The 55,154-nt window shown below is 68.3% G+C and carries 55 protein-coding genes and 1 tRNA gene (1 of these 56 running past the window's edge); 32 read left to right on the plus strand and 24 right to left on the minus strand.

The window, feature by feature from the left end; genetic code table 11:
* Positions 1-301, plus strand: the end of a protein-coding gene (locus BM172_RS07305; RefSeq protein ID WP_081805241.1) for a winged helix-turn-helix domain-containing protein. It extends 1,013 nt beyond the left edge of the window; the window shows 301 of its 1,314 coding nt (coding positions 1,014-1,314); its start codon lies off the left edge, out of view; it ends in the stop codon at positions 299-301.
* 10 nt (positions 302-311) lie between these two features.
* Here the strand turns inward: BM172_RS07305 and BM172_RS07310 are convergent, their stop codons facing one another.
* Positions 312-773: a hypothetical protein gene (locus BM172_RS07310; protein WP_026636215.1), complete on the minus strand. Its 462-nt coding sequence runs from the start codon at positions 771-773 to the stop codon at positions 312-314.
* A 389-nt stretch (positions 774-1,162) separates the two neighbouring features.
* Between BM172_RS07310 and BM172_RS07315 the strand changes: the two genes are divergently transcribed.
* From BM172_RS07315 to BM172_RS07345, 7 genes are all read left to right on the plus strand, one after another.
* Complete coding sequence (locus BM172_RS07315) at positions 1,163-1,372, plus strand: cold-shock protein (RefSeq protein ID WP_026636216.1); 210 nt, start codon at positions 1,163-1,165, stop codon at positions 1,370-1,372.
* A gap of 253 nt (positions 1,373-1,625) precedes the next feature.
* The gene (locus BM172_RS07320; protein WP_026636217.1) at positions 1,626-1,841 is read left to right on the plus strand and encodes a cold-shock protein; all 216 of its coding nucleotides are present in this window, start codon (positions 1,626-1,628) and stop codon (positions 1,839-1,841) included.
* A 253-nt stretch (positions 1,842-2,094) separates the two neighbouring features.
* Positions 2,095-2,316 carry a cold-shock protein gene (locus tag BM172_RS07325; protein ID WP_026636218.1) on the plus strand — a complete coding sequence of 74 codons (222 nt, stop codon included), beginning with the start codon at positions 2,095-2,097 and terminating at the stop codon, positions 2,314-2,316.
* A 113-nt stretch (positions 2,317-2,429) separates the two neighbouring features.
* Positions 2,430-3,311: an alpha/beta hydrolase family protein gene (locus tag BM172_RS07330; protein ID WP_026636219.1), complete on the plus strand. Its 882-nt coding sequence runs from the start codon at positions 2,430-2,432 to the stop codon at positions 3,309-3,311.
* Between the two features lie 55 nt (positions 3,312-3,366).
* Entirely contained in the window at positions 3,367-4,419 is a 1,053-nt protein-coding gene (locus BM172_RS07335) for an NADH:flavin oxidoreductase/NADH oxidase (RefSeq protein WP_026636220.1), read from the plus strand.
* 13 nt (positions 4,420-4,432) lie between these two features.
* Positions 4,433-5,308: a pirin family protein gene (locus tag BM172_RS07340; RefSeq protein WP_026636221.1), complete on the plus strand. Its 876-nt coding sequence runs from the start codon at positions 4,433-4,435 to the stop codon at positions 5,306-5,308.
* A gap of 81 nt (positions 5,309-5,389) precedes the next feature.
* The gene (locus BM172_RS07345) at positions 5,390-5,692 is read left to right on the plus strand and encodes an Mpo1-like protein (RefSeq protein ID WP_026636222.1); all 303 of its coding nucleotides are present in this window, start codon (positions 5,390-5,392) and stop codon (positions 5,690-5,692) included.
* Positions 5,693-5,786: 94 nt separating this feature from the next.
* On the opposite strand, the gene BM172_RS07350 is transcribed toward BM172_RS07345, so the two are convergent.
* Positions 5,787-6,176: a cytochrome c gene (locus BM172_RS07350; protein WP_026636223.1), complete on the minus strand. Its 390-nt coding sequence runs from the start codon at positions 6,174-6,176 to the stop codon at positions 5,787-5,789.
* Positions 6,177-6,330: 154 nt separating this feature from the next.
* Between BM172_RS07350 and BM172_RS07355 the strand changes: the two genes are divergently transcribed.
* Positions 6,331-7,128, plus strand: a complete 798-nt coding sequence (locus BM172_RS07355; RefSeq protein ID WP_026636224.1) for a tRNA threonylcarbamoyladenosine dehydratase — start codon at positions 6,331-6,333, stop codon at positions 7,126-7,128.
* 213 nt (positions 7,129-7,341) lie between these two features.
* On the opposite strand, the gene phbB is transcribed toward BM172_RS07355, so the two are convergent.
* Positions 7,342-8,082 carry an acetoacetyl-CoA reductase gene (gene phbB / locus BM172_RS07360; protein ID WP_026636225.1) on the minus strand — a complete coding sequence of 247 codons (741 nt, stop codon included), beginning with the start codon at positions 8,080-8,082 and terminating at the stop codon, positions 7,342-7,344.
* A gap of 175 nt (positions 8,083-8,257) precedes the next feature.
* Positions 8,258-9,124, minus strand: coding sequence for a tRNA glutamyl-Q(34) synthetase GluQRS (gene gluQRS / locus BM172_RS07365; RefSeq protein ID WP_026636226.1), 867 nt, complete (start codon positions 9,122-9,124; stop codon positions 8,258-8,260).
* 116 nt (positions 9,125-9,240) lie between these two features.
* Here gluQRS and htpX point away from each other — a divergent pair, with 116 nt between their 5' ends.
* Together htpX and htpG are read left to right on the plus strand one after the other, a co-directional pair.
* Positions 9,241-10,131 (plus strand): protease HtpX, encoded by an 891-nt coding sequence (gene htpX, locus BM172_RS07370; protein ID WP_026636227.1) that lies wholly within the window; start codon positions 9,241-9,243, stop codon positions 10,129-10,131.
* Between the two features lie 97 nt (positions 10,132-10,228).
* Positions 10,229-12,091: a molecular chaperone HtpG gene (gene htpG, locus BM172_RS07375; protein ID WP_035323767.1), complete on the plus strand. Its 1,863-nt coding sequence runs from the start codon at positions 10,229-10,231 to the stop codon at positions 12,089-12,091.
* A gap of 130 nt (positions 12,092-12,221) precedes the next feature.
* Here htpG and BM172_RS07380 read toward each other — a convergent pair whose 3' ends face one another.
* Both BM172_RS07380 and BM172_RS07385 read right to left on the minus strand, forming a co-directional pair.
* On the minus strand, positions 12,222-12,779 hold the full coding sequence (locus BM172_RS07380; protein ID WP_051548927.1) for a hypothetical protein: 558 nt from the start codon (positions 12,777-12,779) through the stop codon (positions 12,222-12,224).
* A gap of 91 nt (positions 12,780-12,870) precedes the next feature.
* Positions 12,871-14,013, minus strand: coding sequence for a flavin-containing monooxygenase (locus BM172_RS07385; RefSeq protein WP_026636229.1), 1,143 nt, complete (start codon positions 14,011-14,013; stop codon positions 12,871-12,873).
* A gap of 141 nt (positions 14,014-14,154) precedes the next feature.
* On the opposite strand from BM172_RS07385, the gene BM172_RS07390 reads away from it, so the two are divergent.
* From BM172_RS07390 to BM172_RS07400, 3 genes are all read left to right on the plus strand, one after another.
* Positions 14,155-15,057, plus strand: a complete 903-nt coding sequence (locus BM172_RS07390; protein WP_026636230.1) for an AEC family transporter — start codon at positions 14,155-14,157, stop codon at positions 15,055-15,057.
* A gap of 7 nt (positions 15,058-15,064) precedes the next feature.
* Positions 15,065-15,454 (plus strand): RNA-binding S4 domain-containing protein, encoded by a 390-nt coding sequence (locus tag BM172_RS07395; RefSeq protein WP_026636231.1) that lies wholly within the window; start codon positions 15,065-15,067, stop codon positions 15,452-15,454.
* 110 nt (positions 15,455-15,564) lie between these two features.
* Positions 15,565-16,116: a response regulator gene (locus BM172_RS07400; protein ID WP_035323769.1), complete on the plus strand. Its 552-nt coding sequence runs from the start codon at positions 15,565-15,567 to the stop codon at positions 16,114-16,116.
* A gap of 185 nt (positions 16,117-16,301) precedes the next feature.
* Here the strand turns inward: BM172_RS07400 and katG are convergent, their stop codons facing one another.
* Both katG and BM172_RS07410 read right to left on the minus strand, forming a co-directional pair.
* Positions 16,302-18,479: a catalase/peroxidase HPI gene (gene katG / locus BM172_RS07405; RefSeq protein ID WP_026636232.1), complete on the minus strand. Its 2,178-nt coding sequence runs from the start codon at positions 18,477-18,479 to the stop codon at positions 16,302-16,304.
* 163 nt (positions 18,480-18,642) lie between these two features.
* Positions 18,643-19,254, minus strand: coding sequence for a TetR/AcrR family transcriptional regulator (locus tag BM172_RS07410; RefSeq protein WP_026636233.1), 612 nt, complete (start codon positions 19,252-19,254; stop codon positions 18,643-18,645).
* 138 nt (positions 19,255-19,392) lie between these two features.
* On the opposite strand from BM172_RS07410, the gene BM172_RS07415 reads away from it, so the two are divergent.
* Complete coding sequence (locus tag BM172_RS07415) at positions 19,393-20,022, plus strand: glutathione S-transferase family protein (protein WP_026636234.1); 630 nt, start codon at positions 19,393-19,395, stop codon at positions 20,020-20,022.
* Between the two features lie 563 nt (positions 20,023-20,585).
* Here the strand turns inward: BM172_RS07415 and mutS are convergent.
* Positions 20,586-23,159: a DNA mismatch repair protein MutS gene (mutS, locus tag BM172_RS07420; protein ID WP_026636235.1), complete on the minus strand. Its 2,574-nt coding sequence runs from the start codon at positions 23,157-23,159 to the stop codon at positions 20,586-20,588.
* A gap of 265 nt (positions 23,160-23,424) precedes the next feature.
* Here mutS and BM172_RS07425 point away from each other — a divergent pair, with 265 nt between their 5' ends.
* The 12 genes from BM172_RS07425 (at position 23,425) to BM172_RS07475 (ending at position 34,993) form a co-directional block, all read left to right on the plus strand.
* Positions 23,425-24,462: a VirK/YbjX family protein gene (locus BM172_RS07425; protein WP_051548929.1), complete on the plus strand. Its 1,038-nt coding sequence runs from the start codon at positions 23,425-23,427 to the stop codon at positions 24,460-24,462.
* The gene (locus BM172_RS07430; protein ID WP_051548930.1) at positions 24,450-25,001 is read left to right on the plus strand and encodes an RNA polymerase sigma factor; all 552 of its coding nucleotides are present in this window, start codon (positions 24,450-24,452) and stop codon (positions 24,999-25,001) included. Before BM172_RS07425 ends, BM172_RS07430 begins: the two co-directional genes overlap by 13 nt.
* Positions 25,001-25,972: a FecR family protein gene (locus BM172_RS07435; protein ID WP_231504233.1), complete on the plus strand. Its 972-nt coding sequence runs from the start codon at positions 25,001-25,003 to the stop codon at positions 25,970-25,972. Before BM172_RS07430 ends, BM172_RS07435 begins: the two co-directional genes overlap by 1 nt.
* Before the next feature lie 119 nt (positions 25,973-26,091).
* A complete protein-coding gene (locus tag BM172_RS07440) occupies positions 26,092-28,503 on the plus strand; it encodes a TonB-dependent siderophore receptor (protein ID WP_026636237.1) in 2,412 nt (803 codons plus the stop codon).
* A 124-nt stretch (positions 28,504-28,627) separates the two neighbouring features.
* The gene (locus BM172_RS07445; RefSeq protein WP_026636238.1) at positions 28,628-29,137 is read left to right on the plus strand and encodes a CinA family protein; all 510 of its coding nucleotides are present in this window, start codon (positions 28,628-28,630) and stop codon (positions 29,135-29,137) included.
* A gap of 136 nt (positions 29,138-29,273) precedes the next feature.
* Positions 29,274-30,308: a recombinase RecA gene (gene recA / locus BM172_RS07450; RefSeq protein WP_026636239.1), complete on the plus strand. Its 1,035-nt coding sequence runs from the start codon at positions 29,274-29,276 to the stop codon at positions 30,306-30,308.
* An 83-nt stretch (positions 30,309-30,391) separates the two neighbouring features.
* On the plus strand, positions 30,392-30,943 hold the full coding sequence (locus BM172_RS07455) for a protein tyrosine phosphatase family protein (RefSeq protein WP_051548932.1): 552 nt from the start codon (positions 30,392-30,394) through the stop codon (positions 30,941-30,943).
* A gap of 20 nt (positions 30,944-30,963) precedes the next feature.
* A complete protein-coding gene (locus BM172_RS22470) occupies positions 30,964-31,119 on the plus strand; it encodes a hypothetical protein (protein ID WP_155964725.1) in 156 nt (51 codons plus the stop codon).
* Positions 31,120-31,134: 15 nt separating this feature from the next.
* A complete protein-coding gene (locus tag BM172_RS07460) occupies positions 31,135-31,656 on the plus strand; it encodes a regulatory protein RecX (protein ID WP_026636240.1) in 522 nt (173 codons plus the stop codon).
* A 64-nt stretch (positions 31,657-31,720) separates the two neighbouring features.
* Positions 31,721-34,357: an alanine--tRNA ligase gene (gene alaS, locus BM172_RS07465; protein WP_026636241.1), complete on the plus strand. Its 2,637-nt coding sequence runs from the start codon at positions 31,721-31,723 to the stop codon at positions 34,355-34,357.
* Between the two features lie 274 nt (positions 34,358-34,631).
* Entirely contained in the window at positions 34,632-34,829 is a 198-nt protein-coding gene (gene csrA / locus BM172_RS07470; protein WP_026636242.1) for a carbon storage regulator CsrA, read from the plus strand.
* A 71-nt stretch (positions 34,830-34,900) separates the two neighbouring features.
* Positions 34,901-34,993, plus strand: a tRNA-Ser gene (locus tag BM172_RS07475).
* Between the two features lie 473 nt (positions 34,994-35,466).
* On the opposite strand, the gene BM172_RS07480 is transcribed toward BM172_RS07475, so the two are convergent.
* From BM172_RS07480 to BM172_RS07510, 7 genes are all read right to left on the minus strand, one after another.
* On the minus strand, positions 35,467-36,195 hold the full coding sequence (locus BM172_RS07480) for a UDP-2,3-diacylglucosamine diphosphatase (protein ID WP_026636243.1): 729 nt from the start codon (positions 36,193-36,195) through the stop codon (positions 35,467-35,469).
* Complete coding sequence (locus BM172_RS07485) at positions 36,195-36,899, minus strand: peptidylprolyl isomerase (RefSeq protein ID WP_026636244.1); 705 nt, start codon at positions 36,897-36,899, stop codon at positions 36,195-36,197. Before BM172_RS07485 ends, BM172_RS07480 begins: the two co-directional genes overlap by 1 nt.
* A 95-nt stretch (positions 36,900-36,994) precedes the next feature.
* A complete protein-coding gene (locus BM172_RS07490; protein ID WP_026636245.1) occupies positions 36,995-38,512 on the minus strand; it encodes a Ppx/GppA phosphatase family protein in 1,518 nt (505 codons plus the stop codon).
* A 74-nt stretch (positions 38,513-38,586) separates the two neighbouring features.
* Complete coding sequence (ppk1, locus tag BM172_RS07495) at positions 38,587-40,719, minus strand: polyphosphate kinase 1 (protein WP_026636246.1); 2,133 nt, start codon at positions 40,717-40,719, stop codon at positions 38,587-38,589.
* Positions 40,720-40,918: 199 nt separating this feature from the next.
* Positions 40,919-42,187, minus strand: a complete 1,269-nt coding sequence (gene phoR / locus BM172_RS07500; protein WP_026636247.1) for a phosphate regulon sensor histidine kinase PhoR — start codon at positions 42,185-42,187, stop codon at positions 40,919-40,921.
* Between the two features lie 78 nt (positions 42,188-42,265).
* Entirely contained in the window at positions 42,266-42,955 is a 690-nt protein-coding gene (phoB, locus tag BM172_RS07505; protein ID WP_026636248.1) for a phosphate regulon transcriptional regulator PhoB, read from the minus strand.
* 139 nt (positions 42,956-43,094) lie between these two features.
* Complete coding sequence (locus BM172_RS07510; RefSeq protein ID WP_051548933.1) at positions 43,095-44,792, minus strand: M48 family metalloprotease; 1,698 nt, start codon at positions 44,790-44,792, stop codon at positions 43,095-43,097.
* Between the two features lie 126 nt (positions 44,793-44,918).
* Between BM172_RS07510 and grxC the strand changes: the two genes are divergently transcribed.
* The 3 genes from grxC (at position 44,919) to BM172_RS07525 (ending at position 46,792) form a co-directional block, all read left to right on the plus strand.
* Entirely contained in the window at positions 44,919-45,182 is a 264-nt protein-coding gene (gene grxC, locus BM172_RS07515) for a glutaredoxin 3 (RefSeq protein ID WP_026636250.1), read from the plus strand.
* Positions 45,179-45,583: a carboxymuconolactone decarboxylase family protein gene (locus tag BM172_RS07520; protein WP_026636251.1), complete on the plus strand. Its 405-nt coding sequence runs from the start codon at positions 45,179-45,181 to the stop codon at positions 45,581-45,583. Before grxC ends, BM172_RS07520 begins: the two co-directional genes overlap by 4 nt.
* Before the next feature lie 192 nt (positions 45,584-45,775).
* Positions 45,776-46,792 carry an isocitrate dehydrogenase gene (locus BM172_RS07525; RefSeq protein WP_026636252.1) on the plus strand — a complete coding sequence of 339 codons (1,017 nt, stop codon included), beginning with the start codon at positions 45,776-45,778 and terminating at the stop codon, positions 46,790-46,792.
* A 112-nt stretch (positions 46,793-46,904) separates the two neighbouring features.
* On the opposite strand, the gene BM172_RS07530 is transcribed toward BM172_RS07525, so the two are convergent.
* The 8 genes from BM172_RS07530 to BM172_RS07565 all read right to left on the minus strand — a co-directional run bounded on the left by BM172_RS07530 (position 46,905) and on the right by BM172_RS07565 (position 53,468).
* On the minus strand, positions 46,905-47,363 hold the full coding sequence (locus tag BM172_RS07530; RefSeq protein WP_026636253.1) for a carboxymuconolactone decarboxylase family protein: 459 nt from the start codon (positions 47,361-47,363) through the stop codon (positions 46,905-46,907).
* 40 nt (positions 47,364-47,403) lie between these two features.
* Positions 47,404-48,303, minus strand: coding sequence for an RNA polymerase sigma factor SigJ (gene sigJ, locus BM172_RS07535; protein WP_026636254.1), 900 nt, complete (start codon positions 48,301-48,303; stop codon positions 47,404-47,406).
* A 61-nt stretch (positions 48,304-48,364) separates the two neighbouring features.
* On the minus strand, positions 48,365-49,291 hold the full coding sequence (locus BM172_RS07540; protein ID WP_428844759.1) for an aspartyl/asparaginyl beta-hydroxylase domain-containing protein: 927 nt from the start codon (positions 49,289-49,291) through the stop codon (positions 48,365-48,367).
* 87 nt (positions 49,292-49,378) lie between these two features.
* Entirely contained in the window at positions 49,379-50,164 is a 786-nt protein-coding gene (gene thiD, locus BM172_RS07545) for a bifunctional hydroxymethylpyrimidine kinase/phosphomethylpyrimidine kinase (protein WP_026636256.1), read from the minus strand.
* Between the two features lie 44 nt (positions 50,165-50,208).
* Positions 50,209-50,502, minus strand: a complete 294-nt coding sequence (locus BM172_RS07550; RefSeq protein WP_026636257.1) for a GIY-YIG nuclease family protein — start codon at positions 50,500-50,502, stop codon at positions 50,209-50,211.
* 118 nt (positions 50,503-50,620) lie between these two features.
* The gene (locus tag BM172_RS07555; RefSeq protein ID WP_026636258.1) at positions 50,621-52,000 is read right to left on the minus strand and encodes a PhoH family protein; all 1,380 of its coding nucleotides are present in this window, start codon (positions 51,998-52,000) and stop codon (positions 50,621-50,623) included.
* A gap of 157 nt (positions 52,001-52,157) precedes the next feature.
* Positions 52,158-52,619: a peroxiredoxin gene (locus BM172_RS07560; RefSeq protein ID WP_026636259.1), complete on the minus strand. Its 462-nt coding sequence runs from the start codon at positions 52,617-52,619 to the stop codon at positions 52,158-52,160.
* Between the two features lie 294 nt (positions 52,620-52,913).
* Positions 52,914-53,468 carry a glycine cleavage system transcriptional repressor gene (locus BM172_RS07565; protein ID WP_026636260.1) on the minus strand — a complete coding sequence of 185 codons (555 nt, stop codon included), beginning with the start codon at positions 53,466-53,468 and terminating at the stop codon, positions 52,914-52,916.
* A gap of 125 nt (positions 53,469-53,593) precedes the next feature.
* Between BM172_RS07565 and dapA the strand changes: the two genes are divergently transcribed.
* Together dapA and BM172_RS07575 are read left to right on the plus strand one after the other, a co-directional pair.
* Complete coding sequence (gene dapA / locus BM172_RS07570; RefSeq protein WP_026636261.1) at positions 53,594-54,487, plus strand: 4-hydroxy-tetrahydrodipicolinate synthase; 894 nt, start codon at positions 53,594-53,596, stop codon at positions 54,485-54,487.
* 34 nt (positions 54,488-54,521) lie between these two features.
* On the plus strand, positions 54,522-55,118 hold the full coding sequence (locus BM172_RS07575) for a hypothetical protein (RefSeq protein ID WP_026636262.1): 597 nt from the start codon (positions 54,522-54,524) through the stop codon (positions 55,116-55,118).
* The last annotated feature ends 36 nt before the right edge of the window (positions 55,119-55,154 follow it).

Consider the following 55,154-nt stretch of genomic DNA (forward strand, 5'->3'; position numbering starts at 1 on the left):
CATCGAGTGCTACGTGCCGGCGGCGAAGCGCCGCTATGGCTACTACGTGCTGCCGATCCTGCGCCGCGGCCGCCTGGTGGGGCGACTCGATGCCAAGGCACATCGCGCCGAATGTGTATTTGAAGTGAAGGCCCTTTATCTGGAGGAGGGCGAAACGCCTACGCCGGAATGGATCGCCGATGTGGCCGAAGCAGTCGCCGCGACCGCGCGCTGGCACGGCACGCCGAAGATCCGGCTGGGGCGCTGCCGCCCCGCGAACGTGGCGGCAGCGCTGCGCGCGCATTGGCGCGGGAAGGAATGAGCGGCGTGACTCAGTGCGAACCGCCGCTGGCCGGGGCGACCGGCTGGGAGGCGCAGGATTTGCCGTGCAGGGCTTGGTGCAGCGAATTGGCCAGCGAAGTGCAGCGATTGCCCAGCTGCGGGCGGATGTCGGGGTTCAACGAATCGCGCAGCAAGCCGGTGCGCATTTCCTCGTAATGGCCTTCGATCTGGTCAGGCGCATAGATGCCGGCGACCTGGTGGCAGGCGATGTAGCTGTTGAGGAAGTTGTCGCAGGCGGGGATGCCGGTCTGGTCGGGCAGGGCTTCGCCGGCCGCGGCCTTCGGCTTGGTGGTGGCGGTGCGGGGAGGCGTCGCGGGCGCCGTACGGCTGGTGCTGCTGGACGTCGTGGCAGTGGTGCTGGAGCTTGGACGGGTGGTCTTGTCATTGCATCCGGCCAGCACAAGTCCGCCGGCGAACACGAGCAGGGCGAGGCGCGAGGGAAGTCTGGTCATGAGGCATCTCCTTGACTGTCGGCCCCGGGCGGGCCGTGCCGCGAATGGATGGTGAGCAACGCCCGGTTGCCAAAATGCAGTCGCAATAGACACTGAGCGTCGTAAAGAAAAGCTGAATCGGGCGCCGATTTCAGTGAAAAAACGAACGCGGCAGTTGTCACGATCTAATTCATTCAGCTTGCCTCGGCGGCTTCGCCGTTCGCTTTCCGGCCTTTGAAACAGCTATGATGCAGGCACTGTGTTTGCCGGGGTCACCTGTTTTGTGACCCGATGCCGCTGATCAGCGATCCGCTACATCGCCTCACCCCTAGGGTTTTCCTTAGCAGCCAGTAAGTCGGCCTTTCCGCTGGTAGGGCTGAGTCTCATTAAAACCTTTAGGAGTGTTTCGTATGTCTGATCGTCAGATCGGTACCGTCAAGTGGTTCAACGACGCCAAGGGCTTCGGCTTCATCAGCCGTGACAACGGCCCGGATGTGTTCGTGCATTTCCGCGCCATCCAGGGCAACGGCTTCAAGAGCCTGGCCGAAGGCGACAAGGTCAGCTTCAAGGTGGTGCAGGGCCAGAAGGGCCTGCAGGCCGACGAAGTGCAGAAGGCCTGAGCAGTCCTTCTTGATCGATTCAAAAAGGCCGGGCAGCAATGCCTGGCCTTTTTTTACGCCCTCGATTCGGCGGTTTTCGTGCATACCACTGCGAAAAATCCGCTATGCTCGGGCCACTGTGTCTGCCAGGTCACGCGTGCCCCGATGTACGGTTTCACCCGCATCGCTCCACCGATTCCCAGCATGCCCAGTAAGTCGTCGGTCGTAAGGGGGAGGCCGGCCTGTCTCAGTGTCGATTCGATCGGAGTGAGTCATGTCGGATGGTAATCGTGAAACCGGCACGGTGAAGTGGTTCAACGACGCCAAGGGGTTCGGCTTTATCAGCCGCGAAAACGGGCCCGATGTCTTCGTGCATTTCCGCGCGATTTCGGGGTCCGGGTTCAAGAGCCTCAAGGAAGGCCAGAAGGTCACCTTCAAGGTGGTCACCGGCCAGAAAGGGCTGCAGGCCGAAGACGTCGTGCCAGCCTGAAAGTCGGATAAAAATCGTGGCGAAACGAAAGCCGGGCGGCGACGCCCGGCTTTCGTTCTTCGCGCCTGCGCATCATCACTTCGCCTCGAAAAAAATCGGCTATGCTCGCCCCACTGTGTTTGCCAGGCCACGCGCGTGCCCGATGTCCCGGCCCATGCCTCGCATCGCTTCACCGGTTCCCTGCAGCCCAGTAAGTCGTCGGCCGCAAGGGGGAGGCTGACTTGTCTCAAATCGAGTCGATTGGAGTTAAGTCATGTCGGATGGTAATGGCCGTGAAACCGGCACGGTGAAATGGTTCAACGATGCCAAGGGGTTTGGCTTCATCAACAGGGGAAACGGCAAGGAGGACGTCTTCGTCCACTTCCGCGCGATCCAGGGCCAGGGCTTCAAGAGCCTCAAGGAAGGACAGACAGTGAGCTTCAAGGTGGTGCAGGGCCAGAAGGGCCTGCAGGCCGAGGAAGTGATGCCGGTCTGATCCATGCGTAAAAACAGACCCGAAAAGGCCGGCGCAAGCCGGCCTTTTTCTTGCGCGCCGCCTGCACGGAAGCGCGTGCTAGCCTGCCGTTTTCCCCAGGGCCGGAGATCGCCGTGCAGGAAGCCGTCGCAGATACACCGGCCATCGTCGTGCCTGTGGCGATCGCGGACGGAGCCCGTTCCGAACTGCTGCTGGTCCTTCCCGTGCAGGCGCCGTCGAGCCTGCTCTACTGGCTGCCGGCGATGGGCGTCGGCGCGCGGCATTACCTGCCGCTGGCGCAGGCGCTGGCCGATCGTGGCATCGCGGTGGCCTTGCACGAATGGCGCGGCATCGGTTCCAGCAACCGCCGCGCGGGGCGGCGTTGCGACTGGGGTTATCGCGAGCTGCTGCGGCAGGATCTGCCGGCCGGTGTGGCCGCGGCGCGCGAGCGTTGCCCGAATCTGCCATGCCTGCTGGGCGGCCACAGCCTGGGCGGCCAGCTCGCCTCCCTGTATGCCGGACTGCATCCGCAGGCCTTCGCCGGCCTGGCCCTGGTGGCCAGCGGTTCGCCGTACTGGCGGCGCTTCCGGCGCGGTGCGTGGATCGGCCTGGCCTATGCGCTGGCGCCCGTGCTCGCCGGGCTGGTCGGCCATCTGCCCGGCCGGCGCCTGGGCTTCGGCGGCAACGAGGCGCGCGGCGTGATCGCCGACTGGGCCCGCAGCGGCCGCACCGGCCGCTATGCCGCGGCAGGGCTGCCGGAGGACCTGGAGGCAGCCCTGGCGCGCCTGCGCCTGCCGCTGCAGGCGGTGCGCCTGCGCGACGACTGGCTGGGCCCGCAGGCCTCGCTGGACTGGCTGCTGGCGAAGATGCCGCTGGTATCGGCAAAGCGCGCCGTGCTCGATCCGGACGACCTGGGCGTGCCGGCCGATCACTTCGCCTGGATGAAGCAGCCCGCGGCGGTTGCCGCCGCCCTCGCCGACGGCCTGGCGGCGGCCGGGCGACGCGCCGGCTCTTGAAGCGCGCACGATCCGCCGGCATGTCGCGGGTTCACCCCATTCCCGGTAGGCCCCCATGCAGCTGTTCACCCCGTTCACCCAGCGCGGCCTGACCCTGCGCAATCGCATCGCCGTCGCGCCGATGTGCCAGTACTCCGCCGTCGACGGCGTGCCCGACCACTGGCACCTGGTACACCTGGGCAGCCGCGCGGTCGGTGGCGCCGCGGTGGTCATCGCTGAAGCCACCGCCGTGACGGCGCAGGGCCGCATCTCGCCGCAGGACGTCGGCCTGTGGAACGACGCGCAACGCGAGGCCTGGCGTCCGATCACCCGCTTCATCGATACGCAGGGCGCGATCGCCGGCGTGCAGCTGGCGCATGCGGGACGCAAGGCCAGTTCGCAGCGTCCGTGGGAAGGCGGCGGTGCGCTGCGCGAAGGCGCGTGGGACACCGTGGCGCCCTCGGCGATCGCTTTCGACGAGGGCTGGCATACCCCGCAGGCACTGGACGCCGCCGGCCTGCGCCAGCTGGTCGAGGATTTCCGCCGCGCCGCCGAACGCGCGCTTGCCGCCGGCTTCCGCCTGGTGGAACTGCATGCCGCGCACGGCTACCTGCTGCACCAGTTCCTGTCGCCGCTGAGCAACCATCGCGAGGACGCCTACGGCGGCAGCTTCGAGAATCGCACGCGCCTGCTGCGCGAGATCATCGCCGCCGTGCGCGAAGTGTGGCCGGCGGAACTGCCGCTGTGGGTGCGCATCTCCGCCACCGACTGGCATGAGGGCGGCTGGGACATCGAGCAGAGCGTGCGCCTGGCGCGCGAACTGCCGGCGCTGGGCGTCGATCTGGTCGACGTCTCCAGCGGCGGCCTGGTGCCGCACGTGAAGATTCCGCTCGGCCCCGGCTACCAGGTGCCGTTCGCCGCGCGCATCCGCCGCGAGGCGGGCATCGCCACCGGCGCAGTGGGCCTGATCACCGAGTCGGACCAGGCTGCGCGCATCGTCGCGCAGGACGAGGCGGACATCGTGCTGATCGCGCGCGAAAGCCTGCGCGATCCGTACTTCCCGCGCCGTGCGGCGCAGGAACTGGGTGCGTCGCTCGAGGCACCGGTGCAATATCGACGGGCTTGGTAAAGAGGAATACCGCATGGACCAGAACCCGCTGCTGATCGAAGGCCGCCTGCACGACCTGGGCGACGGCTTCACCGTGCGCCGCCTGCTGCCGGTGCTGCAGGCCCGCCACGTGGGGCCGTTCGTGTTCTTCGACTTGATGGGCCCGGCGGATTTCGCGCCGGGCAAGGGTATGGACGTGCGCCCGCATCCGCATATCGGCCTGGCCACGGTGACCTGGCTGTTCGACGGCGCGATCCGCCATCGCGACAGCGTCGGCAGCCTGGCCGACATCCGTCCCGGCGAGGTGAACTGGATGACCGCCGGCCGCGGCATCGCGCACTCCGAACGCACGCCGCCGGAGCAGCGCCGCGACGGCCAGCGCATGCACGGCGTGCAGGTGTGGGTGGCGCTGCCGCAGCACGACGAAGAAGTGGAGCCGGAGTTCCACCACCACGGCGCCGACGCGCTGCCGCGCATCTGCCGCCCCGGCGCCGAGCTGGTGCTGATCGCCGGCACGGCATACGGCGAGCGCTCGCCGGTCAAAGTGTTCGCACCGATGTTCTTCATCGAGGCGACGCTCGAGGCGGGTGCCGAACTGGCCTGGCCGGAGGAACATATCGAGCGTGGCGTGTGCGTGATCGATGGCGAAGTGAGCTGGGGCGAACTCACCGTGCCGGCTGCCCACACGGCGGTGCAGAGCGGCGATACCGCCGCACCGCTGAAGGCCGCCGTGCGCAGCCGCGTGATGCTGTTCGGCGGCGCGCCGCTGGATGGCGAGCGGCATCTGTGGTGGAACTTCGTGTCCAGCCGCAAGGAGCGCATCGAGCAGGCCAAGCTCGAGTGGCAGGAACAACGCTACGGCAAGGTGGCGGGCGACGAGCTGGAATTCATTCCGCTGCCGACGCGCTGATGCTGCGGGCGCGCATGCGCCCGCACTGGGGCGGCGCTAGGCTGCCCCGGCCGCGCCAGGAAATCTTCGAGGGAACCGCCCATGTCCGGCTTCGCCAGCTTCCGCGAGTTCTACCCGTTCTATCTGGGCGAACACAGCGATGTGAATTGCCGGCGCATGCATTTCGCCGGCAGCACGCTGGTACTGGCGGTGATCGCGCTGGCGGTGACTACCGGCCACCTGGCCTGGCTATGGCTGGTGCCCGTCGCCGGCTATGGCTTCGCCTGGGTCGGGCATTTCGCCTTCGAGAAGAACCGGCCGGCCACGTTCCGCCATCCGCTCTACAGCCTGATGGGCGACTGGGTGATGTACTGGGACGTGCTGCGGGGCAGAGTCAAACTGTAGGTTGGGGTGAGCGACAGCGAACCCCAACGTCGCTGCATCGACGAGGCTCATGTTGGGGTTCGCCTGTGGCTCACCCCAACCTACGCCGGTTCTCTCAGCGGTATTTCTGATGGCAGGACTGGCAGGTCTCGCCCACCGGCTTGAGCGCGGCGGCCAGCGCGGCGCAGTCGGCCGGAGCGGCGTGCACGGCGGCCTGCAGGCGCGTGTGCAGCTGGTTCGCTTCGTCGATGAAGCCCTGGTCGACCCCGGGAAAGGCCGGGACGATGTCGCTGGAGGTGGACAGCAGCCGCTGCAGGTGCTCACTGTTCGCCGCCGCCTCGCAGCGCTGGCCCTTGACCGCATTGCGCAGGGCGCCGGAGTGGTGGGCCATCACGTCCATCACCGCACGTGGAAACGGGTTGCGTTGGTTCAGGGCGTTCATCGCGAACACGGTGCCGACGATGCCGATGGCCAGGCCGAGGACGATCAGAAGTACTGCACGCATGCCTTTGTCTATCCGCTGGTGGAACGAATCGTTCGCGAGGTTAGCACGGCCACTCGCGGCGCCCGCCGCTCGCTCCCGCTAAAATGGCGCGCTTTACGCCGTCGATGACCCATCCCATGTATCCGACACTTTCGAACCGCCGCGGAGCGCGCGCATGAACGACGTGGCTTTTCCCGCCGAACGCTTCCAGGGCGTCGAGCGCCTGTACGGCGTGGGCAGCGTGGAGCGCCTGCGGCAGGCGCATGTCTGCGTGATCGGCATCGGCGGCGTCGGCTCCTGGGCGGCCGAGGCGCTGGCGCGCAGCGGCGTGGGGCGGCTCACCCTGATCGATGCCGACGAGGTCTGCGTCTCCAACACCAACCGCCAGCTGCATGCGCTGGACGGCGAGTACGGCAAGCCCAAGGTGGAGGTGATCGCCGCGCGTGCGCGGGCGATCAATCCGGCGATCCAGGTCGACGCGATCGAGCGCTTCCTCACGCCCTCCACCCTGGACGAGCTGCTGGACCGCGGCTACGACGTGGTGCTCGACGCCTGCGACGCCTTCCGCGTCAAGCTCGAAGCGATCGCCTGGTGCCGCCGCCGCAAGCTGCCGATGGTGAGCGTGGGCTCGGCCGGCGGCCGCACCGATCCGACCATGATCCGCGTGCGCGACTTGTCGCGCACCGAGCACGACGCCATGTTCAGCCTGATCCGCAAGAAGCTCCGCCAGGACTTCGGCTTTCCGCGCAATCCCGACCGCTACTTCGGCGTGTCGGCGGTGTATTCGCTGCAGAACGTGCAGTACCCGCAGCCGGACGGCACCGTCTGCGGCACGCGGCCGCCGGGCGGCGATGCCTTGAACCTGGCCTGCGGTGGCGGCCTGGGCGCGGCCACGCATGTCACCGGCGTGTTTGCGTTCGCCGCGGCGGGCAAGGTGTTGGAGAAAGTGCTGGAGAAGAAACCCGCGGCCTGAAACGTAGCGCGGCGTTCGAGGTTCCCTCACCGTCATCCCGGCGCAGGCCGGGATCCAGTGGCGATATCGCTCGATTGTCGGTGCAGCGCCTGGAGGCGGCTATCAAACGTGGCGACTGCGATGCGGCGTGGTCGCTACTGGGTCCCGGCCTGCGCCGGGATGACGGCCTCATATGGCGCGTTTAAGTCGACGGATGGCGTCGAGCCTCAGCTCTTACCACCCCATGTAGTGCCCGCCGTTGATCGCCAGGTTGGTGCCGGTGATCCACGCCGCTTCCTCGCCGGTAAGGAAAGCCACCGCATGGGCGATCTCCTCCGGCTTGCCCAGGCGGCCGACCGGGATCTGCGCCACGATCTTCTCGCGGACTTCCTCCGGCACCGCCATCACCATGTCGGTGGCGACGTAGCCGGGCGAGACGGTGTTCACCGTGATGCCGAACTTGGCGTTCTCCTGCGCCAGCGAAATGGTGAAGCCGTGCATGCCGGCCTTGGCCGCGGCGTAGTTGGCCTGGCCGTACTGGCCCTTCTGGCCGTTGATCGAGCTGATCTGCACGATGCGGCCCCACTTGCGCCCGCGCATGCCGTCGATCACCGGGCGGGTGACGTTGAAGCAGGCGTTGAGGTTGGTGTTCACCACGTCCGTCCACTGCTGGTAGCTCATCTTGTGGAAGGTGGTGTCGCGGGTGATGCCGGCGTTGTTGACCAGGATCTCGACCGCGCCGAGCTTCGACTCGAGCTCGCGCACCATGGCTTCGCAGGAAGCCGGGTCGGACACGTCGCCCTGCACCATGGCCACCTCGATGCCTTCCTGCGCGATCGCGGCGCGCCACGCGTCAGCCCTGGCCGGGTCGCGATAATTGGTGGCGACGCGATGCCCTTGGCGAGCCAGATACCGAACGATGGCGGTGCCGATGCCGCCCGTGCCACCCGTGACCAATGCCGTGCGCTGCGTCATGCCTTTATCTCCATAGATCCGCGATGAGAGCCGTGAAACCCGATCCCGCCTGCCCGCGCCATGTTGAAGGGGAAACATGGCAATTCGTCTACGCGGGGACGCCGCCGTGCAGGTGATGCGCCGGGGCTTGGCGGCTCGGTCTTTATAGCGGTTTATGCCGCCAGACGTTAGCGCTTCAAGAGGCCGGTCGTTCGCTGCAGTGCGGCAAACGCGCGGGATCGAAATGCGCGAGCGCCTGGGACAGCAAGGCGTCGGGATGGTTCGCTGACGCATCGACCGGAAGATCGAGAAAGTGCAGGGCACGTTGCAGCGCGGGCAGCGGGTCGCGCGGATCCACCGGATGCGCGTTTTCGGACTTCGAGAGCTTGCGCCCATCTGCATCCACCGCCAGCGGCAGATGCAGGTAGGCAGGCGTCGGCAGGCCCAGGCAGCGCTGCAGCCAGAGTTGCCGCGCGGTCGAGTCCAGCAGGTCGTTGCCGCGCACCACCTCGGTCACGCCCTGCCAGGCGTCGTCCACCGCGCAGGCCAGCTGGTAGGCGTAGAAGCCTTCCACGCGCTTGATCACGAAATCGCCGGCAGCCTGGCGCAGGTTCTGTCGCTGCGGGCCCTGCAGGCGATCCACGAAGGCGATCTCAAGATCCGGCGCGCGCAGGCGCCAGGCCGGTGCGCGGGATGGGTCCGGCGATGCGACGCAATGTCCGTCGCGATGCATGCCGCCGGCCGCGGCGAGGTCGGCGCGGCTGCACCAGCAGGGGAACACCTGGTCGTGGTCGCGCAGCCGCTGGAATGCCGCTTCGTAAGCGTCAAGCCGATGTGATTGGAACAGCACCGGCTCGTCGGCGGCCAGGCCGAAGGCGGGCAGGGCGTCGAGGATGTCGCGCGCCGAACCGGGCACCTCGCGCGGCGGGTCGATGTCCTCCATGCGCAGCAGCCAGCGGCCGCCCGCATGGCGCGCGCACAGCCAGCTGGCCACGGCGGCGACGAGGGAACCGAAGTGGAGCCGGCCGGTCGGAGAGGGGGCGAAGCGTCCGCGATAAGTCATCGAGCCATTGTACGGGCGGTGCCAGGCCCGCTCTTGAAACCTGCGCGCCTCGCCACGATTTCCTACGATGCGGCCCGGCCGCATTCCCCTTTTCATGACTGCCCAGAGAGACAGCCATGCGTCGCATCGCACTGTTCCTGCTTACCAATATCGCCGTCCTGTTCCTGCTCAGCATCGTGTGCCGGCTGCTCGGCATCGATCAGTGGGCCGCCTCGCGCGGACTCGGCGGCATGACCGGGCTGCTGATCTATGCCGCGGTATTCGGCATGGGCGGCGCCTTCATCTCGCTGGCCATCTCCAAGTGGACGGCGAAAATGTCCACCGGCGCCCGGGTGATCGAGCAGCCGCAGAACGAGGCCGAGCGCTGGCTGCTCGACACCGTGCGCCGCCACGCGCAGAACGCCGGCATCAGCATGCCGGAGGTGGCGATCTACGACGCGCCGGAAATGAACGCCTTCGCCACCGGCATGACCAGGAACAGCTCGCTGGTGGCGGTCAGCACCGGCCTGCTGCAGCAGATGGACCGCGAGCAGGTCTCGGCCGTGCTCGGCCATGAGATCGGCCACGTCGCCAACGGCGACATGGTCACCCTGACCCTGATCCAGGGCGTGCTGAATACCCTGGTGATCCTGGCGGCGCGCCTGGTCGGCCGTGCGGTGGACAGCTGGATGTCCGGCGGGCGCGACCGCGAGGGCGGCGGCGGCATCGGCTATTTCGTGTCGGTGATGGTGCTGCAGCTGGTGTTCGGCCTGTTCGCCTCGATGATCGTGATGGCCTTCTCGCGCTGGCGCGAGTTCCGCGCCGACAAGGCGGGCGCCCAGCTGGCCGGTCGCGGTTCGATGATCTCGGCCCTGCAGCGCCTGCAGGCCAACCACGGCGAGAGCACGCTGCCGCAGACCATGGCCGCGTTCGGCATCGCCGGCCACCTGGCCACGGGCCTGCAGCGCCTGTTCATGAGCCACCCGCCGCTGGAAGAGCGCATCGCCGCGCTGCAGCAGCAGGGCTGAGCACCATGTTTTCTCCGGGAGGCGGGCGCGCGGCGCCCGCCTCCCTTGTTATTGTTCGACCCCACCTCCGTCAGCCATCCACGCCACGAGCGCGTCCATGACTACCGAAACCCGCAAATTCGAAGCCGAAGTCGCCCAGGTCCTGCACCTGGTGACCCACTCGCTGTACTCGCACAAGGAAATCTTCCTGCGCGAGCTGATCTCCAATGCCTCCGACGCCTGCGACAAGCTGCGCTTCGAGTCGATCGCCCAGCCGGAGCTGCTGGCCGGCGACGGCGAGTTGCACATCGACGTGAGCTGGGATCCGCAGGCGCGCACCGTCACCGTGCGCGACAACGGTGTCGGCATGAACGTGGACGAGGTGGTCGCCAATATCGGCACCATCGCCAGCTCCGGGACGCGGCGTTTCCTGGACGCGATGAGCGCCGAGCAGAAGACCGACGCCCGCCTGATCGGCCAGTTCGGCGTGGGTTTCTATTCGGCCTTCGTGGTCGCCGACCGCGTCACCGTGCTGACCCGCCGCGCCGGCGCGCCGGCCGGCGAGGGCGTGAAGTGGGAGAGCGACGGCAAGGGCGAATATTCGCTGGAGCGCGTGGAGCTGGCCGAGCGCGGCACCGCGGTGATCCTGCACCTGAAGGCCGACGAGGACGAATTCCTCCAGCCGTGGACGCTGAAATCGCTGATCACCCGCTACTCCGACCACGTGGCCTTCCCGATCCGCCTGCCGGTCGAGCAGGACGGCAAGCCGGGCGAGGAGTGGGAGACCGTCAACGCCGCCTCGGCGCTGTGGACCAAGCCCAAGTCGGAGATCAGCGACGAGGACTACCAGAGCTTCTACAAGTCGCTCGGCCACGATTTCAACGACGCGCTGGCCTGGGCGCACAACCGCGTCGAGGGCAGCCAGAGCTTCACCACCCTGCTGTACATCCCCGCGCAGCCGCCGTTCGAGCTGATGATGGGCGGGCGCGACGAGCGCAAGGGCCTGAAGCTGTACATCAAGCGCGTCTTCATCATGGACGCCGCCGAGGAACTGCTGCCGAACTACCTGCGCTTCGTGCGCGGCGTGGTGGATGCGGACGACCTGCCGCTCAACGTCAGCCGCGAGATCCTGCAGCAGAACCGCCAGCTGGAGCGCATCAAGAGCGCCTGCGTGAAGCGCGTGCTCGACCTGCTGGAGAAGATGGCGCGCGACGAGCCCGAGAAATTCGCCACCTTCTACAAGGCCTTCGGCAACACGCTCAAGGAAGGCATCGCCGAGGACCACGCCAACCGCGAGCGCATCGCCAAGCTGCTGCGCTTCGCTTCCACCAAGGGCGAGGGCGCGGCGCAGGCCGTGTCGCTGGACGACTACATCCTGCGCATGGCGCCGGGCCAGGACATCATCTGGTACATCACCGCCGACAGCCACGCCGCCGCCATCGGCAGCCCGCAGTTGGAAGCGTTCAAGGCCAAGGGCATCGAAGTGCTGCTGATGTCCGACCGCATCGACGAATGGATGCTCGGCAGTCTCAACGAATACGCCGGCAAGAAGCTGCAGAACGTGGCCAAGGGCGAGCTGCCGCTGGACGAGGCGGACAAGCAGCGGCAGCAGGAAGCCAGCGCGGCGGCCGCGCCGCTGCTCGACAAGCTCAAGTCGCTGCTGGGCGAGCGCGTGAAGGACGTGCGCGTATCGGCGCGCCTCACCGACTCGCCATCCTGCCTGGCGCTGTCGGACTACGAGATGGCCCCGCACCTGGCGCGCCTGCTGCGCGAGGCCGGGCACGACATGCCGGAAAGCAAGCCGGTGCTGGAGATCAATCCGCGCCACGCCCTGCTGCAGCGGGTCGAGGCGGAGGGCGACGAAACCAGGGCCGGCGACCTGGCCAACCTGCTGCTGGAGCAGGCGGAGATCGCGGCCGGCGCGCAGCTGCCGGATCCGGCGGCGTTCGTGCAGCGCATGAACCGCGTGCTGCTCGGCTGACACCCAACGTTGCGATGCGTACAAAGGTGGCGGATGTTGGGGTTCGCCTGCGGCTCACCCCAACCTACATGCCGTATCGCGCATGAAAAAAGCCCGCCGGTGACGGCGGGCTTTTTCGTTGGCTTGGCGCTCAGCGACCTTTGGCGGGAGCCGGCGGGGGCGGCGGCGGGGCGGCCGCCTGCCGCATGGCCGGCATCGGCGGCGCACTGCGGGCGTACGGAGAGACCACTCCGCCACGCAGCCGCGGATCGCCGTCGTAGTGCGGATAGGTATGCCGCGGGAAATCGTCGCTGGCCAGCATCAGGCGGCGGCCGTCCAGGTTGACCCAGTGCCAGCGGCCGAGCGGCACCGGCTGGCTGGACAGGTAGGCGAAGCCGGCGTCGTAGTTGCCGTCATCGCGCGGCGACGCCTTCAGCGACACGTTGATGATGCACTGGCTGCTGATCGCCTTGCCCTTCCAGTGCGCGGGGCCGGAGACCATTTCGTCCAGGTTGGTGCGCAGCAGCCGCTCGAGGTTGGGCGGCAGATGCATCGCCGGCGAGGCATCGGTGATCTTGCCCGCGGCATCGACGTTGATCAGCACCGGCAGGGTCTTCAAGGGGAAATCGCTGAGCGATTCACTCGCTGCCGTCGCCTGGGACGCGACGAGCGAGATGCCCAGTACCGCGAGGAAACGGAAACGCTTCATGGTTGACTCCTTGTGTGGAGGTTGGGGGACCTCCGAGTCGCAGGGACGACCTCCTCCCGGCGGAAGACTCTGATCCCGGCCCGTAGCCCTGTCAACGCACCAGGGCCGCCGCCAGCCGACCGATCCGCTCGGCCTCGATGCCGATCTCGCGCAGCTGGCCGGTGGGGGAGGGATGCTGTCCGCAGAAGAACAGCCCGGGGGCGGCCGCCTGGCCGGTGATCCGTGGCTGGCCTCGCGCGTCCAGGGCCTGCGGCGTGTCCGGCAGCAGGGTGCGCAGGTCGGGGCGGAAACCGGTGGCGAGGATCACCGCGTCGAAGGCTTCGCTCAGCGGCTCGCCGCCGGTGGCGGGCGAGGCCTCGAAGCGGACGCCATGCGCGTCGAAGCGCTCGATGCCGCCGCGCACCTTGATCCGGCCGTCGCGGATCGCCGCCACCGTGCCGATGTCCAGCAAGGGAATCTTGCCGTCCTCGGCGATCATCCGGCGCGGTCCCTTCGGCGCTTTCATCAGGCCCAGGCGTTCGATGGAGCCGACGGCGAGCCGGATCGCCGGCGCATTGAGCGCATCGGCCAGCCCCGACGGCAGGCCGGCCTGGGCGATGGCCCAGGTGAGGATCGGCAGGCCCAGCAGTTCGCGCGGCAGGATGCAGACCGGACTGCGCACGGCCATGCTCACGTCGATGCCGGCCTCGGCCAGGTCCAGCGCGATCTCGCCGCCGGAATTGCCGAAGCCCACCACCAGCACGCGCCGTCCGGCATAGGGCGCCGGATTGCGGTAAGCGCTGCTGTGGAGCACCTCGCCGGTGTAGCTGGCCTGTCCCGGCCAGGCCGGCACATGCGGGAAGTCGGCCCAGCCGGTGGCGATCACCACGATCGGCGCGGCCCAGTCGCGCGCCGGCGTTTCGACGCGCCAGCCGCTTTCCGTCCGGCGGATCGCGCGCGCCGCGCTGCCGTATTCGGGGCGCAGCGCGAAGTGCGCGGCATAGCTTTCCAGATACGCCACCACCTGCGCCCGCGACGGATAGCGCGGATAGTCCCGCGGCATCGGCAGGCCGGGCAGGGCGGAGTGGCCGCGGTCGGTGTGCAGGTGCAGGCGGTCGTAGTGGCGGCGCCATACCGCACCCACCGTCGAGGCCTTTTCCAGGATGCTGGCGTGCAGACCATGCCGGCCGAGCACCGCCGCGCAGGCCAGGCCGGCGGGGCCCGCGCCGATCACCAGGGCGTCCGTGTCGCGCATCGGTGCGTGCCTTCGTCGTGGGCGAGGAGCGGATTATGGGCCTATCCATCGCGCCTTCGCGCCGGCCGGGCGAAGCTCGCGGCGAAGCTGCGACACTAGCGGCTGCTCACCCGTCGTTGCCCCCAGGCCCGCCCGCTGCCGATGACTGCCCTGATCCTGCTGTTCGCCTGTCTCCTGCTCGGCCTGCTGGTCCGGCGCTACGCGCGGCCGCCGGCGGGCACGGTGCAGGGCATCAACTGGTGGGTGATCAACATCGCGCTGCCGGCGCTGGTGCTGCAGCTGGTGCCGAAGGTGCAGGTCGATGCGCAGCTGTGGTTTCCGGTGGCCACGATGTGGATCACCTTCTTCGGCGCCTGGGGCCTGTTTGCGCTGCTGGGCCGCTGGCTGGGCTGGTCGCGCGGGCGCATCGGCGCGCTCACCCTGGTGTGCGGGTTGGGCAATACCTCGTTCATGGGCTATCCGATGATGCAGGCGCTGCACGGCTCGGAGGGCCTGACCCTGGCGGTGGTGGCCGACCAGCTCGGCTGCTTTCCGCTGCTGGCCTCGGCTGGCGTGGTGGTGGCCAATCTTTATGCGGGCGGTTCGACCGATGCGGCTGCGATCGTGCGCCGCATCCTCACCTTTCCGGCGTTTCTCGCCCTGGTGCTGGGCGGCATTGCCGGTGCGCTCGGCGGCTGGCCGACCATCGTCGACGGCGTGCTGGGCCAGGTCGGCGCGACGCTGACGCCGCTGGCGCTGTTCTCGGTGGGCCTGCAGTTCCAGTTCAAGCTCGGCGAGCGGCAGGCCGGGCCGCTGGCGCTGGGATTGGCGTGGAAACTGGCGCTGGCGCCCCTGCTCAGCCTGGCTGTCGGCGTGGCGGCGGGCGTGGGCGGACTGGTGCTGACCATCGGCGTGCTGCAGGCGGCGATGGCGCCGATGATCTCGGCGGCGATCCTCGCCGACGAACACGGGCTCGAACCTTCGCTGGCCAATACCGTGCTGGGCGCCGGCATCGTGCTCTCGCTCGCCACGGTGCCTTTGGCGAACCTGCTGCTGGGCGGATAATGGCCGCATGAGCGAATCCTCTTCGAGCGCCGTGCGCGCGGACGTATGGCTCTGGGCCGCGCGCTTCTTCAAGACCCGCAGCCTGGCCAAGCAGGCGATCGACGGCGGCAAGATCGCCGTCAACGACCTGGGCTGCAAGCCGGCCAAGACCCTGCACCTGGGCGACATGCTGCGCATCACCCGCGGCGAGGAACGCCTGCAAGTGGAGGTACTGGCGCTGAGCGAACAGCGCGGCCCGGCACCGGTGGCGCAGGCGCTTTATCGCGAGACCGAAGCCAGCCTCGCCGCGCGCGAAGCCACGCGCGAACAGCGCCGCCTGACCGGTGCTTCCGGCCCGCCGAGGCGCCCGGACAAGCAGGAACGTCGGGAATTGCGACGGCTAAAGGATTCCCTGTGAGCAGCGCATCGCAGTTTATTCGGCGCGTCTGAGCGAGCATGCGCATCGGCTACGGCGCGGCGCGATGGCGTGTTCCGCCCCGGCAGCCAGCGGAAAAGGGGCCGCTCATCATGTCTGGAATCGGATTCTTCAAGCGCCTGCTCGGCGCCACGCCACTCGATCAGGCGGAGCCTGTGCGGCTGCAGGCGACCGAAGGCACGCGCGTGCTGATGGTCGACGACTCGCCGACCCTGCTGGCCGTGTTGGGCCGCCATCTTGCCCAGGAAGGCTACGGCACGCTCAAGGCGGCCGACGGCGAAAGCGCGCTGGAACTCGCGCGCGAGGAACAGCCGGCGCTGATCTTCCTGGACATCGTGCTGCCCGGCATGAACGGCTTCGCCGTGCTGCGTGCGCTGCGGCACGACCCGCTCACCCGCGACATCCCGATCGTGATGATCAGCGGCAATCCGCAGGCCACCGAACAGTTCTACGTGCAGCGCTTCGGCGCCGACGACTTCCTCAAGAAGCCGTTCGGCCGGCGCGAGATCCAGCAGTCGATCGACCGGCTGGTGCGCGTCGGACGGCTGCCGGCACGGGCGCCGGAGCCGGTGGAAGTGGCCACGGCCGAGCCGGTGCTGCCGTGCGAGGAGATTCCGAGCGGGTTGTCCGGCCTGGCGGTGTAACAGTGCCTCTATCGACGTAGGTTGGGGTGAGCCGCAGGCGAACCCCAACAATGCGATGCGCCTGAAGGTGGCGATGTTGGGGTTCGCCTGCGGCTCACCCCAACCTACGCAGGTGTCGTGACAACAAAAAAGCGCCGCAGCGTGGCCACGCTGCGGCGCTTTGTTTTGCTTCCGCGTAAAGCGGATCAGGCCAGATCGAACCGGTCCAGATTCATCACCTTGCCCCACGCCGCCACGAAGTCGCGCACGAACTTCGCCTGGGCATCTGCACTGCCGTACACCTCGGCCACCGCGCGCAGCAGGGAGTTGGAGCCGAACACCAGGTCGGCGCGCGTAGCGGTCCATTTCAGTTCGCCGGTGTGGCGGTCGTGCCCTTCGTACAGGTCGTGCGACACCGCCTTCCACTGCGTGCCCATGTCCAGCAGGTTGACGAAGAAGTCGTTGCTCAGCGTGCCGGGGCGCCGGGTGAACACGCCATGGCTGGTATGGCCGGCATTGGTGTCGAGCACGCGCAGGCCGCCGACCAGCACCGTCATCTCCGGCGCGCTCAGCGTCAGCAGCTGGGCCCGGTCGACCAGCAGCACCTCCGACGGCACGCTGTAGCGCCGCTTGAGGAAGTTGCGGAAGCCATCCGCCACCGGCTCGAGCACGGCGAAGGATTCGACGTCGGTCTGCTCCTGCGTGGCGTCCATGCGGCCCGGCGCGAACGGCACCGCGACATCGACGCCGGCCTGCTTCGCCGCCTGTTCGACGGCGGCGTTGCCGCCCAGCACGATCAGGTCGGCCAGCGAGATCCGCTTGCCGCCGGACTGCGCCGCGTTGAACTCGCGCTGGATGCCTTCCAGCACCTTCAACACCTTGGCCAGCTGTTCCGGCTGGTTGGCGGCCCAGTCCTTCTGCGGCGCGAGGCGGATGCGCGCACCGTTGGCACCGCCGCGCTTGTCGGAGCCGCGGAAGGTGGAAGCCGAGGCCCAGGCGGTGGAGACCAGCTCGGCCACGGACAGGCCCGAGGCGAGCAGCTTGCTCTTGAGCGCGGCGAGGTCGTTCGCCTCGACCAGCGGGTGGTCGACCGCCGGGATCGGGTCCTGCCAGATCAGGTCTTCGGCCGGCACTTCCGGACCGCGATAGCGGGCGCGCGGGCCCATGTCGCGATGGGTCAGCTTGAACCAGGCGCGGGCGAAGGCGTCGGCGAACTGGTCCGGGTTCTCCAGGAAGCGCCGCGAGATCTTTTCGTAGGCGGGATCGAAGCGCAGCGCCAGGTCGGTGGTCAGCATGGCGGGGGCGTGGCGCCTGGAGCTGTCGTGCGCGTCCGGCACCGTGTTCGCGCCGGCGTCGCCCTTGGGCTTCCATTGGTGCGCGCCGGCCGGGCTCCTGGTCAGCTCCCACTCGTAGCCGAACAGATTCCAGAAGAAATTGTTGCTCCACTTGGTCGGCGAGCTGGTCCAGGTCACTTCCAGGCCGCTGGTGATCGCATGCGAGCCCTTGCCGCTGTTGAAGCTGCTGCGCCAGCCCAGGCCCTGTTCCTCGATATCGGCGCCTTCGGGCTCCACGCCCACGTGCTCGGCCGGGCCGGCGCCGTGGGTCTTGCCGAAGGTGTGGCCGCCGGCGATCAGCGCGACGGTCTCCTCGTCGTTCATCGCCATGCGGGCGAAAGTCTCGCGGATGTCCTTCGCCGCGGCGAGCGGATCGGGCTTGCCCTCGGGGCCTTCCGGGTTCACATAGATCAGGCCCATCTGCACGGCCGCGAGCGGGTTCTCCAGGTCACGCTCGCCGGAGTAGCGCTTGTCGCCGCCCAGCCAGGCGGTCTCGGTGCCCCAGTAGACGTCTTCTTCCGGCTCCCACACGTCGGGGCGGCCGCCGGCGAAGCCGAAGGTCTTGAAGCCCATCGATTCCAGCGCGACGTTGCCGGCCAGGATCATCAGGTCGGCCCAGGAGATGTTGCGGCCGTACTTCTGCTTGATCGGCCACAGCAGGCGGCGCGCCTTGTCCAGGTTGCCGTTGTCCGGCCAACTGTTGAGCGGCGCGAAACGCTGCTGGCCCGCGCCGGCGCCCCCGCGGCCGTCGCCGGTGCGATAGGTGCCCGCGCTGTGCCAGGCCATGCGGATGAACAGCGGGCCGTAGTGGCCGAAGTCGGCCGGCCACCAGTCCTGCGAATCGGTCATCAGCGCGCGCAGGTCGCGCTTGAGCGCCTCGAAGTCGAGCTGGTCGAAGGCCTTGGCGTAATCGAAATCGCCGTCCATCGGATCGGACAGCGGGGAATGCTGGTGCAGGATTTTCAGATTCAGCTGATTCGGCCACCAGTCCTTGTTGCTGGTGCCGCTCTTGCCGGCGTGATGGACCGGGCACTTCGACTCGCGCGCCAGCTCGGGCGCCGTCTCGGAAGTGGGAGTGACGATATGGGGATCTTGATTCACGGGGAATTCCTTCTGGTCGAAGTGGCTGGCTGGCGTCGGCTGGCTTGCCGTTCCAAATCTACGCAGGTGGCCTCCTTAGGTGAACTAGATTGTTCCGATGCTTGCCATAGCTTCAGGCTATCGATGTGCCGGCGTCCGGTCCGATCAGCTGCAAGGCCAGGTCGCGCGCCGCCAGCCGCACTTCCTCCACGAAGGCCGGATCGTCGATGGTGCGCGCCAGCACCATGCCGCCCACGCACAGCGCGGTGATCGCCAGGCCGCGCTTGCGCGCCTCTTCGCCTTCGAAACCTTCCAGGCCGCCGCTCAGCATGCCGGCCATGTGCTCGACCAGCTTGCAGTAGGCCATGCGCGCCTGCGGACCGGCGCGCGCCGCGTCGGCGGGCAGGGCGACCAGCGGGCAATGGCCTTCGACGTCTTGGAGATGCGCGGTGGACAGATAGATGTTGACCATCTGCTGCGCACAGGCCGTGCCGGTCGCCTGCGGATCGAACCGGATGCCGCTCCAGCGCTGCGACGGATCGAAATGCATGTAGGCCGCGACGGTCTCGGCGTACAGCTCTTCCTTCGCCTTGAAGTGGTTGTAGAAGCCGCCGCGGGTCAGGCCCGCGTGGCGCATGATCTCGTCGATGGATACCTCGGAGAATCCGCGGCGATTGAACAGCTCGCGCGCGCACTCGACGATGCGCTGGCGGGTTTTCTGCTTGTGCTCGGCGGTGTAGGGCATGGCGGCGTCATGCAGGGCAGGGGAAGCGGCGCAAGCCTACTCCCGAAGCAGAATATGTTCTTGAACATATGTAGTTCGCCGGCAGACTTCCGCTCATTCCCCCGAGGGCGGAGCCCTCATTCCCATGGAGGCATGACCATGAAGTTGTACTACGCAGAGACCATGAACCCGCGCAAGGCATGTGCGGTCGCGAAGTATCTGGGATCGCCGGTGGAGTTCATCCGGGTGGATCTGTCCAAGGGCGAGCATCGCGCGCCCGCCTTCCTCGAGCAGAACCCCAACGGCAAGGTGCCGTTGCTGGTCGACGGCGACCTGCATCTGTGGGAAAGCACGGCGATCATGGCCCATCTGGCGGTAAAAGCAGGCTCTGACCTGTGGCCGTCGGACGCCGCCAGCCAGGTGGAAGTATTGCGCTGGCTGTCCTGGGACATCGCGCATTTCTCGCGCCACGGCAGCTCGCTGTACTTCGAGCATGTGATCAAGCCGTGGGCGGGTCTGGGCGAACCGAATCCGGCGGCAGTGGAAGAGGCGACCGGTTTCTTCCTGCGCTTCGCGGCCATTCTCGATGCGCATCTGGCGACGCGCGATTACCTGGTCGGCGACAAGCTCAGCATCGCCGATTTCGGCGTGGGCGTGCTGCTGCCGTGGGCGAAAGAGGCGCGCCTGCCGGTGGACGACTTTGCGAACATCCAGCGCTGGCACGAACGGATGATGGCGCTGCCGGCGTGGCGCGAGCCGTTCCCGGCGCCATTGCCGGTGGCGGCGTAAGTGCATCGGACTGTTATTGCCTTAGGGGATATGGGCGCAGCGCAAGTGGGATGTGCACCGCTCCGACCGAACCCTCATCCGGCTGCCGCCACCTTCTCCCGGAGGGAGAAGGGTTCCACTTTGAAACGGTGAGGTGATCCCCTCTCCCTCCGGGAGAGGGGGTGGGGTGAGGGTACGGGCGGAGCGCAAGCGTGATGTGCACCGCTCCGCCCGAACCCTCATCCGGCTGCCGCCACCTTCTCCCGGAGGGAGAAGGGATCCAGTTTGGAACGATGAGGTGATCCCCTCTCCCTCCGGGAGAGGGGGTGGGGTGAGGGTGCGGGCGGAGCGCGAGGGTGATGTGCATCGCTCCGGCCGTACCCTCATCCGGCTGCCGCCACCTTCTCCCGGAGGGAGAAGGGTTCCAACTTGAAAAGATGAGGTGATCCCCTCTCCCTCCGGGAGAGGGGTTGGGGTGAGGGTTCGGGCGGAGCGCAACAGCGATGCGCTCAGCTCCGCTCGAATCCTCATCCGGCTGCCGGCGCCTTCCTCGCGCCTCAACGCCGGGCACAAATCAGATCGCCTCAAAGCAATGCCTTGAGGCGATACAACACCTCCAACGCCTCGCGCGGCGTCAACGCATCCGGATCGACTTCCTCCAAGGCGCGCTCCGCCGCTGACGGCTCCGCCGGCGCGAACAGCCCCAGCTGCGGCGAATCGTCCATCTTCAGCTTCGCCGCCGATGCCTGCTGATGCATGCCGCGCTCCAGCTCCGCCAGCGTGCGCCGCGCATCGGCGATCACCGACTTGGGCAGGCCGGCCAGCGCCGCCACCTGCAGGCCGAAGCTGCGGTTGGCCGGGCCTTCCTTCACCGCATGCATGAAGACCAGCTGCTCGCCGTATTCGACCGCATCCAGGTGCACGTTGGCGATGGTCGGATATTCGTTGGCCAGCTCGGTCAGCTCGAAATAATGCGTGGCGAACAGCGTGTACGCGCGGCTGCTGGCGGCCAGGTGCACCGCCGCGGCGCGTGCCAGCGCCAGGCCGTCGTAGGTGCTGGTGCCGCGGCCCACTTCGTCCATCAGCACCAGGCTGGACTCGGTGGCGTTGTGCAGGATGTTGGCCGTCTCGCTCATCTCCACCATGAAGGTGGACTGGCCGCGCGACAGGTCGTCGCCCGCGCCGATGCGGGTAAAGATGCGGTCGACCGGCCCGATCGCCGCCGCGCTGGCCGGCACGTAGCTGCCGATATGCGCGAGCAGCACGATCAGCGCGTTCTGCCGCATGTAGGTCGACTTGCCGCCCATGTTCGGACCGGTGATCACCAGCATGCGGCGCGCGTCGTCGAGCTTCAGGTCGTTGGGCTCGAACGGCTCGGCGCGCACCTTCTCCACCACCGGGTGGCGGCCGCGCTCGATGCGCAGGCCCGGTTCGTCGGTGAGCTGCGGCTGGCTCCAGTCCAGCGCGGACGCGCGCTCGGCCAGGGTGGCGAGCACGTCGAGCTCAGCCATCGCGGCGGCGGCGGACTTCAGCGGTTCCAGGCGTTCGGTGAGCGTGTCCAGCAGCGCCTCGTACAGCGCGCGCTCGCGCATCAGCGAGCGCTCCTTGGCCGAAAGCACCTTGTCCTCGAATGTCTTCAGTTCCTCGGTGATGTAACGCTCGGCGTTCTTGGTGGTCTGGCGGCGCGTGTAGTGCGTCGGCGCCTTCTCGGACTGCGCCTTGCTGATCTCGATGTAGTAGCCGTGCACGCGGTTGTAGCCGACCTTCAGCGTGGCGATGCCGCTGGCGGCCTTCTCGCGTTCCTCCAGCTCGACCAGGTACTGGTCGGCGTGGGTGGACAGGCGGCGCAGTTCGTCCAGTTCGGCGTCGTAACCGTCGGCGATCACGCCGCCGTCGCGCTGCAGCACCGGCGGCTGCGGCACCACCGCGGCGGCGAGCAGGGCGGCGTTGTCGGCGTGGTCGCCGATGCGCTCGACCAGGGCATGCAGCAGCGGGCTGTCCAGCGCGGCAATCTCTTCGCGCAGCAATGGTGCGGCGGCGAGGCCGTCGCGCAGCGTGGAGAGATCTCGCGGACGCGCCGAGCGCAGCGCCACGCGGGCCAGGATGCGTTCCAGGTCGCCGATGCCGCGCAGGCGTTCGCGCAGATTTTCGTAGGCGCGGTTGTCGAGCAGCGCGCCGATCGCCTGGTGGCGCCGGCGCAGCGTGTCGCGCGCGCGCAGCGGGCGGTTGAGCCAGCGGCGCAGCAGGCGCGCGCCCATCGGCGTCACGCTTTCGTCCAGCACGCCGAGCAGGGTGTGCTCGGTGCGGCCGCTGGGATGCGTGTCCAGTTCGAGGTTGCGGCGCGTGGCGGCGTCCATCGCGATGGTCTCGCCGGCGCTTTCCACCGCCATGCCGGAGACGTGCGGCAGCGCGCTCTTCTGGGTCTCCTCGACATAGCCCAGCAGGCAGCCCGCGGCGGCGATCGCCAGCGGCAGGTTGTCGACGCCGAAGCCGCCGAGGTCGCGCGTGCCGAAGAAGCGGTTCAATTCGCGCCGCGCCGCATCGCTGTCGAAATGCCAGGGCGGCCGCCGGCGCAGGCCGGGCAGGGTGCTGACCAGCTTGGGCCAGGCCACCGCTTCGTCGACCAGGGTCTCGGCCGGCTGCAGGCGCGCCAGTTCCGCCGCCAGCGCCTCGGCGCCGGGCACTTCGCTGAGCAGGAAGCGGCCGCTGCCCAGATCCACCCAGGCCAGGCCGTAGCTGGCCTGCGGACCGGCGGCGATGGCCAGCAGCAGGTTGTCGCGGCGTTCTTCCAGCAGGGCGGCGTCGGTCACCGTGCCCGGCGTGACGATGCGCACCACCTTGCGCTCGACGATGCCCTTGGCCAGCGCCGGATCGCCGATCTGCTCGCAGATCGCCACCGACTCGCCCAGCCGCACCAGCTTGGCCAGGTAGTTCTCCAGCGCGTGATACGGCACGCCGGCCATCGGAATCGGCTGGCCGGCCGACTGGCCGCGCTGGGTGAGCGTGATGTCGAGCAGGCGCGCCGCCTTGCGCGCGTCGTCGTAGAACAGCTCGTAGAAATCGCCCATGCGGAAGAACAGCAGCACCTCGGGGTGCGCGGCCTTGGCCGTCAGGTACTGGCGCATGAGCGGGGTGTGTTCGAGATGGGCGTCCGTCATCGGTGTCCGTGCGTTCCGGTGGCGCTTCCGGCGCGGGCTGGCCGCGTGGTTCGCGGCGACGGCGGAAGGTGGAGCGAAAGAGGCGAAGCATACGGCCTGGGGGCGCGGCAAACGAGGGGAGCGGCGCAAGTCACTGACGCGACAGGTACCGGGGTGCCGCCGTCGCATTTCAAAAACGCCTGGCAAGTTCGTCCTCCGGGGGTCTCTAACGATTCGCGAGCTTCCCCGCTTGAACACCCGCCCTCATTCCCCGGATGGCATCGCCATGGGCATGGTCCCGGACATGGCCGCGCGCTTGCGGCGGCACCTGCCCGTCGCGCCGGTACACGGCTGGCTCGCCTCGCTGCGCCAGCGCCAGGACTGGCCGCAGGCGCCGCGCGCACGGCTGCGCGAAGCGGCCAAGTACCTGGCCCGCGCGCTGTGCCTGCCGCTGCTGCATACGCGCTACCTGCGCTTCGTGCAGAGCGAGCCGCGCATGCGCGCCTGCCGCCGCCGCGATCCGCGCCTGCTCGAGCGCCATCTGCATCGCTTCGTCAATGACGGCTGGCGTCGCCGCGATCGCCTGCGCGCGCTGCTGGCGCACTACCGCTTCGCTCTGGCGAAGCTGCCGGCGCCGCTGTTCGACGCGATCTATGTCGAGGGCGGCGTGCCGCTCGGCCTGCTGGCGCTGAAGGATGGCAGCGAGCTGGTGCTGAGCCTGCGTCCTTCGATCGACAAGGGCTGCGAAGGCGAGCTGGGCATCCAGCTGGAGGAGATCGGCGGGCGCACGCTGTACCGCATCGTGTTCACCGTGATCGACGACGGCCGGGCGCTGGCCGTCGGCTGCCTGCAGGGCCCCGGCGGCGACGATGCGCGCGAGGTGGTGCGCGAACTCACCAGGCAGATGCACGGCCTGCGCCCGAAGCAGCTGATGCTGTCGCTGGCCTGCGCGTTCGCGCGCCATGCCGGCATTGGCCGCGTGCTGGGCATCGCCAACCGGGCGCATCCGCTGAGCCGCCGCCGCGCGGGCTCGTTCCAGGCGGACTACGATGCGTTCTGGACCGAGCAGCACGGCGTGGCCGAGGCCGGCGGCGACTGGTTCGCGCTGCCGCTGGACGCGCCGCGCAAGAGCGAGGCGGAGGTGCCCAGCCAGCACCGCGCCGCATTCCGCCGGCGCGAGGCGCTGCGCGTCGCCGCCGAACGCATCCTGACCGATGCCCTGGGGCGCGCCGCGCCGCATGCCGACAGCGCGCCGCAGCTCGCGCCGCGCGGCGCTGCACCGTTGATGCCCTTCCTGCCGCAGGAGCCCGCGTGGATACCGTGAGCCCCCATCCGGACGATCCGGCCACCCGCACGGCGACGCATGTCGCTCGCCTCGAAGCGCTGTGCCGCACGCATCACCGTGCGCTGCTGGCGTTCCTGCAGTGCCGGCTGCAATCGCCGTCGGACGCGCAGGAGGTCGCGCAGGAAGCCTACGTGCGCATGCTGACGCTGGCGCGTCCCGACAGCGTCGACGACCTGCGCGCTTATCTGTTCCGCACCGCTTCCAACCTGGCCATGGACCGGCTGCGCCAGCGCGGCATTCATGCCCGCGCGGTCGACGAGGTGGCGATCCGCGAAGCGCAGACCGCGCCGGCGCCGGAACGCCGGGCGATGGCGGTCGAACGCCTGCATGGCTTGAAACAGGCGCTGGGCGAACTGCCGCCGAAGACGAGGGAAGCCTTCATGGCGCACATGGTCGAAGGCCTGGATTTCGGCGCGGTGGCGCGCGCCATGAAGCTGAGCGAGCGCATGGTGCGCTACCACGTGACGCGGGCCCTGGCGCATTGCCGGGCGCGGGTCGACCAGATGGAGGAATGCTGATGTCCGGCATCCATGCGAACGAAGAAGCGCTGCTGCGCACCGCCGCCGACTGGCGCCTGCGCCTGCGCGATCCCGACGTGTCCGAGGCGACCCTGCTGCAGTGGATCGCCTGGTCCGCGGAAGAGGCGCACCTGGCCGCGTTCGAGCGCGTCAATGCGCTCGCCGACGAGGTGGAGCTGCTGGACGATGCCTCGCGCGCCACGCTGCGACGAGCCTTCCCGGCCCGCCGGCCTGGCCGCCCGTGGCTGCCGCTGGCTTGGGCCGCCGGCTTCGCCGCGGCGGCGGTCGGCGGCTACCTGGCGTGGGGCCTGCTCACCGCCACCGTGGCGCGCGATTACGCCAGCGCCGTGGCGCAGCGCGAGGACATCCGCCTGCCGGACGGCACCCGCGTCGCACTGGGCGGCGCCACGCGGCTGGCCGCGCGCTTCGATAGCCAGCTGCGCAAGGTGGAGTTGAACGAAGGCGAAGCCTTTTTCCAGATCGCCCCGGACGACACGCCGTTCGAAGTACGCGCCGGCCAGGTACATATCCGCGACATCGGCACCGCGTTCGATGTGCGGCGCGGCGGTGACCGGGTGATCGTCGACGTGGCCGAGGGCCGCGTGCTGGTCACCGCGCCCGGCGCCGTCGGCGTGCACGAAGCCGTCGCCGGCCAGCGCGTGGTCTATGTGCCGGGAGCCGGGCTGCAGCTGAGCCAGGTCGATCCGGCGCGGACCGCGGCCTGGCGCGAGCAGCGCCTGGAATTCGACAACGAGCCGCTGGAGGTGGTGATCGCCAGCCTCAATCGCTACAGCCGCCGTCCGGTGCGCATCGCGGACGCCGGGCTGGGCTCGCTGGCCTTCAGTGGCACCGTCCGCACCGACGCCATCGACCGCTGGCTGGAAGCCTTGCCGCAGGTGCTGCCGCTGCGCGTGGAGATGCGGCCGGACGAGGTGGTGCTGAGCCGTCGCGAACCGACCGCGCGTCAGTGAGGTGCAAGCTTGGCCGACGGACGGCTGAATCGATGCCTGCATTTCGGACTAAGACGAATTCCTATTGATTTGCCTGCCATGTCACACTCCTCGTTTTCGTCTGGGACTCGTCGAGGGACATGGGGCGTTTCGGGTGGCTGTTCGCTTGCGGCTGCATGGTGGCGTCGCCGTGGACGTCCCGTGCAGCCGCGGCGAACGATGACAGCGCTGTCCAGGCGCGCCTGCGCTTCGCCATCCCCGCCCAGCCGCTCGCCTCGGCGCTGATCGCCTACGGCAGCCAGGCCAATGTGCAGGTGCTGGTCTCCGGCCAGCTGGCGGCCGCGCTGCGCTCCGCGCCGGTGCAGGGCGAACTGGCGCGCGAAGACGCGCTGGCCCAGCTGCTGCGCGACACCACGCTGACCTATCGCTACATCGGCGCCACCACCGTGGTGATCCGGCCGGCATCGGCGCCGGCCAGCCATGCCGAAACGCCGCCGGTGCCGGTCACCGACCTGGCACCGGTGCGCGCGGTGGGACTGTTCGCCGAGGGCTACCGGGCGGATTTCGCCAACGGCTCGGTGCGCATGGACGCCGATCCGGCCGACCTGCCGCAGTCGATCGGCCTGGTCACCCGCGACCTGATGGATGCGCGCCAGGACCGCACCGTGCCCGACGCGCTGCGTACCGTGGCCGGCGTGCAATACCTGGACACCAACGTGGGCCTGCCGCAGTTCTTCATCCGCGGCTTCCGCACCGGCAACGGCCTGACCGACGGCATGCCCAACGCGGTGGTCGGCGTGGGCGACCTGCCGCCGCTGGTGGCGGTGGAGCGCATCGAAGTGCCGCGCGGGCCGCAGTCGATCCTGGGCGACGTCTCGGCCAACAACAATTTCGGCGGCCTGGTCGGCCTGGTGATGAAGAAGCCGCAGGCCACGCCGGTGCACCGGCTGAGCTGGGCGCTGGGCAGCCATGGCGATACCCAGCTCGACGGCGACTTCGCCGGCAAGCTCGATGGCGACGGGCGCTGGCTCTATCGCGCGGTGTTCTCGCTGGACCGCACCGACCTTACGCCGCAGGGCTATGCCGGGCGGCGCACCAACTACGTCGCGCCTTCGCTGGGCTGGAACGGGCGCGATACGCAATGGATCGTCGGCCTGTCGCGCATGGTCAACCGCTTTCCGATGCCCGACCACGTCGCCTGGTCGGACGGCACGCCATCGTCGGCGACGCCGCCCGGACTGCTGCTGGGCAATGCGCAGGACCACGCGCAGTTCCGCACGACCCGCTACTACTACCTGTTCGAGCACGCCTTCGACGACACCTGGTCGCTGCGCAGCCGCGCGCAGTACGTGCACGAGTCCAGCATGCAGCAGGCCTGGTGGGTGTTTTTCTCGCCATACGACCAGAGCGCGTTCGCGCTGGCGGACAAGTACCGCTACACGGACGCGTTCTATACGCTGCAGAACGAACTGGTCGCGGCGTTCGAGCTCGGCGCCACGCGCCACAAGGTGATGCTCGGCTTCGACTACTCGCGCGCCCGCGTCGGCCGCTTCGAGGATGTGCAGGCCACCGTCGGCGACGGCAGCGTCGACATCCTGGGCGGCGAACGCCTGCCGCCGGTCGACTCGCTGACCTCGGACCAGGTGGTGCACCCGTTCGGCGCCAGCAAGTTCGCGTTTTCCGGCAATCCCTGGATCACCGACAGCGGCCTGTTCCTGCAGGACCAGATCCAGCTGGGCGAGCGCTGGAACGCGCTGGTGGCGATCCGCCGCTCCGCCTACGTGCTGGAAACCGAGCATCTCGACGGCAGGCCGTGGACGCGGCGCAAGGCGGAATGGGTGCCCAACCTCGGCCTGGTCTACAAACCGCGGCCCGGGGTGGCGCTCTATGCCAGCCTGTCGCACGGCTTCCAGCCCGACACGGTGCTCGGCAAGAATGGCAAGCCGCTGCTGCCGGCGCTGTCGCGGCAGCTGGAAGCCGGCGCCAAGTTCGACCTCGCCCAGGACCGGGCGCGCCTGACCGTGGCCTGGTACCGGATCATGCTCGACCGCAGCACCGACCTGTTCTCGCCGAAGCCGCCGTATTTCGGCTATCGCGGCCCCGGCCAGACCAACCAGGGTTTCGAGGCGGAGCTCAACGGCCGGCTGGCGCCGGGGCTGGATGTCAGCGCGAGCTACACCTATGCGCGCGTGCGCAAGCACGACGGCGCGCCGGTTCCCGGTGCGCCGCGGCATCGCTTCGACGCCTGGACCAGCTACACCTTCGATCCCGCGGCGCGAGCCAGCTGGGGCATCGGCGCCGGCGTGCACGCGCGCAGCAGCGCCATCAGCCTGCTCGACGGCAACTGGTTCGGCACCGACCGGCTCACCTTCCGCAATCCCGGCCAGTACAGCCTCGACGCCAATATTTTTTACCGCGCGCCGCGCTGGAGCGTGACCCTGGGTGTGCGCAACCTGCTGGGGCGGCAGCTGCGCGCAGAGGATTTCGACGACAGCTTCGTGCCGCTGGTGGAGCGGCGCAGCGTGCTGTTGAGCGGCAGCTACGATTTCTGAGTGCGGATCCGTCGCAAGCGCTGGAGTCGCCGCGGGTCAAGTCTTGGCCCGCACGTCATTAAGGGGTAGAACAGCCCGCTTCGCACCTGAGCATCCGGTGCGCCCCGCTTGTTGTGGAGTTTCCATGTCGTTGTCGTCCCTTCCCACCGACGCCGATCTCGCGGCGCTCGCCCGCGAGGTAGCCGAGGCCGCGCTGGCCGCCAAGCTGATGCTGGTCACCGCCGAGTCCTGCACCGGCGGCTGGATCGCCAAGGCGCTTACCGACCTGCCGGGCAGCTCGGCCTGGTTCGACGCCGGCGTGGTGACCTACAGCTACGAGGCGAAGGAAGCCTTGCTCGGCGTCAACCCGCGCACGCTCGAACGCACCGGCGCGGTCAGCGAGGAGACCGTGCTGGAAATGGTTTCCGGCGCGCTGGCGCGCTTCGGCGCGGGCATGGCGGTGGCGGTCACCGGCATCGCCGGGCCCAGCGGCGGCACGCCGGACAAGCCGGTGGGCACGGTGTGGATCGGCTGGAAGCGCCGTGGCGGCTATGCGCATGGCCGGCTGTTCCGGTTCGACGGCGATCGCGAGGCGATCCGGCGCCAGACCGTGGCCGCTGCCCTCGTCGGCGTGCGCAAGGCGCTGACGGATTGACCAGTTTTCGCCTACACGGGCGGACTTGACCGGTATGGGATACTGCTCGTCTGCGTGATCGCAGTCCCTGAGACACGGCGGGCGCATCATGCACGGCACCTGACCACCACTCCTCAAGCATTCGGGATACCAGACGATGGATGACAACAAGCGCAAGGCGCTCGCCTCCGCCCTCGGCCAGATTGAAAAGCAGTTCGGCAAGGGCGCGGTCATGCGCATGGGCGACCGCACCGACGACGCCATCGAGACGGTGTCCACCGGTTCGCTGGGCCTGGACATCGCGCTTGGCGTGGGCGGCCTGCCGCGCGGCCGCGTGGTCGAGATCTACGGCCCGGAATCCTCGGGCAAGACCACGCTCACCCTGCAGGTGATCGCCAACTGCCAGAAGAACGGCGGCACCGCGGCCTTCGTCGACGCCGAGCACGCGCTCGACCCCACCTACGCCGCCAAGCTGGGCGTCAACGTGGACGACCTGCTGGTCTCCCAGCCCGACACCGGCGAGCAGGCGCTGGAAATCGCCGACATGCTGGTGCGCTCCGGCGCGGTGGACGTGGTGGTGGTCGACTCGGTCGCCGCGCTCACGCCGAAGGCGGAAATCGAAGGCGAGATGGGCGACTCCCACGTCGGCCTGCACGCCCGCCTGATGAGCCAGGCGCTGCGCAAGCTCACCGCCAACATCAAGAAGTCCAACTGCCTGGTGATCTTCATCAACCAGATCCGCATGAAGATCGGCGTGATGTTCGGCAGCCCCGAGACCACCACCGGCGGCAACGCGCTGAAGTTCTACGCCTCGGTGCGCCTGGACATCCGCCGCATCGGCGCGGTGAAGAAGGGCGAGGAAGTGATCGGTTCGGAGACCCGCGTCAAGGTGGTCAAGAACAAGGTGGCGCCGCCGTTCCGCCAGGCCGAGTTCGAGATCCTCTACGGCGAGGGCAGCTCGCGCGAGGGCGAGATCATCGAGCTGGGCGTGGCGCAGAACCTGATCGAGAAGTCCGGCGCCTGGTACAGCTACAAGGGCGACCGTATCGGCCAGGGCAAGGAGAACGTGCGCCAGTTCCTGCGCGACAACCCGGCCATCGCCAACGAAGTGGACAAGGAACTGCGTGCCCGCCTGCTGGTGAGCAGCGGCAAGGGCACGCCGGCGTCCGAGGAAGCGCTCGAGGAAGCCTGATCGGAGCCAGCCTGATCTAATCAGCATGGTCCGTCCATACTCGGCCGGGTCATGCCCGATCCGGGCAATAAGGGGCAGGGAACATGCCTAAGCTACGCTGGACTTTTATCGCGGCCATCGTGCTCGGTGCGGCGGCGGTGCTGGCCACCGCCGCATTCGACCGGCACGGCGACGCCAAGGCGCACGTCGATGCCAAGGCCCTCGTGCCGGGCGTGTGGATTTCCGAGCAGATCGGCCCGGAGCAGCTGGCGGCGCTGAAATCGCAAGGGTTCCGGGCCGTGGTCGACCTGCGCCCGGACCATGAAGCCGCCGGGCAGCCCTCGGCCAGCACGATGGGCGAGGCGGCCGCGGGGCAGGGGCTCCAGTTCGACTACATCCCGGTGGCGCACGGCGACGTGCCCTCCGGCGCGGTCGAAACGCTGGGCCGCACGCTGGCCCGCGAGCAGACCCCGGTCCTGCTGTATTGCCGCAGCGGCCGTCGCGCCGCGCGCACCTGGGCATTGGCCGAGGCCTCGCGCCCCGGCGGCCTGGATGCGCCTGCGATCTTGAACGCGGTCCACCAGGCCGGCCAGGACGCCGGCGACCTGGCGGACCAGATCACAGGCCGGATCGCCGCACGGCCTGCCACGCATTGAGCCGCCTGGAGACGTTCCGCATGGCCACCACACCAGCTCCGACCGTACCCGCCCAGCGCAGCCTGTTGGCGCGTCTGCTGGCGCAAGGCGTGGTCGCCGTCATCGGCCTGGCCATCGGCGCCTTCGCGGGCCTGGTGGGAGCGTTCTGGCTGGGCCTGGTCGCGATCAACTGCTGACGCCGGATACAGCGCATGCCTAAAGACCGCTCCGACAAGTCTTCTCCGGATAAGCAATCATCTGAAAAACGGGAGAAGGCCACGGCCTACGCCAAGGGGCTGGGCATGCTCGCGCGGCGCGAACACTCCCGCCGCGAGCTGGGCCGCAAGCTGCGCCAGGGCGGCTACGAGGCCGACGAAGCCGCGGCCGCGCTGGACCGGCTCGGCGCGCAGCACTACCAGGACGACGAGCGCTTCGGCGAGATGCTGGTGCGCAGCCGCGCCGCCCAGGGCTACGGTCCCGCGCGCCTGCGCGCCGAGCTGAAGAGCCACGGCCTGTCCGATGCGCGCATCCGCGCGCTGCTGGATGCCGCCGAGGTGGACTGGGCCGCATCCGCCGCCGCCCAGCTGCGCCGCCGCTACGGCGGCAAGGCCAGCGCGGATCCGGCCGAAAAGCAGCGCAGGGCTCAGTTTCTCTTGCGTCGGGGCTTCCCCGCCGCCACAGTAAGAGGTCTTACCCACGCCGAAGTGGACGAGTTGGCCGACGAAAGCGACTGATCGTCCGGCTCTGTCGCGGCGTGGCCTGCAGCCACCGGCGCCACAGACCTTTCGATCCGCACGCATGAAAACGGCCGACATCCGCTCCACCTTCCTCGAATTCTTCCGCTCCAAGGACCACACCATCGTGCCGTCCAGCTCGCTGGTGCCGGCCAGCGACCCGACGCTGCTGTTCACCAACTCGGGCATGGTGCAGTTCAAGAACGTATTCCTGGGCAGCGAGAAGCTGCCCTACGCGCGCGCCGCCGACGTGCAGCGCTGCCTGCGCGCCGGCGGCAAGCACAACGACCTGGACTCGGTGGGCTATACCGCGCGCCACCACACTTTCTTCGAGATGCTCGGCAACTGGTCGTTCGGCGACTACTTCAAGCGCGACGCGATCCGCTACGCCTGGGAGCTGCTGACCGGCGTGTTCAAGCTGCCCGCCGAGAAGCTTTGGGTCACCGTCTATCACACCGACGACGAGGCCTTTGACATCTGGCACAAGGAAATGGGGGTGCCGGCCGAGCGCATCGTGCGCATCGGCGACAACAAGGGCGCGCCCTTCGCCTCCGACAATTTCTGGCAGATGGCCGACACCGGCCCCTGCGGCCCCTGCACCGAGATCTTCTACGACCACGGCGCGGAGATCGCCGGCGGCCCGCCCGGCTCGCCGGACGAGGACGGCGACCGCTACATCGAGATCTGGAACCTGGTGTTCATGCAGTTCGACCGCGCGCCTGACGGCACGCTGTCGCCGCTGCCCGCGCCGTGCGTGGACACCGGCATGGGCCTGGAGCGCCTGGCGGCGGTGCTGCAGCACGTGCATTCGAACTACGAGATCGACCTGTTCGAGCACCTGATCAAGGTCGCCGCGCAGCTCACCGCCACGCCGGACATGGGCAACAAGTCGCTGCGCGTGATCGCCGACCACATCCGCGCCTGTTCCTTCCTGATCGTCGACGGCGTGCTGCCTTCCAACGAAGGCCGCGGCTACGTGCTCCGCCGCATCATCCGCCGCGCGCTGCGGCATGGCTGGATGCTCGGCGTGCGCGGCGATTTCTTCTGGAAGATGGTCCAGCCGCTGGTCGAGGAGATGGGCGCGGCGTATCCGGAGCTGGCGGCCAAGCAGGCCTTCGTCGAAGAAGCCCTGCGCACCGAGGAACAGCGCTTCGGCGAAACGCTGGAACACGGCATGCGCCTGTTCGACGAAGTGGCGGGGAAATCCGGCGACACCATCCCGGGCGCCGACGCGTTCCGCCTCTACGACACCTACGGCTTCCCGGTCGACCTCACCGCCGATATCGCGCGCGAACGCGGCCTGTCGGTGGACATGGAAGGCTTCGACCGCGCGATGGAAGAGCAGAAGGAGCGTGGCCGCAAGGGCGGCAGCTTCAAGGCGAAGGGCAACATGCCGGCCGAACTGGCCAGCCAGCTCAAGCCCACCGACTTCCTCGGCTACGACGCCATCTCCGCGCAGGGCAGCCAGGTCGTCGGCATCGTGCGCGATGGCATCCAGCTGCAGCAGCTGGCCCAGGGCGAGGAAGCCCTGGTGATCCTCGACCGCACGCCGTTCTATGCCGAATCCGGCGGCCAGGTCGGCGACACCGGCAGCCTCGCCAACAGTGCCGGCCGCTTCGACGTGGCCGATACGCTCAAGATGGGCGGCGTGTTCTTCGGCCATGCCGGCCAGTGGCAAGGCGCGCAGCCGCTGCGCGTCGGCGACGCGGTCGACGCGTTGGTCGATGGCGCGCGCCGCCAGGCCATCGTGCTGAACCATTCCGCCACGCACCTGCTGCACGCCGCGCTGCGCAAGGTGCTGGGCGAACACGTCATGCAGAAGGGCTCGCTGGTCGCGCCGGAGCGCCTGCGCTTCGACTTCGCGCACTTCAAGCCGGTCTCGGCCGACGAGCTCGCGCGCATCGAAGACCTGGTCAATGCCGAGGTGCGCCGCAATGCGCAAGCCGAAGTGCATCAGATGGGTTACAACCAGGCGATCGAGTTCGGCGCGATGGCGCTGTTCGGCGAGAAGTACGGCGACGAAGTGCGCGTACTGCGCATGGGCGAGTTCTCCACCGAGCTGTGCGGCGGCACGCATGTCGGCCGCACCGGCGACATCGGCCTGTTCAAGATCGTCAGCGAAGCGGGCGTCGCCTCCGGCGTGCGCCGCATCGAAGCGGTCACCGGCGCCGGCGCGCTCGCCTACGTGACCGGCGAGGAGCGCCGCCTCGGCGAACTCTCGCAGCTGCTGTCGACCAGCGGCGACGAAGTGGTCGACAAGCTGCGTCAGCTGCTGGACAAGCAGAAGAAGCTCGAGCGCGAACTCGAATCGCTGCGCGCCAAGGCCGCCGGTTCCGCCACCGCCGACCTGGCTGCATCCGCGCAGGACGTCGGCGGCATCAAGGTGGTGGCCGCCCGGCTCGAAGGCCTGGATGCAAAAGCACTGCGCGACGGCATCGACCAGCTCAAGCAGCAGCTGGCCGACTGCGTGGTACTGCTTGCCGGCGCGGCGGACGGCCGCGTGTCGCTCGTCGCCGGCGTGCACGGCAAGGCGCTCGGTCGCGTCAAGGCCGGCGACGTGGTCGCGCACGTGGCCAGCCAGATCGACGGCAAGGGCGGCGGACGTCCGGACATGGCCCAGGGCGGCGGCTCCGACACCGCCGCGTTGCCGGGCTTGCTGGCAGCGTTGCCGGCCTGGATCGGCGAGCGACTCGCTGGATAAATCTGGCTTGGATAAAACCTAGGTGAATAGACCACATGCTATAGGCCGAGCGCATTGCGCAGCGCGCGGGCGCTCGGCTAGTATCGGTCGAATGTCGGCTACGTGCGTTGTGCGTAGCCAGCCGGCGGCCGCTTTCGAGCGTCTCGTCGTTGTGCCGGGGAAGGCGGTAGGGCCTTCGATGGACAGTTCGTCGAAAACTCGGATGGTGTAACTCAGGGGTGAGGTTTCATCATCTGCTGGCCTGTGACCACATAGCTTTCATGGAGTGGCAAACATGTTGATTCTGACCCGCAGGGTCGGCGAAACCCTGATGATCGGCGACGAGGTGACCGTCACCGTCCTGGGCGTGAAGGGCAATCAGGTGCGTATCGGCATCAACGCGCCCAAGAACGTAGCCGTGCATCGCGAAGAGATCTATCAGCGGATCCAGAACGAGCACAAACCGGAAGGCGGCGGCTCGGACGAGCATTGATCGCCTGAAGGCTTTACGAAAGACCCATCGGCCGGTATCCTTGCCGGCTCCGCAGAAATGCGGACAAAAATGGAGAGATGCCCGAGAGGCCGAAGGGGCTCCCCTGCTAAGGGAGTATAGGGTCAAAAGCCTTATCGAGGGTTCGAATCCCTCTCTCTCCGCCAGATACGCAAAACGCCCCGCAAGGGGCGTTTTGCGTATCTGGCGGAGAGAGAGGGTGCAGAGAACCGGTGACTCGGCAAAGCCGAGCCACCGGTTCGGCTAGTTGTCAGGAACAACAAGGACAGCCGCAGGCTGGCCCCGCAGCGCGCAAGCGCGGAGGGGTGAGGCCCATGGATGGGCCTCACAATCCCACGCGTGACGGCGAAGCGCACCGCACATCGAAGCCGACACACAAACGCCCCGCTAGCGGGGCGTTTTGTATATGTGGCGAATAGATATTCACCAGGCATCCGCGCAGCACTGGCAGCATGACCTCAATCAACCGTCATTCCGGCGCAGGCCGGAATCCAGTGACGTCACCGTCTGATGTTGTGCGAAAACTAAAACGCTTTTTGTCTCTCGCCTTTTCGTAGCGCATCGCTACTGGATTCCGGCCTGCGCCGGAATGACGAGGAGAGTGGCCAAGTCGATCCACTCAACCCGGCACAAGCCCCCGCAACTCCACACCCTCCGGCGTCACCCGCAACACCGACCCGTGCTCATACCAATCCCCCAGCACGATCCTCTCGGCAGCCTGCCCGCCGACCTCGATGGAATGCACCGCCGGCCGATGCGTATGCCCATGGATCAACCGCGTCACGCCGGCATGGGCCATCGCCTCGGCAACAGCGCCGGCATTGACGTCCATGATCGTCTCCATGGTGCTGCCGGTATGCGCCTTGCTGTCCTCGCGCGCCTTCGCCGCAAACGCGCGGCGCGCCGCCAGCGGCATGGAGAGGATCTGCGCCTTCCACTCCGGCGTCCGCACCTGCTTGCGCACCGCCTGGTAGGCGACATCGTCGGTGCACAGCACATCGCCATGCATCAGAAGAGTGGGGCGCCCGTACAGCTCGTGCACGGTGCCGTCCTCCAGCAGGGTGAGGCCGGCGCGGCGTGCGAATTCCTCGCCGAGCAGGAAGTCGCGGTTGCCGACCATGAAGTACACCGGCACGCCGGCATCGCGCAGCGCCTGCGTGGCCGCGGCTATGCGCGCCGGCAATTCCGCATCGTCGTCATCGCCGACCCAGGCTTCGACCAGGTCGCCGAGGATGTACACGGCATCGGCGCTGAGCGCCTCCTCGCTGGCGAGGAAATCCTCGAACAGCCGCGTGATCTGCGGACGGCCGGCGTCCAGGTGCAGGTCGGCGATGAACAGCGTATGCATCAGCCCTTCGTGCCTTTCTTGGCGGCGGGCTTGGTGGCGGGAGCGGCCGGTGCGGCTGCCGGCGGCGTCGCCGCGCTGGCGGCGCGCGCGGGTGCTTCCTCGCCGATCACGTAGGCGCTGTCGATCACTGGCAGCGGATTGGGCACGTCGTTGGCGAACGGACCCAGTGCGCGGGTGGGCAGGCCGGCGATCTTGTCGACCACGTCCATGCCTTTCACCACCTTGCCGAACACGGCGAAGCCCCAGGTCAGCCCGTTCTGGTTGCCGACGTAGTCGAGGCGGCGGTTGTCCACCAGGTTGAAGAAGAACTGCGAGGTGCCGGAATTGGGATCGGCGCCGCGTGCCACGGCCAGCGTGCCGCGCAGGTTGGACAAGCCGTTATCCGCTTCGCTGGCGATCGCCGAATGGGTGCGCTTGGGCTGCAGGTCGCGGGTGTACAGGCCGCCCTGCAGCATGTAGCCGGCGATCGCGCGGTGCATCACCGTGCCGCTGTAGAAGCCTTCGCGCACGTACTGCAGGAAATTGGCGACGCTCTTGGGCGCCTTGTCCGGATACAGCTCCACCGTGATGTCGCCCGCGGTGGTGTGCAGCACCACCTGCGGGTGCGGCAGGGCGGAAGGCGCGGCTGTCGCCTGCCTGGCCGCCTGGGCGGACAGCGCGAACGGCAGCAGCAGGAGGACAAGCAGGGCGAGGAGTCGTTGCATGGCGGATCGGGCGGCGTCAGGCATCCGTGCATGATACGCGGACGCGGTGAGAGTGGCCTTAAGGGCGGCGGCGCAGGAAAACGCGCGACGCATGCTCAAAGCGCGGTCAGGTCGAGTGCGAGGCCCAGCTCGGCCATCGGCGGGCGCTCCTGCTCCAGGTCGGCCTCGGTCAGCGGGTGCTGCTCCAGCCAGGCCGCGGGCAGGGCCAGCCGCAGGCGCTGGCTGGTCGCGGCCAGGCGCATCTGCGGCAGGGATTCGGGGCGGCGCGCGCGGCGGAACAGCACGGCCAGGCGGAGCAGGGCAGTGATCTGCCGCGCCAGGGTGCGGTAGCGCTGCGGCAGCGCGGAGAACAGCGCCTTTTCCGGCTTGCGCCGGTGCGCCTCCACCACCGCGGCGAGCAGTTGCTGCTCCTGGCGCGAGAAGCCGGCCAGGTCGGCATGGCGCAGGATGTAGGCGCCGTGGTGATGGTGCTGGCTGTGCGCGATGGCCAGGCCGATCTCGTGCACGCGGGACACCCACGACAGCCATTCGCGCGCCTCGCCGTCCAGCTTCCAGGTCTTGGCGACCTGGTCGAACAGCATCAGCGCGGTCGATTCGACGCGCCGCGCCTGCGCGCGGTCCACGCCGTAGCGGGCGGCCAGCGCGTCGATGCTGGCGGTGCGCGGGTCGGTGCCGCCGGCGCGGCCCAGCAGGTCCCACAGCAGGCCTTCGCGCATCGAGCTTTCGCATACGCGCATGCGCTGGATGCCCAGCGCCTCGAACGCGGCCTCGAAGATCACCACGCCGCCGGCGATCACTGGGGCGCGGTCGTCGGACAGGCCCGGCAGCTTCAACGCGCCGACCTGGCCCTGGGCCAGCAGGGCGTCGCGCAGCGCGGCCAGCGAGGCCGGGGTGATGCCGTCGTCGGAGAATTTCATGGCCTGCACCACGCCGCCGATGGCCTTGGCGGTGCCGGACGAGCCGTAGGCGTCGATCCAGCCGGATTCGCGGTAATCCTCGGCGAACTGCTGCAGCAGCACGCCGAGCTCGCCGGTGGCGCGCTGCCAGCGCTTGCGATTGAGCTTGCCGCCGGGGAAGAAGCGCATGGTCGAGGCGATGCAGCCGGCCTGCACGCTTTCGGTGTGCAGCGGGGCCAGGCCGCGGCCGATGATGAACTCGGTGCTGCCGCCGCCGACGTCGATCACCAGGCGGTTCTCGCGCGAGGCCGGCAGGTCGTGCGAGGCGCCCAGGAAGATCAGTCGCCCTTCCTCGCGGCCGGAGACGATTTCCACCGGATGGCCCAGCGCGGTCTCGGCGGCGACCAGGAAGGACTGCGGCGAGGCCAGCCGCCGCACGGTATTGGTGGCCACTGCGCGCACGCGTGCCGAGGGCAGGCCGGCGATGCGCTGGCCGAAGCGGGCCAGGCAGTTCAGCGCGCGGGCGCGGTGCTCGGCGTCGAGGGTGCCGTCGGCGCGCAGGCCGGCGGCCATGCGCACGGTGTCGCGCAGGCGATCGATCACCCGGGGTTCGCCGTGCTCCACCCGCGCCACCACCATGTGAAAGCTGTTGGAACCCATATCGATGGCGGCGATCAGCTCGCCATCCTTGATCGGGGTCTGCTCGCCTTGAATCATCAGGGGGCTCGTTTCCGTGCGATTGAGTGCGAATTCTCGCACGCAGGCGCCGGGCTGCGTCAGCCCGGCGCGCTTCAGCTGCGCGTGACGGCCTTCGGCATGGTGGGGCTGAGCTTGTCGAGCAGGTATTGCTGCGCGCTGTGCGGGGACTCGTCGCCCGGCACGGCGCGGGTATAGCGGCCGTCGCTGTCCAGCAGCCAGGCCTGGGTGTTGTCCGCCAGATAGTTGGCCAGGGTTTCGTCGTAGACGCGCTGGGCCAGTGCGGGGTCGAGGATGGGGAAGGCCACCTCGATGCGGCGCATCAGGTTGCGTTCCATCCAGTCCGCGCTCGCGCAATAGGTTTCCGGCGCGCCGTCGTTGCCGAACCAGTAGACCCGGCTGTGCTCCAGGAAACGCCCCACGATGGAACGCACGCGGATGCGCTCGGACACGCCCGGCAGCCCGGGCCGCAAGGTGCAGGCGCCGCGCACGATCAGGTCGATCTCCACCCCGGCCTGCGAGGCGCGGTACAGCGCCTCGATCACATGGGCCTCGTTGAGCGCATTGAGCTTGGCCACGATGCGCGCGGGCTTGCCGGCCAGCGCATGCGCGGTCTCGCGCTCGATCTTGGCGACCACGCTCTTGTACAGCGTGAACGGCGAGTGCAGCAGGCGCTTGAGCTGGATCATCGGCCCCAGGCCGGAGAGCTGCTGGAAGACCTTGTGCAGGTCCTCGCCGATCTCCGCGTGCGCGGTCATCAGGCCGATGTCGGTGTAGGCGCGGCTGTTGGCCTGGTGGTAGTTGCCGGTGGACAGGTGCACATAGCGGCGCAGCACCTCGCCCTCGCGGCGCACGATCAGCAGCATCTTGGCGTGGGTCTTGTAGCCCACCACGCCGTAGACCACCTGCACGCCGGCTTCCTGCAGGCGCGTGGCGAGGCGGATATTGGCCTCCTCGTCGAAGCGCGCGCGCAGCTCGATCACCACGGTGACATCCTTGCCGTTGCGCGCCGCTTCCACCAGCAGGTCGACCAGCGGCGTGTCGGCGCCGGCGCGGTACAGGGTCTGCTTGATGGCCAGCACGTGCGGGTCCTGCGCGGCCTGGCCGAGCAGGTCGACCACGGTCATGAAGGACTCGTACGGGTGGTGCAGCAGCACGTCGCGCTCGCGCAGCACCTCGAACTTGCACTTGCTGGCGTCGAACGCCTTGGGCAGCTGCGGGGTGAAGCGCGGGAACTTGAGCGCGGGGCGGTCCAGGCTGTCGTAGACACTACCGGCGCGGATGATGTTGACCGGGCCGTCGCAGCGATAGACGTCGTTCTCTTCCAGCTCGAAGTTGGCGATCAGCATCGACACGATCGCCTTCGGGCAATCCGCGCCGATCTCCAGCCGCACCGGCTTGGCGTAGCCGCGGCCGAGCAGTTCCTCGCTGAGGGCGCGGGCCAGGTTCTCCACCTCGGCTTCCTCGACCATCAGCTCGCTGTTGCGGGTGACGCGGAACTGGTACGAGCCGGCCACCTTGAAGCCAGGGAACATCTGGTCGACGAAGCCCTGCAGCAGTTCGGCCAGGAACACGAAATGGTCGCCTTCGCCGCAGACCTCGTTGGGCAGGCGGATGATCCGCGGCAGCGAGCGCGGCGCGCGCACCAGCGCCATGTGGCCTTCGCGGCCGAAGGCATCGCGGCCCTTCAGCACCACGGCCAGGTTCAGCGTCTTGTTGAGGATGCGCGGGAACGGGTGCGCCGGGTCCAGGCCCAGCGGCGACAGCACCGGCAGCACCTCGTTCTCGAAATAGCCCTGCAGCCAGCGGCGCTGGCGCTCGCTCCAGCGGTCGCGCGTGAGGAAATGGATGTCCTCGGCGTCCAGCGCGGGTTTGAGCTCGTCCTGCCAGGTGGTGTACTGCGCGGCGACCAGGTCCAGCACGCGCTTGCGGATGCGCGCCAGCAGTTCGCCCGAGGGAATGCCGTCCGGTCCTGGCGCGGCCGAGCCGAAGCTGTGGTGATGCTTGAGCATGGCCACGCGCACCTCGAAGAATTCGTCGAGGTTGTTGGCCACGATGCTCAGGAAGCGCAGGCGCTCCAGCAGCGGCACCTCGAGGTCGCGGGCCTGGGCCAGCACGCGGAAGTTGAATTCCAGCGCGGCCAGTTCGCGGCTCAGGTACAGCTCGGGGGCGGCGGAGTCGATGGTGTGGTCGATCACGGGAGACGACGTGGAGGCTTTACGGCGCATCGCGGCATTCTGGCCGATGCGGGTCGCAAGCTCATGCGGCAGTGCCGCGTAGTGTGATGGGCGGCAGCGCTCCGGGGCTGAACCCTTCTCCCTCCGGGAGAAGGTGGCGGCAGCCGGATGAGGGTACGGGCGGAGCGGGGCGCCTCGCTCCGCCCGTACCCTCACCCCAACCCCTCTCCCGGTGGAAGAGGGGCTTTAATCAGGCCTCGTCCGGGCCGCCCGGCTTCAGCAGGCGGTCGTGCCCGAAGCTGCACGAGAAGGTCGAACCCTGGCCCGGCTCGCTCTGGATCTCCAGCCGCGCCTGGTGCAGGTTCAGCACGTGCTTGACGATGGACAGCCCCAGGCCGGTGCCGCCGCTGTCGCGCGAGCGGCTGGAGGAGACGCGGTAGAAGCGCTCGGTGAGGCGGGCCAGGTGGGCGGCGGGGATGCCGAAGCCGGTGTCGCTGACCGAGTAGACGGCGCCTTCCGGGGTGCGCTTCCAGCGGATCGTGATGCTGCCGCCGGTCGGCGTATAGCGCACGGCGTTGCTCATCAGGTTGGACAGCGCGCTGTGCAGGTCCTTGGCCGAGCCGAGCAGGTCGGCTTCGGCGCTGTTCTCCACGGTGATGTGGTGGCGGCCCTGGCTCAGTGCCTCGGCTTCCTTGCGCAGGGTGGCGAGCAGGGGCGACATCGGCACGCGCTCGTCGGTGACGTGGTCCTGGGTTTCCAGGCGCGACAGGGTCAGCAGGTCTTCCACGATCTGGCCCATGCGCTTGGACTGCGCGCGCATCTCGCCCAGCACCGGGGCCAGCTCGGGCACGTCTTCCGGGTCGATCAGTTCCAGATAGCCGTGGATCACCGTGAGCGGCGTGCGCAGCTCGTGCGATACGTTGGCGACGAAGTCGCGGCGGATCTGTTCCAGCCGGGTGAGGTGGCTGATGTCGCGCGCCAGCAACAGGCGCTGGCGACGGCCGAACGGCAGCAGGGTGACATTGATGTGCCGGTTCGGATGGCCCGGCGCGACCACGTCGTTGAGCGGCTCGTGCGCGCCGTCCTGCAGCCAGCCTGCCAGCTCGGTGGTGCCCAGGCGTTCGTGCAGGTGAATGCCGCGATCCTGCGGCCGGCGCAGGCCGAGCAGGTCTTCGGCGGCGTGATTGAACCAGCGCACGTGTTGCTCGTTGTCCAGCAGGACAACGGCATCCGGCAGGCTGCCGGCGGCGCTGCGCAGGTCACGCAGACTGGAGGCGATGCGACGGGAACGCGTCATGAAGCGGTCATGCTGCAAGGGGCTGATGGTGGGGTGCGGCGGCATGATGTGCCGTGTTTCATGACGGATTCGGGTCAGCAGGAAGACGGTTTCCGCCACAGCGACAAGCGCCACGCCAAGCGCCATGCGGCCTCCCGCCCAGGCACCGATAAGGCCGCCCAGCACCAGGCCGGCCGCGAGGGCGGCCGGCAGTTTCCACGAACGATAGAACGGCTCAGGCATGCAGTCGGGCCATGGTCGCCACAAGGCGAGCAAGCATATCGGCAAACGCCGCCGGCCCGGCAAACCGCCCGCGGGCGCTTAGACGCTGGCGGAGAAGCGGTAGCCAGCGCCGCGCACGGTCTGCACCATCTCGTCCAGCTTCCACGGCTCCAGCGTCTTGCGCAGGCGGCGGATGTGCACGTCGACGGTGCGCTCCTCCACGTACACGCTGCCGCCCCATACGTGATCGAGCAGCTGTGCGCGCGAGTACACGCGCTCCGGATGGGTCATGAAGAAATACAGCAGGCGATATTCGGTCGGGCCGATCGGCACCGAGTCCTCGCCGGCGAACACGCGATGGGCCGGGCCGTCGATGCGCAGGCCGCCCAGTTCCACCATGCCCGAACCGTCGTCGCCCTGGCTGCGGCGCAGGACCGCCTTGATGCGGGCGATCAGTTCGCGGGTGGAGAAGGGCTTGACCACGTAGTCGTCCACGCCGGCTTCCAGCCCGTTGACCCGGTCCATCTCCTCGCCGCGGGCGGTGAGCATGATGATCGGGACTTCGCGGCTGAGTTCTTCCTTGCGCAGGCGGCGCGCCAGTTCCAGGCCGCTGGTGCCTGGCAGCATCCAGTCCAGCAGGATCAGGTCGGGTACCTGCTCGGCGATGGCGATCTGAGCGGCTCGTGCATCGGCGGCGTGGACCGCGTCCATGCCGGCCTTGCGCAGGGCAAAGGCGACCATGTCGCGGATCGAGGCTTCGTCTTCGACGATAAGAATGCGCTTGTGCACGCTATGGGTCCGCTTGGGGGCCTGTGACGCAAATATTGCAACGATTCAATGTTACGCCCCGATGACATTTCACGAAGGCGCAACGAAATCGTCGATTTGCGGGCGTGACAGCGGCGTGCAGGAAGGGCCGGACAGGGGCTCAGCGGCCCGCGCCGAAGCACAGGCGGCCGGCGCAGGAGGCGTTCGGCTGCTGCAGCTGCTGGGTGCGGCCGTCCGGGTTGTCCTCGGTCTGCAGGCGGCGCTTGCGCAACTCCATCACCAGCGGGGTGAGGTCGGCGATGCGGGCCTGGATGCGGGCGCGGGCGTAGTAGTCGAGGTCGGGGCGCTTGAGCAGGCGCTTGAGCTGTTCCATCGCGTCGAACGGGCGGCCGGACAGATAGCTGGCGTCGGCATAGGCTTCGCCCGCGCGCACCGTTTCGCCGGCTTTTTCGCTGGCGCGGGCGTAGCTGCGGTAGAGCTCCGGCTCGTCCGCGTTGTCCAGCATCGGGCGCAGCATGTCGGCGGCCTGCACGGCTTCTTCCTTGCTGCCACCTTCGGTGAGCGCATGGGCATAGCCCAGCGCGATCGCGCGATTGCGTGGCGACTGGCCGTTGAGCGAGGCGTACATGCCCAGCGCCGCGCCGCGCTGGCCGGACTGCAGCTTCGCATCGGCCATGGCCAGCTGCAGGATCTGGTTGTCCGGATGGTTCTTCAGCAGCGGCTGCAGTTCGTCCACCGCCTTGGCGCCACGGCCGCTGCGGGTGAGCGCGAGGGCGTAGCCGTAGCGATTGGCCGGCGTGTCGAACTCCGGATGCTTGGCCAGGTTGGAGGCGTAGTAGGTGCTCAGCTGCAATGCGTCGGCGGACAGCACGCGCACGCGCTCGCGCATCAGCGCGTAAGTCTCCACGCTGCCCTTGCCGCCCTGGGCGGCGGCGAGCACGGTGGGGTCCTTCACGTAGGGGATCGGCGCGGTGCTCTTTTCCCACTGCGTCTTGGTCAATGTCGGTGCGTTAGGGCGCAGTTTCTGCTGCGCGGCCAGGGCGTCGGCGCGCGACTTGGCGTCGCTGATGCGCGACAGCGTCACCGGATGCGTCTGCAGCAGTTCCGGTACGTCGCGGTCGCCGCCCGCGCCGGCGCGCAGGGTGTCCTGCATGCGCTCGAAGAATGCGGCCATCGCGTTCGGATCGTAGCCGGCGTTCGACAGTGTCTGGATGCCGGCGCGGTCGGCCTCGACCTCGTCCTTGCGGGTGAAGTTGATCTGCCGCTGCAGCATCAGGCCCTGGCCGCCCATCAGCACCGCGCCGGCGGCGTCGCCGGCATGCGCACCGGCGCCGGCGGCGATCGCGCCGAGCAGCACCAGGGCCATCAGCGGCGCATCCTTTTTCGATGCCTCGAATGCGCGCTGCAGGTGGTTCTGCGTGATGTGGCCGATCTCGTGCGCGATCACGCCGGCCAGTTCGCTCTCGCTGTTGGTGATGTCGATCAGGCCCGAGTTCACCGCGATATAGCCGCCCGGCGCGGCAAAGGCGTTGATCACGTCTTCCTTCACGATGAAGAAGGAGAAGTGGTCCTTGGGCTTGTCGCTGGCGGCGACCAGACGGTAGCCGAGGTCGTTGATGTAGTCGTCGAGCATGGCGTCGTCGACCACCATGTCCATCGAGCGCATCTGGCGCAGCATGGCGGCGCCGTATTCCTGCGCTTCCTGCGGGGAGACCAGGGCGTTGGCGGAGCTGCCCAGGTCCGGCAGGCGCACGCTGGTGTCCTGGGCGGCGGCGCCGAAGGCGACGATGGCGCAGGCCAGGGCGGCGGCGAGCCGGGTGCGGAAGAGGCGGGGAGCGGGACGTGGTGCCATGCGCATAGGTGAGTGACAATATCACTTGTGACCGCGTCCCAATGAGTCCGGTTCACCGCCCCCTGCGCCTTGTTTTTGCGGGTCGCGACCCCCAGCTAGGCCGCCATTGCCGTTTCCTTTCCGGAGTCCGTCGTGCCCAAGATCGAGGTCTATTCGACCGGTTATTGCCCTTACTGCGTATCCGCCAAGAATTTGCTGAAATCCAAGGGACTGGAGTGGACCGAGGTGATGGTCGACACCGACCCGGCGCGCCGCGACGAAATGCTCCAGCGCAGCGGCGGCCGCCGCACGGTGCCGCAGATTTTCATCAACGACCAGCACGTGGGCGGCTTCGACGACCTGGTCGCGGCCGATCGCAGCGGCAAGCTGGCCGAGCTGCTGGGAGGCGCCGCATGAGCGCCCAGGACGAGAGCAAGGGCAAGGACCGCGTCGCCGAGTTCACCGCGTTCCGCCAGCGCATGAACGAGCGCATCCTGGGCGAGGACAACCAGGTCGTGCGCCGCTTCTTCGCGCTGGACACGCAGACCTACAAGCCCGGCGCCCTGGACGTGAAGACCAAGGAACTGCTGGGCCTGGTCGCCTCGATGGTGCTGCGCTGCGACGACTGCATCAGCTACCACGTCGCCCAGTGCAAGGAAGCCGGCGTGACCCGCGAGGAGTTCTTCGAGACCTTCAGCGTCGGCCTGGTGGTGGGCGGTTCGATCGTGATCCCGCACCTGCGCCGCGCCGTGGACTTCCTGGACCAGCTGGAAGCCGGCGCGTCCGGCAGCGGCGACGCCTGCGCCGACCACGCCTGAGCCTGCCCCGGGGCCGGCCCCGCGCCGGACCCGTCCATGCGAGTTTGCGAAATGCTCCGTGCGAGGATTTGCAACGCACGCAGGGGCGCCTGCACTGGCCGCCCCTGCGAGCATCGGGGATAATCGGAAAGATTTTTCGGCCGGCCTTCCCCCGCCGCGCCGTCCGATTTTCTTTCCTCCAAGGAGTTCCCCATGAGCAAGACCATCGCCGTAATCCCGGGTGACGGCATCGGCCCGGAGATCATGAAGGCGACGCTGCGCGTGCTCGACGCCCTGGACTGCGGCCTGTCCTACGAGTTCGTCGACGCCGGCATGGTGGCGCTGGAGAAGCACGGCGACCTGCTGCCCAAGGACACGCTGGACGCCATCGCCAGGCACACGATCGCCCTGAAGGGCCCGCTGACCACGCCGATCGGCGGCGGTTTCACCTCGATCAACGTCACCCTGCGCCGCCACTTCGACCTGTACGCCAACGTGCGTCCGGCGATCAGCTTCCCCGGCACCAAGGCGCGCTTCGAGAACATCGACATCATCACGGTGCGCGAGAACACCGAGGGCGCCTACCTGTCCGAAGGCCAGACCCTGTCCGAGGACGGCGAGGTCGCCACCTCGATGGTGCGCAACACCCGCAAGGGCAGCACCCGCATCGTCAAGTACGCCTTCGAGATGGCGCGCCAGAAGGGCCGCAAGAAGATCACGGCGGTGCACAAGGCCAACATCATGAAGACCAGCTCGGGCCTGTTCCTCAACGTCGCCCGCGAGGTGGCCAAGGAATATCCCGACATCGAGTTCAACGAGATGATCGTGGACAACACCTGCATGCAGCTGGTGATGAAGCCCGAGCAGTTCGACGTGATCGTCACCACCAACCTGTTCGGCGACATCCTGTCGGACCTGTGCGCCGGCCTGGTCGGCGGCCTGGGCCTGGCTCCGGGCGACAACATCGGCGCCGGCGCGGCGATCTTCGAGGCGGTGCATGGTTCGGCGCCGGACATCGCCGGCAAGGGCATCGCCAATCCCTGCGCGCTGCTGCTGGCCGCGGCGGACATGCTCGACCACCTGGGCATGGCCGACAAGGGCAACAAGGTGCGCGCGGCGATCCGCGACACCCTCACCAACGACCGCGACGCGGTCACCCCGGACCTGGGCGGCAAGGGCAATACCGACAGCTTCGGCGATGCGATCGTCAAGCGCGTCAAGGCGGCCTGAGTTTTCCTTGCGCTCCACGAAAAAGCCGCGGCATGTGCCGCGGCTTTTTTCTTTGCCGTCATTCCGGCCTGCGCCGGAATGACGAGCTTTTGGATGCCGCGATGATCAGGAATCAGCCGAACATCCCCGGCTGGTAATCCCCGCCCGGCGTATGCGCCGCCAGGTTGATGCGGTTCCAGCTGTTGATCAGCGTCACCAGCAGGGTCAGGTCGACCAGCTCCTTCTCGTTGAAGACCTTGCTGGTCTCCTGATACAGCGCATCCGGCACCGCATCGCCGGGCACCAGGCGGGTCAGCGCCTCGGCCCAGGCGAAGGCGGCGCGTTCGCGCTCGCTGTAGCACGAGGCCTCGCGCCAGCCGGCCAGCAGGAACAGACGCTGTTCGGATTCGCCGGCCGCGCGCGCGTCCTTGCTGTGCATGTCCAGGCAATAGCAGCAGCCGTTGATCAGCGAGACGCGCATCAGCACCAGCTCGATCAGCGCCGGCTCCAGGCCGCCGGACTTGAGGTTCTTGCTCAGCGTGAACAGCGGCTGCAGGGTCTTGAAGTGGTTGGCGATGTTGAAGCGGGACATGGCGGTTTCCTTGAGATGGAACGGCCGCGGTGGCCGCTCTTCAATGCAAGGACGCGGAGGCCGCGCGTTTCGTGACCGCTTCCAGGCGAGCGAGTTTTTCCGGGTGGCGGATCGAGTGGATCGCGGTGATGCGGTCCTGCTCGCATTCCACCCACAGCGCCGAGGTGAGTCGTCCGTCGGTCCAGATCAACAGCGCCGGCGCGCCATTGAGTTCGCTCAGCTGGCGCACCGTTTCGGGGCCGGAAGTATGCAGCGCGATCTGCCGATACAGCCGCGCGAGGCGGTCCTGGCCATAGAGCGGACGCAGCACGGCGCGCACCACGCCGCCGCCGTCGGAGATGTGCACGGCGTCCTCGGCGAACAGTGCGCGCAGCGAGGTCAGGTCCGGTCGCTCCATCGCAGTGAGAAACCGTTGCAGCATGCGCTGCTGCATCGAGTGGTCGACGCTGAAGCGCGGACGCCCTTCGCGCAGCCGTGTTTTCGCGCGATGCACGCGCTGGCGGCAGGCGTCCTCGGCGATGCCCAGGATCGCGGCGGCCTCGGCATGGCTGTAGTCGAACACCTCCTTCAGCAGGAAGGCGGCGCGCTCCTCGGGGCTGAGCCGTTCGAGCAGCAGCAGGAAGGACAGGCTCAGGGTCTCGGCGCGTTCGAGCTGGTCCGAGGGCGCTTCGTCGACCGGTTCCAGCGGTTCGGGCAGCCAGGGGCCGGTGTAGTGCTCGCGCTCGGTCTTGGCGCGGCGCAGGCGGTCCAGGGCGAGGCGGGTGGTCACGGTGACCAGCCAGGCTTCCGGGTCGTCCAGGCGGGAGACGTCCTGCTCGTGCCAGCGCAGCCAGGCGTCGTGCAATACGTCCTCGGCGTCGGCGGGACGGCCGAGCATGCGGTAGGCCAGGCCGAACAGGCGTTGGCGGTGCTGCTGGAACAAGGCGGTCTGGGCGTCCATGGCGGCTCCTGGGCCTGGGGGTCAATGCCAGGACGCGCGAGGCGGCCCCGATGTGACAGCCTCAGCGGAAGAACGGGTAGGGCGCCAGGAACACCAGCCAGATCATCAGCACGATGCCGATGTACTTGAGCACCCGGAACGCCTTGGGATGGCGCTTCTTGAAGGCCCTGCTGCGTTCGCGCGAGCGCTGGTTGAGCGCGAACATGCGATTGACGAAGCCGGTTTTCTCTTCGGGCGATTCGGTGTTCGGCGAGGCGGTGATCTTGCCCATGAAGGCGCCGACGCGGCGGTTGAGCGCGGTCATCAGGCGCGTGCGCAGCGGGCGCTCGACGTCGGCGAACAGGATCACCCGGGTCTGGTCGGTGCGGTTCTCGGCCCAGTGCACATAGGTCTCGTCGAACACCACGTCCTTGCCGTCGCCCCAGGCGTGGATCTCGCCGTCGACGAAGATGCGGCAGTCCTCGGAGTTGGGGGTGATCAGCCCCAGGTGATAGCGCAGCGAACCGGCGAACGGATCGCGGTGCGGATTGAGCCTGCTGCCCGGCGGCAGCAGGGCGAACATCGCCGCCTTCACGCTGGGGATGGCGTTGAGCAGCTTCACCGTCTCCGGGCACAGCGCCTCGGCCGACGCCAGCGGCTCGCCGTACCACTTGAGATAGAAGCGCTTCCAGCCCTGCTTGAAGAAGCTGTTGAAGCTGGCGTCGTTGTGCTTCTCCGCCGCGCGGATAAAGCCTTCGTCGAACAGGTGCATGGCCTCCTCGCGGATGACCTGCCAGTTCGCCTGCAGCAGGTCCAGCTGGGGGAAGCCGCGGCGATCGAGGATCGGCCGCGCCGGCACCGCCGAGAAGGTGTACATCAGCAGGTTGTACGGGGCGAAGATCGCCGAATGGTCGACCAGCTGCCGGTCGAAGCGCAGCCGCGAGCGGCCACGCAGGTGCACGGCGAGCACGCATAGCGCGAACACGACGAAGATGAGCAGCAGGATCAGGCGCGGGGCGAGGATCATGTCGTAGGCGGCGGAAACGGGAAGACCAGCCGTCATTCTACTCCCAAGGCCGCCATGGCCCCCGCGCCTTCAGTGCCGCAGCACGCGCACCTCGCCCTTGCCCGGGCGGTAGCCCCTGGCCAGCGCGCGCTGCACATAGGCCACCGCCTGGCGCACGGCGGCACGGGGCGGCTTGCCCTTGGCCAGCTCCGCGGCAATCGCCGAGGCCAGCGTGCAGCCGGTGCCATGGCCTTCCACACGCAGGCGCGGGTGGCGCAGTTCCAGCACGCCGTCGGCGTCGTAAAAACGGTCGACCACTTCGCCGCCGCGGGCGTGGCCGCCCTTGAGCAGCACGGCATCGGCGCCCAGCGCGCGCAGGGCGACACCGGCGCGGTCGTAGTCGCGGGCCGTGCGGATCGGATGGCCGAGCAGCGCTTCGGCTTCGGGGAGATTCGGCGTGAGCACGTCGGCGAGCGGGATCAGCTCATGCACCATGGCGCGGACCGCGCCCTCGGTCAGCAGGCGCGCGCCGCTGGTGGCGATCATCACCGGATCGACCACCAGCCATGCCGGCTGGCGCCGGCGCAGCTCGTGCGCGACCAGCCGCACGATCGCCGCATTGCCGAGCATGCCGGTCTTCACCGCGCCGATGGCGAAGTCGTCGAACACCGCCTCGAGCTGGCTGCCGATATGCGCCAGCGGCACCGGATGCACGGCAGTGACGCCGCGGGTGTTCTGCGAGGTGATCGCCGCGATGGCCGATAGCCCATGCACGCCGCGCGCATGAAAGGCTTTGAGGTCAGCCTGGATACCCGCGCCGCCGCCGGAATCGGAGCCGGCGATGGTGAGGGCGATGGGTGGGGTAAGAGAGGACACGTCGATTCTTCTTGCTCGTCATTCCGGCGCAGGCCGGAATCCAGTTACAGCAACGCCGGATAAAGGTCGCGCCATTCGGGGTTTTCGCCTTCGATCAGGCGCAACTTCCACTGCCGCCTCCAGCTCTTCAGCGCCTTCTCGCGGAGGATTGCCGACTCCATGGTCTCGTGCAGTTCGTACCACACGAGATCATGGACGTCGTATTGCTTGGAGAAGCCGTCGATCACGCCATGTTTATGCTGCCACACGCGCTTCAGGAGGTCGCTGGTCACGCCGATGTACAGGATGCCGTTGTGCCCGCTGGAAAGCATGTAGACGCAAGGTTGTCGCCGGTCCATGGCGTGTCTCTACTGGATGACTCGCTTCGCTCGCCCCTTCGGGGCCACCCTACGGGTGTTCTTCGCGCTGCGCGCTCGTCCGGCCTACGCCGGAATGACGGCTAAAGGAGCCCCAATTTTACAAGGCCTCCGAAGCGAAATCCGCCAACCTCGACCGCTCGCCGCGCCGCAGCGTGATGTGCGCCGAATGTTCCCACCCCTTGAAGCGATCCACCGCATAGGTCAGGCCGGAGGTCGTCTCGGTGAGGTAGGGCGTGTCGATCTGCTCCACGTTGCCCAGGCAGACGATCTTGGTGCCGGGGCCGGCGCGGGTGATCAGGGTCTTCATCTGCTTGGGCGTGAGGTTCTGCGCCTCGTCGATGATCAGGTAGCGCGACAGGAAGGTGCGGCCGCGCATGAAGTTCAGCGAGCGGATCTTGATGCGCGAGGCGAGCAGGTCGTTGGTGGCCTGGCGGCCCCAGCTGCCGCCTTCCTCCGGGTTGGCGAGCACTTCGAGGTTGTCGGTGAGCGCGCCCATCCACGGCGTCATTTTTTCCTCCTCGGTGCCTGGCAGGAAGCCGATGTCCTCGCCGACCGAGACCGTGGCGCGGGTCATGATGATCTCGCGGTAGCGTTGCTGGTCCATCACCTGGGCCAGGCCTGCCGCGAGCGCGAGCAGGGTCTTGCCGGTGCCGGCAGTGCCGAGCAGGGTGACGAAGTCGACGTCCGGATCCATCAGCACGTTGAGCGCGAAGTTCTGCTCGCGGTTGCGCGCGGCGATGCCCCATACCGCATGGTTGGCATGGCTATGGTCGTCCAGCAGCACCAGGGTGGCTTCTTCCTCGTCGACGTGCAGCACGCGCAGCTCGACGCTGTTGTCGCCCGGCAGGAACAGGCACTGGTTCGGATGCCAGTCCTCGTCGTCGCGGCGCTTGACCTTGTAGAAGGTGCGGCCGCGTTCGTTCCACGACTGCACTTCCGGGTGGCGGTCCCAGAACTCCTCGGTCAGCTCGGTCGAGCCGGTGTAGAGCAGGGCGAAGTCGTCGAGCGCGCGGTCGTTCTCGTAGTCCTCCGCATCGATGCCATAGATCTTGGCCTTGATGCGCAGGTTGATGTCCTTGCTGACCAGGATCACCGCGCGGTCGGGATTCTGGTCGCGCAGCTCGATTACCGCCGCCAGGATCAGGTTGTCGGCCTTGCCGTGGCCGTTGGTGGCGCGCTGCTGGAAATACAGCCGGCCCACCGTGTTGTTGCGCTTGAGCTTGATGCCCTGCGGGCTGCTCAGTTCCAGGCCGTTGCTGATGCCGTGGCCGTTGCCGCGTTCGATCAGTTCGTTGAGGAAGCGGCTGACCTGGCGGCCGTTGCGCGAGACTTCCGAGGCGCCTTTCTTCTTTTCGTCCAGCTCCTCCAGCACTGTCATGGGGATGAACACGTCATGCTCCTCGAAGCGGAACAGCGACGTGGGATCGTGCAGCAGAACATTGGTATCGAGAGCGTAAATGCGCTTGCTTCCGGTCATACGGAAGTTGCCTCGCTGGCTTGCTGGTTGAGAAAACGCGGCATGGAACCCGGCATGCGGGATGCCGTGGGAATCCGGCCCGCCGGGCCGGAAAAAGCGCGTGCGGCCCGCCGGCGCGGCGAGCGCGGACGGGACGCGACGGATAGGTCGGAAGGGTTCACTTGGCGGGGATGGCGTCGAGCACGGCCTGGGCGTGCCCCGGTACTTTCACGTTGCGCCATTCCTGGACCAGCCTGCCTTCGGGGTCGATGAGGAAGCTACTTCGTACGACACCCATGTGACGTTTTCCGTACAGCACCTTCTCGTGGATCACGTCGAAGGCCTGGCACCAGGTTTCCTCGGGGTCGGAAACCAGTGGGAATGGCAGCTCCTGCCTGGCGGCGAAATTGGCGTGGGATTTCACCGAATCGCGCGAGACGCCCAGCACCTGCGCGTTGCGCTTGCGGAACTTCGGGTAGAGGTCGCGGAAATCCTTGGCCTCGTTGGTGCAGCCGGGCGTGCTGTCCTTGGGATAGAAATACACCACTACCCATTGGCCCTTGAGGCTGTCGAGTTTCAGCTCGCCGCCGTCGCCGAGCGCGCCCTTGAGCTTGGGAATCTTTTTGCCGAGATCTGGCATGACTGCTCCTGCGAAGCCGCGGACGGGCTCCGTCTTGTGGTTGTCGTGGGGGAGGCAGGCTGGCGGCCGGTGGTCGGCACGGAGTGGAAGGCGGCGCGTCGTGCGATGGTGCTCGCTCGATGTGCGGACTGCATGCGCGCCGGCCCTCCGGTATTGCCTCTTCGGGGCCAAGACTAGCGCGCCTGCGGCGGCGGATGACAGCCCTTGCCAACGGCGGCGTGGCGGGGGCATGCTGGCTCTCCCGCGCCAAAGGGCCCGAACGAAGTTTCCGGCGGCCCGACCCTTCAGACCTTCTTAGAACTTCACCGGATCCATGATGGCATCCAGGTTGAGTCCGTCGCAGAACTCCAGGAAGTCGTCGCGCAGCGCGGCGATGTGGGTGTCGGCGGGAATGCCCACGGTGATCTGCGCCTGGAACATCGGCGCGCCGGTCTGCATGGCCTGGTAGCGCATCGAGTGCAGCTGCTCCACCGCGATGCCGTGGCGGTCGAAGAAATCGATGATGCGCACCAGGATGCCGGGCCGGTCGGCCGAGATCACTTCCACCAGGTAGGGCAGCAGGCGCGAGGCCTGGGCGCGCGTGTCGGTGCGGTAGTGCACCAGGTGCACGTCTTCCTCGCGCGCGAACTTGGCCAGGGCGGACTCCAGCTTGGCCACCGCGTCCCACGAACCGGTCGCCAGCAGGGTCAGCGAGGTGTCCACGCCGATGCTGGACACGCGCGCATCGGCCAGATTGCAGCCGGCATCGGCGATACGGCGGGCCAGGTTGAGCAGGGGGCTGCGCTGCGCCGGGGTCAGCGCCTGGATCAGCAATTGGTGGTCGTTGCCGGTACGCGAGGAACGGTTCAAGGATGTCGGCCTGTGGCGAGGACCCGCGCAGCGCGGGACGGCGGCGCAAGGCCCGGCGAGCTTACTTGTCGCCCCTCCGAGGTCGCAAGTAACATGCAGGGCTTGGCTTCTGGCCGGAGTGTGTCTTGAAGATTGGTGGAAGTATCTGCGCCCTGGCGACCCCGTTCACCTCGGACGGCGCGCTGGACCTGGACGCCTTCGGGCGGCTGCTGGACTACCAGGTCGCCGGCGGGACGCAGGCAGTGGTGGTCGCCGGCTCCACCGGCGAAGCCCACATGCTCGAGCACGACGAATACGAGACCCTGCTGAGCTTCGCGGTCAAACGCATCGCCGGGCGCATCCCGGTGCTCGCCGGCACCGGCGAAGCGGGCACGGCCAGGACCGTGGCGCTGACCCGCCGCGCGCGCGAGCTGGGCGCCGACGCCGCGCTGGTGGTGGCGCCGTTCTACGTGCGGCCCACGCAGGAAGGCCTGCGCCGCCATTTCCTCGAGGTCGCCGAGCATGGCGGCCTGCCCGTGCTGCTCTACAACGTGCCCGGCCGCACCGCTTGCGACCTGCTGCCGGAGACTGTCGCGGCGCTGCGCGAGCATCCGGCCATCGTCGGCATCAAGGAAGCGGTGGGCAGCGACGAGCGCATCCGCGCCCTCGCGGAACTTGCGCGCGCGGATTTCGTCTACCTGTCCGGTGACGACCCGACCGCCGGCAAGGCCATGCTGGCCGGCGCGGCCGGCACCATCTCGGTAGTCGCCAACCTGGCGCCCAAGGCCTTCCGCGAGCTGTGCGACGCGGCGACCTCGGGCGACGCGGCGGCCACCACGCGTTGCGACGATGTACTCGCTCCGCTGGTTCAGGCGTTGAACTGCGCACCCAACCCGATCGCCGTGAAGGCCGGCCTGCCGGCGCTGGGGCTGGGTTCGGCGGCGCCGCGCCTGCCCCTGGTCGAACTGCAGGACGGCCCGGAGCGGACGCGCATCGCCGAAGCGCTGGCGGCTCTGGCATCCTTGGCAAACGCGGCCTGATGGCCGCCCGATCTCTCAACGGAACTCCAATTCAATGAAGAAATCCCCGCTCCTCGTCGCCATGCCGGCCCTGGCCCTGTCCGCCTTGCTGCTCTCCGGTTGCGGCATGTTCCGCTCGGAGAAGGCCTGGGAAGCCGCCAAGCAGGAAACGCCGCTGGAGATCCCGCCGGGCCTCGATACGCCGTCGACCAGCGCCGCCCTGGTGATCCCGGAGCAGGGCGCCAACAACCCGACCGCCAATGGCGCCACTGCGCGCGTGGGCAAGGGCGGCGGCGTGATCGCCGACGGCTTCGTGCTGTCCGACTCGGTCGACAACGCCTATCGCCGCGTCGGCCAGGCGCTGGAGCAGGGCGACATCGGCCAGGTGGTGAGCCACGACGATGCCGGCCATGCCTATACGCTGAGCGTGGTCGCCTCGGCCGCCCCGGCCAGCAAGCCGGGCTTCTTCCACCGCATCTTCGGCGGCGGCAAGAAGGACAGCTCCGCCGCCGCGCCGGGCGCCGCGCCGCACCAGGTGCAGGTGGTGGTCGGTCCGAGCGGCCAGAGCGCCAGCGAAGTCCGCGCACAGGGCGACGGCGCCGCCGTGGCCAAGGTGGTGGATACGCTGAAGGCGCGCCTGGGCGGGAATTGATCCCGCCCTTCGGCGACGCAGCCATGAAAAAAAGCC

This window comes from Dyella marensis (genome assembly GCF_900112865.1).
In the GTDB taxonomy this organism is placed as follows: Bacteria; Pseudomonadota; Gammaproteobacteria; order Xanthomonadales; family Rhodanobacteraceae; genus Dyella_D; species Dyella_D marensis_A.

Bases quoted from the DNA above. Each gene is read 5' to 3' on its own strand.
- phbB (WP_026636225.1), bottom strand. From the start codon at position 8,082: ATGACGCAGCGCACGGCATTGGTCACGGGTGGCACGGGCGGCATCGGC.
- BM172_RS07325 (WP_026636218.1), top strand. From the start codon at position 2,095: ATGTCGGATGGTAATGGCCGTGAAACCGGCACGGTGAAATGGTTCAAC.
- BM172_RS07335 (WP_026636220.1), top strand. From the start codon at position 3,367: ATGCAGCTGTTCACCCCGTTCACCCAGCGCGGCCTGACCCTGCGCAAT.
- BM172_RS07445 (WP_026636238.1), top strand. From the start codon at position 28,628: ATGTCGTTGTCGTCCCTTCCCACCGACGCCGATCTCGCGGCGCTCGCC.
- BM172_RS07440 (WP_026636237.1), top strand. From the start codon at position 26,092: ATGGGGCGTTTCGGGTGGCTGTTCGCTTGCGGCTGCATGGTGGCGTCG.
- BM172_RS07340 (WP_026636221.1), top strand. From the start codon at position 4,433: ATGGACCAGAACCCGCTGCTGATCGAAGGCCGCCTGCACGACCTGGGC.
- BM172_RS07350 (WP_026636223.1), bottom strand. From the start codon at position 6,176: ATGCGTGCAGTACTTCTGATCGTCCTCGGCCTGGCCATCGGCATCGTC.
- BM172_RS07320 (WP_026636217.1), top strand. From the start codon at position 1,626: ATGTCGGATGGTAATCGTGAAACCGGCACGGTGAAGTGGTTCAACGAC.
- BM172_RS07550 (WP_026636257.1), bottom strand. From the start codon at position 50,502: ATGGACCGGCGACAACCTTGCGTCTACATGCTTTCCAGCGGGCACAAC.
- BM172_RS07310 (WP_026636215.1), bottom strand. From the start codon at position 773: ATGACCAGACTTCCCTCGCGCCTCGCCCTGCTCGTGTTCGCCGGCGGA.
- BM172_RS07460 (WP_026636240.1), top strand. From the start codon at position 31,135: ATGCCTAAAGACCGCTCCGACAAGTCTTCTCCGGATAAGCAATCATCT.
- BM172_RS22470 (WP_155964725.1), top strand. From the start codon at position 30,964: ATGGCCACCACACCAGCTCCGACCGTACCCGCCCAGCGCAGCCTGTTG.
- BM172_RS07400 (WP_035323769.1), top strand. From the start codon at position 15,565: ATGTCTGGAATCGGATTCTTCAAGCGCCTGCTCGGCGCCACGCCACTC.
- sigJ (WP_026636254.1), bottom strand. From the start codon at position 48,303: ATGGACGCCCAGACCGCCTTGTTCCAGCAGCACCGCCAACGCCTGTTC.
- BM172_RS07315 (WP_026636216.1), top strand. From the start codon at position 1,163: ATGTCTGATCGTCAGATCGGTACCGTCAAGTGGTTCAACGACGCCAAG.
- BM172_RS07480 (WP_026636243.1), bottom strand. From the start codon at position 36,195: ATGCATACGCTGTTCATCGCCGACCTGCACCTGGACGCCGGCCGTCCG.
- gluQRS (WP_026636226.1), bottom strand. From the start codon at position 9,124: ATGACTTATCGCGGACGCTTCGCCCCCTCTCCGACCGGCCGGCTCCAC.
- BM172_RS07385 (WP_026636229.1), bottom strand. From the start codon at position 14,013: ATGCGCGACACGGACGCCCTGGTGATCGGCGCGGGCCCCGCCGGCCTG.
- BM172_RS07575 (WP_026636262.1), top strand. From the start codon at position 54,522: ATGAAGAAATCCCCGCTCCTCGTCGCCATGCCGGCCCTGGCCCTGTCC.
- BM172_RS07485 (WP_026636244.1), bottom strand. From the start codon at position 36,899: ATGCAACGACTCCTCGCCCTGCTTGTCCTCCTGCTGCTGCCGTTCGCG.
- alaS (WP_026636241.1), top strand. From the start codon at position 31,721: ATGAAAACGGCCGACATCCGCTCCACCTTCCTCGAATTCTTCCGCTCC.
- phoR (WP_026636247.1), bottom strand. From the start codon at position 42,187: ATGCCTGAGCCGTTCTATCGTTCGTGGAAACTGCCGGCCGCCCTCGCG.
- BM172_RS07355 (WP_026636224.1), top strand. From the start codon at position 6,331: ATGAACGACGTGGCTTTTCCCGCCGAACGCTTCCAGGGCGTCGAGCGC.
- BM172_RS07435 (WP_231504233.1), top strand. From the start codon at position 25,001: ATGTCCGGCATCCATGCGAACGAAGAAGCGCTGCTGCGCACCGCCGCC.
- BM172_RS07455 (WP_051548932.1), top strand. From the start codon at position 30,392: ATGCCTAAGCTACGCTGGACTTTTATCGCGGCCATCGTGCTCGGTGCG.
- BM172_RS07410 (WP_026636233.1), bottom strand. From the start codon at position 19,254: ATGCCCTACACCGCCGAGCACAAGCAGAAAACCCGCCAGCGCATCGTC.
- BM172_RS07530 (WP_026636253.1), bottom strand. From the start codon at position 47,363: ATGTCCCGCTTCAACATCGCCAACCACTTCAAGACCCTGCAGCCGCTG.
- BM172_RS07510 (WP_051548933.1), bottom strand. From the start codon at position 44,792: ATGCGCATGGCACCACGTCCCGCTCCCCGCCTCTTCCGCACCCGGCTC.
- BM172_RS07415 (WP_026636234.1), top strand. From the start codon at position 19,393: ATGAAGTTGTACTACGCAGAGACCATGAACCCGCGCAAGGCATGTGCG.
- BM172_RS07345 (WP_026636222.1), top strand. From the start codon at position 5,390: ATGTCCGGCTTCGCCAGCTTCCGCGAGTTCTACCCGTTCTATCTGGGC.
- BM172_RS07390 (WP_026636230.1), top strand. From the start codon at position 14,155: ATGACTGCCCTGATCCTGCTGTTCGCCTGTCTCCTGCTCGGCCTGCTG.
- BM172_RS07520 (WP_026636251.1), top strand. From the start codon at position 45,179: ATGAGCGCCCAGGACGAGAGCAAGGGCAAGGACCGCGTCGCCGAGTTC.
- htpG (WP_035323767.1), top strand. From the start codon at position 10,229: ATGACTACCGAAACCCGCAAATTCGAAGCCGAAGTCGCCCAGGTCCTG.
- recA (WP_026636239.1), top strand. From the start codon at position 29,274: ATGGATGACAACAAGCGCAAGGCGCTCGCCTCCGCCCTCGGCCAGATT.
- BM172_RS07560 (WP_026636259.1), bottom strand. From the start codon at position 52,619: ATGCCAGATCTCGGCAAAAAGATTCCCAAGCTCAAGGGCGCGCTCGGC.
- csrA (WP_026636242.1), top strand. From the start codon at position 34,632: ATGTTGATTCTGACCCGCAGGGTCGGCGAAACCCTGATGATCGGCGAC.
- BM172_RS07490 (WP_026636245.1), bottom strand. From the start codon at position 38,512: ATGATTCAAGGCGAGCAGACCCCGATCAAGGATGGCGAGCTGATCGCC.
- BM172_RS07555 (WP_026636258.1), bottom strand. From the start codon at position 52,000: ATGACCGGAAGCAAGCGCATTTACGCTCTCGATACCAATGTTCTGCTG.
- BM172_RS07425 (WP_051548929.1), top strand. From the start codon at position 23,425: ATGGGCATGGTCCCGGACATGGCCGCGCGCTTGCGGCGGCACCTGCCC.
- ppk1 (WP_026636246.1), bottom strand. From the start codon at position 40,719: ATGCGCCGTAAAGCCTCCACGTCGTCTCCCGTGATCGACCACACCATC.
- BM172_RS07380 (WP_051548927.1), bottom strand. From the start codon at position 12,779: ATGAAGCGTTTCCGTTTCCTCGCGGTACTGGGCATCTCGCTCGTCGCG.
- BM172_RS07395 (WP_026636231.1), top strand. From the start codon at position 15,065: ATGAGCGAATCCTCTTCGAGCGCCGTGCGCGCGGACGTATGGCTCTGG.
- mutS (WP_026636235.1), bottom strand. From the start codon at position 23,159: ATGACGGACGCCCATCTCGAACACACCCCGCTCATGCGCCAGTACCTG.
- BM172_RS07525 (WP_026636252.1), top strand. From the start codon at position 45,776: ATGAGCAAGACCATCGCCGTAATCCCGGGTGACGGCATCGGCCCGGAG.
- htpX (WP_026636227.1), top strand. From the start codon at position 9,241: ATGCGTCGCATCGCACTGTTCCTGCTTACCAATATCGCCGTCCTGTTC.